The organism is Burkholderia sp. BCC1977 (assembly GCF_905339595.1).
Taxonomy (GTDB): Bacteria; Pseudomonadota; Gammaproteobacteria; order Burkholderiales; family Burkholderiaceae; genus Burkholderia.
The window spans coordinates 1-44,953 of record NZ_CAJPGQ010000057.1 but is presented as its reverse complement, the minus strand read 5'-3'; the positions used below and the strand labels follow the sequence as shown (position 1 = coordinate 44,953).

The following is a 44,953-nucleotide window of genomic DNA, read 5'->3' as shown; positions in this document are numbered from 1 at the left end:
GCTGCTGGTCGCCGACGTGAACGCCGCTCGCTGAGCCGGAACGAACGCGCGGTGCCGGTCGAACCGGTGCCGCGCGTCAGGCGAAATTGTAAACAAACGCAAAAAAGGGCGTGCCCGCAATGGGCACGCCGCGGGCAGGGCGCAAACGCGCTTCCCATAAGCAACAGCAGCATCTCTCCACTCCGGGTAACGAGCGTGGCAAGGAGGCAGTGTCTTGCCATGCGAGAGATGCCGCCCGCATTTTATCCTATGTAAGATAAATATAGTCTTGTTTCGGTAAAAAATGCGCGATTCCGTGCGGCGCCAGCCTTTCGATTCCCAAACGAACATTGATTCGCGCGGACAATAGCGCTACGCTAACGCCTTTGGTTGGTCGTCAACTACTTGATTTAACAGCGGGAACCCTGGTTCATGGCACGCAAGTGGCTCCGCAACGGCGCGCTCGCGTCCGTCTTCGCGATGTTCGCGATGGGTATCGTCGGTACACCGACGGGCAGTCTGGTTTCCGCCGCTTACGCACGGCAGGCCGTTTCGGCCGACATGGCCGTCGGCGGGGTCGATACGATCCCGACCGCCCGTCTGCCGCGCGAGGCCGTGACCACGCTTGGCCTGATCGGCGCCGGTGGCCCCTATCCGTACGAGAAAGACGGCGTCGTCTTCGGCAACCGCGAGCGGATCCTGCCGAAGGCGAAGCGCGGCTACTACCACGAGTACACGGTGCCGACGCCGCGCGCCCGCAATCGCGGCGCGCGCCGGATCGTCTGTGGCGGGCCATTGCGCCGGATCGACAACTGTTATTACACGGACGACCACTACAACAGTTTTAAACGTATTGTTGAATGACTTCGGGATGAACGGCATGAGCGACTCCATCTACGCGCACGATACGGCGGCGGCGGAACTGTTCGCGGCCGGCGACGGCAATCTGTTTCAGCGCGTGATCCAGCTTCACGCGGCGGCACAGGCCGGCGGCGCGCCGGAGCAACAGGAAGCCGACGGGCTTTCATCGAACGAGGAGCCTATGAGCCTTTTCACGACCGTGCGACCCAATCTCGTGCAGTCGATCCGCGCGTTCCGCGTGCAGGATCTCGCCGACGAAGCCGGCCGGCTCGGCCAGCATTTCCTGTATGCGTATTGCGGCGCCGCGCAGTCGAAGCAGGAAGTGATGGAAACGATCGCGACGTCGTTCCTGTTTCCGAAGCATTTCGGGAAGAACTACGACGCGCTGTACGACTGCCTGACCGACCTCGTCGCGAAGGCCGGCGCGCAACCCGGTTTCGTGATCGTTCTCGAAGGGCTGCCGATCGCGCAGAAATTCGACAAGGAAGGGCGCGAGACGCTGCTCGACGTGTTCCGCGAAGCCGCCGAGTTCTGGGCCGAGCGCAAGGTCGCGTTCCGCGTGTTCTATTCGTTCGCGTAAAGCGCGAGACCGCCAGGCCGCCCGCGCGCGGCCGATTCGGTGACAGGCCCGCCTCGCGCGGGCTTTTTTGCGTGTGCGCGACACATGCAGGACGGCGCGGCGCTCGTTCGCCGACATCGGCCTTTAATCAGGCCCCTTTTTCGAGACAATCCCGGTCGCCCCGGCTGCGGCAGCCGTCGCGCCGGGTGCGTAAATCAAACCACCGAGAGAGGGCTGCCTACCCATGAAGATTTCCCGTGCCGCGCGCGTAGCCGTGCTGTCCCTGCTGGCTGCCGCCGGGTCGCCGCGTGGTGCGTCACGCCGGGTTCGTCACCAACCGCCCCAGCGTGCCGCGAGCGCCGCCAGTACGGCCGCGCCGGCCGTCTCGGTGCGCAGCACGCGCGGGCCGAGCGACAACGCGGTGAACCCGTGTGCGCGGGCCGCGTTTTCCTCGTCCGGCGACAGCCCGCCTTCGGGCCCGATCAGCAGCGTGACGACCGCCGCGGGCGGCGCGTCGGGCAGCGATGCGAACGGGATGCTCGCGCGCGGCGACAGCAGCAGCCGCAGCTCGCCGTCGGCCGGCGCGGCCGGCAGCGTATCGAGCCATGCGCCGAAGCCGCGTACCGGCGCGACATCCGGCACGCGATTGCGCCCGCATTGCTCGCACGACGCGCGCACGACGCCGCGCCAGTGCGCGACGCGCTTGTCCGCGCGCTCGCCGGACAGTTTCACGACGCCGCGCGCGGTCGACAGCGGCACGACCGCCGCGACGCCGAGCTCGACGGCCTTCTCGATCACCCAGTCCATCTTGTCGCCGCCGGCGATGCCTTGCGCCAGCGTCACGCGGTAGGGCGGCTCGGCCTCGGCCGGGTCGAACGCTTCGATCTGCGCGAGCGCGCTGCGCTTGTCGATCTCGACGAGCCGCGCGCGGTACTGGCCGCCGCTGCCGTCGAACAGCGCGAGCGCGTCGCCGGGCTGCAGCCGCAGCACTTGCGCGTGCCGCGCGACGTCGGTCGGCAACGCGAGCGTCGCATCGGCGCGCAGCGCCGCTTCGACGAAGAAACGCGGCACGGCCGCGGTGGTGGTGGCTTCACTCATGCTTATCGCGGCTCCGTTCATGCGTCCAGACGGCGCGCGAGCGCCCAGCGGTAGCCGTCGAGATCCTCGATCTGCGCGAAGCGGTCGCCCCAGAACTGGTCTTGCGGCGCGCTCAGCGATTGCGCGCCCGCGTCGAGCGCGCACTGCCAGGTCGCGTCGACGTCGTCGACATACAGATAGAACGACTGCGGGGCGGTTGCGCACGCACTTTTCGGCGTGAGCGCGGTCGAGCCGAATGCGCCTTCGGGCGCGAACATCACGATCAGCTGCCCGCGGTAGGTCATCTCGACGTGCATGATCGCGCCGTCTTCGTCGAGGACGTCGCGCAGCTCGAAGCCGAATGCGGCCTGGAAGAACTCGATGGCCGCGTGCGCATCGCGCACGGCCAGGTAAGGCGTCAACCAAGGCACGTTGGCCGGACGTGGATCGGTCATCAAAATCTCCTGTCGAACGGTGTTGGCGCTTGAGCGGTGACTCCGGTCCCATGCTTTGCAGCCCAACGGATATTGGCGCGGGGGCGCCCGGTGCGGTTCCGCGCCGGGCCGCGGCTACGCTGGCGGGCCGTCTGCAACGTTCAGTGCCAGTGGGTCGCGAGTCGAGCGCGGGGCGCACGCGGGAGAGCGTTCGACCAAGCCGCGGAACGATGTGTCCGCCCGGAAGCTCAGCGGCGAACGCCCAGTGTATCGCGCAGCGCGCGCGGCAGGGCAAAGAGGGCCGCATGGAGTCGCGCATCGTAGTAGCGCAAGCCCTGCACGTGGCGTGCGGCGAGCCGTTCGTCGATGTCGTGCGCGAACAGCGCGGCCGCATCGAGCGTGTCGCTCGCGATCGCCATCAGCCATTGGGATCCGTACAACGGCACGTGCGCGGACAGCGGATCGACGACCGCGAAGCTCGCGCGCAGGTCGTCGAGCAGCGCGGCGATGCGCGCCGCGTGGAACACCGGCGAGCCGAGATGCATCGAGATCGCGCCGCACGGCGTGAGAATCCGCTTGAGCCGTGCGTAGAACTCGCGCGTATAGAGGCCGGCCGCCGGCGAGTCGGGTGGCGTGAGGTCGAACACGACGAGATCGAAATGCTCGACGGTCGACGCGACGAAATGCGCGGCGTCGCCGATCACGACCGCGACGCGCGGGTCGTCGAGCGCGCCCTGGTGCACGTCGTCGAGATAGCGGCGCGCCATGCCGACCACCTCGTCGTCGAGTTCGGCGACGACGATCCGCTCGATGCACGCGTGCTTGAGCAGCTGGCGCGCGGCGCCACCGTCGCCGCCGCCGAGCACGAGCGCCTTCCTCGGGCACGGATGCGCGAGCGCGGCCGGGTGCGTCATGCACTCGTGGTACACGTATTCGTCGCCGACCGACGTCATCGGCCGGCCGTCGAGCGTGAACAGGCGGCCGAGCTGCGGGGTTTCCCAGACCTCGATGTGCTGGTGCGGCGACGCGACGTGCGCGAGCCGACGGGCGTTCGGGAAGCCGTACGCGGCGTCGGGCGTGGGATGGAAGAGAAGGGTCGTGTTCACGGGCGGGCCGCTCGGGGCAGGCAGTTCCGACGTCTGAATTATAGGAGGCGGGCGGTTTGGCGGAAAACCGTGCCGGAACACTACGCGCCGACAAGGGAAATGTCAGCCCATCTGTTAAAATGACGAGCTTTGCAGCCCCGTCCGTAGGCTCCGTCCGCTTCGCGTCCGTCAGGCGCCGCACCGCGCGCCGGGAACGATTGACGCTCGAGCTTCCGGATGCCGCCGTGCCCCCGTTTCCTCGACTCGTTCTCCGGACTCGACATGACGACTTCGTCTCCCGCCTCCACCACCCTGATGGCCAACGCGATCCGTGCGCTCGCGATGGACGCCGTCCAGCAAGCGAACTCCGGCCACCCCGGCATGCCGATGGGCATGGCCGAAATCGGCGTCGCGCTCTGGTCGCGCCACCTGAAGCACAACCCGACGAACCCGCACTGGGCAGACCGCGACCGCTTCGTGCTGTCGAACGGCCATGGCTCGATGCTGCTGTACTCGCTGCTGCACCTGACCGGCTACGACCTGCCGATGGAAGAGTTGAAGAACTTCCGCCAGCTGCACTCGAAGACGCCGGGCCACCCGGAATACGGCATCACGCCGGGCGTCGAGACGACCACCGGCCCGCTCGGCCAGGGTCTCGCGAACGCGGTCGGCATGGCGCTCGGCGAAGCGCTGATGGCCGACGAATTCAACCGTGACGGCGCGAAGATCGTCGATCACCACACGTACGTGTTCCTCGGCGACGGCTGCCTGATGGAAGGCATCTCGCACGAAGCGTGCTCGCTCGCGGGCACGCTGAAGCTGAACAAGCTGATCGCGCTGTACGACGACAACGGCATCTCGATCGACGGCGACGTCGTGAACTGGTTCCACGACGACACGCCGAAGCGCTTCGAAGCGTACGGCTGGAACGTGATCCCGAACGTGAACGGCCACGACGTCGACGCGGTCGACGCGGCGATCGCGAAGGCGAAGCTGTCGGACAAGCCGACGCTGATCTGCTGCAAGACGGTGATCGGCAAGGGCGCGGCGACCAAGGCCGGCGGCCACGACGTGCACGGCGCGGCGCTCGGCGCGGAAGAAATCGCGAAGACGCGCGCGGCACTCGGCTGGACCTGGGAGCCGTTCGTGATTCCGCAGGAAGTCTATGCGGCATGGGACGCGAAGGAAGCCGGCAAGCGTGCCGAGACCGAATGGGACGCGACGTTCGCTGCCTATCGCGCGAAGTTCCCGGCAGAAGCCGCCGAATTCGAGCGCCGGATGGCCAACAAGCTGCCGGCCGACTGGGCCGAGAAGGCCGCGGCGATCATCGCCGGCGCCAACGAGCGCGGCGAAACGGTCGCGACCCGCAAGGCGTCGCAACAGGCGATCGAAGGGCTCGCCGCCGCACTGCCGGAACTGCTCGGCGGCTCGGCCGACCTGACCGGTTCGAACCTGACCAACTGGAAGGCATCGAAGGCGGTCCGCGCGAATCCGGAAGGCCCGGGCGTCGTGCTGGGCAACCACATCAACTACGGCGTGCGCGAATTCGGCATGAGCGCGGCGATCAACGGCCTCGCGCTGCACGGCGGCCACAAGCCGTTCGGCGGCACGTTCCTGACGTTCTCCGACTACAGCCGCAACGCGCTGCGCGTCGCCGCGCTGATGAAGGTGCCGTCGATCTTCGTGTTCACGCACGATTCGATCGGCCTCGGCGAAGACGGCCCGACGCACCAGTCGATCGAGCACGTGTCGAGCCTGCGCCTGATCCCGAACCACGACGTATGGCGTCCGGCCGACACGGTCGAGACGGCCGTCGCCTGGACCCACGCGGTTGCCGCCGACCGTCCGTCGAGCCTGATCTTCAGCCGCCAGAACCTCGCGTTCAACCCGCGCACCGACGCGCAGATCGCGAACGTCGAGAAGGGCGGCTACGTGCTGAAGGACTGGGACGAAGAAATCGTCGCGCGCAAGATCATCCTGATCGCGACGGGCTCGGAAGTCGAACTCGCGATGAAGGCCGTCGAGCCGCTCGCGCAGCAGGGCATCGCGGCCCGCGTCGTGTCGATGCCGTCGACCAACGTGTTCGACCGCCAGGACGCCGAATACCGTGAACGCGTGCTGCCGCACGGCGTGCGCCGCGTCGCGATCGAAGCGGGCGTGACCGCGTTCTGGCACAAGTACGTCGGCCTCGAAGGCGGCGTCGTCGGGATCGACACGTTCGGCGAATCGGCCCCGGCCGGCGTGCTGTTCAAGTACTTCGGCTTCACCGTCGAGCACGTCGTCGAGACCGCGAAGGCCGTACTGGCCTAAAAGCATTCGCGACGCGCGCGACCCCGCGCGCGCGTCGCACCGTGAAGCTGCACGAAACGAATTTTTTCAGCCATCAGGAGATAGACCATGACGATCCGCGTCGCAATCAACGGCTACGGCCGTATCGGCCGCAACACGCTGCGCGCGTTCTATGAAAACGGCAAGAAGCACGATCTCGAGATCGTCGCGATCAACGACCTGGGCGATGCGAAGACCAACGCGCACCTGACCCAGTACGACACCGCGCACGGCAAGTTCCCGGGCGAAGTGTCGGTCGACGGCGACTACCTCGTCGTGAACGGCGACAAGATCCGCGTGCTGGCGAACCGCAACCCGGCCGAACTGCCGTGGGGCGAGCTGGGCGTCGACGTCGTGATGGAATGCACGGGCTTCTTCACGACGAAGGAAAAGGCGAGCGCGCACCTGAAGGGCGGCGCGAAGAAGGTGATCATCTCGGCGCCGGGCGGCAAGGACGTCGACGCAACGATCGTCTACGGCGTGAACCACAACGTGCTGAAGGCCGAGCACACCGTCATCTCGAACGCATCGTGCACGACGAACTGCCTCGCGCCGCTCGTCAAGCCGCTGAACGACAAGATCGGCCTCGAAACCGGCCTGATGACGACGATCCACGCGTACACGAACGACCAGGTGCTGACGGACGTCTACCACGAAGACCTGCGCCGCGCGCGTTCGGCTACCCACAGCCAGATCCCGACCAAGACGGGTGCTGCATCGGCCGTCGGCCTCGTGCTGCCGGAACTGAACGGCAAGCTCGACGGCTACGCGATCCGTGTCCCGACGATCAACGTGTCGGTCGTCGACCTGTCGTTCATCGCGAAGCGCGACACGACGGTCGAGGAAGTCAACGCGATCATGAAGGAAGCATCGGAAGGCGCGCTGAAGGGCATCCTCGGCTACAACGACGCACCGCTGGTGTCGATCGACTTCAACCACAACCCGGCTTCGTCGACGTTCGACGCAACGCTGACCAAGGTGTCGGGCCGCCTCGTCAAGGTGTCGAGCTGGTACGACAACGAGTGGGGTTTCTCGAACCGCATGCTGGATACGGCAGTCGCATTCGCGAACGCGAAGTAATCCCGCACGTCGCGCGGCCGCCGCAAGGCGGCCTGCGTGGCGAACGAGCCCGGCCCGGTTTTTCCGGCCGGGCTTTTTTATTTCCCGGCGTTCGCCGTTACCTGCTCGAGCGCGTCGACGAAGGCGCGCTTCAGCGGGCTGTCGAGGTCGGTCCACGCGAGGCCGATGCCGGTGCGGTGGCCAGCCAGGTCGAGCGGCCGCGCGAGCACGTTCGGCGGCAGCGCGCTCGCGGCTTCCGCCGGGATCAGCCCGATCCCCATCCCGGCCGCGACGAGCGCGAGCATCGTCGTGAATTCCCCGAATTCCTGCGCGATCTCGAGCGTCGTGCCCGCGCGGCTCAGCGCGAGCAGCATGTCGTCGTGAAAGCCGGGTGCGTAGCGGCGCGCGAGCACGAACGCGGGCTGGCCGCGCAGCGCGGACGGTGAAATCGTGGCGTGCGCGGCGAGCGGATGGTCGAGCGGCAGCGCGACGACGAAGCCTTCCTCGAGCACCACGCGCGTGTCGATGCCCGCATACGCGGCCGGCAGCCGGATCATCCCGAAATCGATGCGCCGGTCGCGCAGCGCGGCGATCTGGTCGGGCGTCGGCAGATCCTTCAGTTCGAGCGTGATCAGCGGATAGCGCTCGCGCATCGTGCGCAGCACGGCCGGCAGCAGCGCCGGCAGCACCGACGACACGAACGCGATGCGCAGCGTGCCGATCTCGCCGCGGCTCGACAGCCGCGCCATCTGCTCCGCGCGCGCGGCCTGCTGCAGCGTCGCCCGCGCTTCGGGCAGAAACACGCGCCCCGTATCGCTGAGCTCGACCTTGTGGCGGTCGCGCTCGAACAGCCGCGCGCCGAGTGCTTCCTCGAGCGCCTTGATCTGCATGCTCAGCGCGGACTGCACGATGAACAGGCGCTGCGCGGCGCGCCCGAAATGCAGCTCTTCCGCGAGCGTGACGAAGGCGCGCAATTGCTTGAGTTCCATGGTGGGCAGGCCGCGGTGAATGGTGATCTGATTTCATGATAACCGGATCAAAAAAGACCATTGGCGCGCCCCCCGGCCGAGCGCCGAAGATACCCTGAATGCGAGACCGGCCGCGACCGGCGGTCGGCTCGATGGCACGAGGAGACATGCATGAGCAACGCGCTTGACCGGTTCCGCCTGGACGGCCGCCGCGCACTGATCACGGGTTCCGGACGCGGGATCGGGCTGACGCTCGCCCGCGGGCTCGCGGAAGCCGGTGCGGCGATCGTGATCAACGATCGCAATGAGGAGAAGGCCGCGACGCTCGCGCGCCATTTCCGCGAGGAAGGCTTCGCGGCCGACTACGCGGTGTTCGACGTCGCCGAGCACGCGCAGGTGCGCGTGGCGATCGACGCTTTCGAGGCGCGCGTCGGCGCGATCGACATCCTCGTGAACAACGCGGGCATCCAGCGCCGCGCGCCGCTCGACGCGTTTGATCCGGACGACTGGCACGCGCTGATGCGCGTGAATCTCGACGGCGTGTTCAACGTCGCGCAGGCGGTGGCGCGGCACATGATCGCGCGCGGCCGCGGCAAGATCATCAACATCTGCTCGGTGCAGAGCGAGCTCGCACGGCCGACGATCGCGCCGTACGCGGCGACGAAGGGCGCGGTGCGGATGCTGACGAAGGGGATGTGCGCCGACTGGGCGCGTCACGGCATCCAGGCGAACGGCCTCGCGCCCGGCTATTTCGAGACCGAACTGAATCGCGCGCTGGTCGACGACGCGGCCTTTTCCGACTGGCTGTGCAAGCGCACGCCGGCCGGCCGCTGGGGGCGCGTCGACGAGCTGTGCGGCGCGGCGATCTTCCTCGCGTCGGCCGCATCCGATTTCGTGAACGGCCAGACTCTGTTCGTCGACGGCGGCCTGACCAGCGCCGTCTGAGCGGCGACGTTTGAGCGGCGACGCCCGGCGCCGTGCGCGCAGCGTCGTTGCGCCGGCCAGGGCCGGCATCCGAATTCCCAGAAGAGCCCGCCGCATGAGCGGGCCGATGTCCCGGCGCCGTCGCGCCAGGTTCCGGAACGGAAGGCAGGAGACAGGAGACAACGATGGATCGCACTTCCCCGCCGCCCGCGCGGCGCGATGCAATACCCGGCACGCCGGCGGACGCCGGCGAGCGTCGCGGCGTCGACACCCGGCAGCTGAACCGAGCGGCATGGACCTGCTCGCTCGGCAGCGCGCTCGAATACTACGATTTCGCGCTGTACACGCTCGCGTCGGCGCTGGTCTTCGGACCGCTGTTCTTCCCCGCGCAAACTGCCGAGATGCGGCTGATCGCGAGCTTCGGCACGTACTTCGTCGGCTTCGCGGTGCGCCCGCTCGGCGGCGTGGTGTTCGGCGTGCTCGGCGATCGCGTCGGCCGCAAGTTCGTGCTGACCGCGACGGTGCTGCTGATGGGCGTCGCGAGCACGCTGATCGGCGTGCTGCCGACCTATGCGACCGCCGGCTACTGGGCACCCGCGCTGCTGGTGCTGCTGCGCATCCTGCAGGGCCTCGGCGCCGGCGCGGAGCAGGCCGGTGCAGCCGTGCTGATGACCGAATACGCGCCGCGGGCCCAGCGCGGCTTCTATGCGTCGCTGCCGTTTCTCGGGATCCAGCTCGGCACGGTGCTTGCGGCGGCCGTCTATTTCCTGCTGCTCGCGAACCTCGACCGCGTCACCGACGGCTGGGGCTGGCGCGTGCCGTTCCTGTTCAGCGCGGTGATCGTCGCGGTCGGGATTTACATGCGGGTCCGGCTGCACGAGTCGCCGACCTTCGTGCGGCTCGAGAAGCGCGCGCAGGTGTCGGCGAATCCGTTGAAGAGCGTGGTCCGGCACTCGAAGCGCTCGCTGCTGATCGGCATCGGCCTGCGGATGGCCGAGAACGGCGGCTCGTCGATCTACCAGGCGCTCGCGGTCAGCTATCTCGCCGGCGTGATCGGGATGAAGGGGCCGATCGGCGCGCTCGCGCTGGTGTGCGCGGCGACCGTCGGCGCGTGCACGGTGCCGCTCGCGGGCCGGCTCAGCGACCGCTTCGGCCGCGTGCGCGTGTACCGCACGTTCGCCTGGCTGCAACTCGCGCTCGCGTTTCCGGTGTGGTGGATCTTCAGTCAGGGGAACGTGGTCGCAAGCGTGATCGCGATCTCGATCGCGCAGGGCTTCGCGAACTGGGGGATGCTCGGCGCGCAGGCCGCGCTGCTGCCCGAACTGTTCGGCGCGCGGCATCGCTACATGGGCGTGTCGTTCTCGCGCGAAGTGTCGGCCGTGCTCGCGGGCGGCATCGCGCCGCTCGTCGGCGCAACGATCATCGCGACCGTGATCGCGCTGCACGGCGGCGACCACGCGGCCGGCGTGCGTGCATGGGTGCCGATCGCCGCGTACCTGGTGCTGCTGACGCTGATCACGCTGTTCACCACCGCGCGGATGCCGGAGACGCTGAACCGCGATCTCGACGATCCGCTCGACGCCGCGCACGCGCAATCGGCCCCGGACGCCGAATCGCTCGCACGGCATGCATGAACGGGCCGGGCGGCCGATGCGGCCCGGCACGCATTCGACTTTCAACGCTTTTCGACAGGAGCAAGCGCAGATGGCGCACGAATCGACCCGGCGGCCCGAGCTGCTGATGACGGGCCCCTATCAGCCGTGGGACGACGCATGGTTGTCGACCGGCTACGACGTCCATCGGTTGTGGGAGGCCGCCGACCGCGCGGCGTTCCTCGCCGAACACGGCGCCGGCGTGCGCGCGATCGCGACGCGCGGCGACCTCGGCGCCGATGCCGCGCTGATCGCCGCGCTGCCGCAGCTCGAGATCGTCGCGTGCTACGGCGTCGGCACCGATGCGATCGATCTCGCGGCCGCCCGCGAGCGCGGGATCCGCGTGACCAACACGCCCGACGTGCTGACCGGCGACGTCGCCGATCTCGGCATCGGCCTCACCCTCGCGCTGCTGCGCCGGATCGGCGCCGGCGACGCGTACGTGCGCTCCGGCGCGTGGTCCGACGGCGACATGCCGCTCGTCACGCGCCTGTACGGCAAGCGCGTCGGCATCGTCGGCTTCGGCCGGATCGGTTCGACGCTCGCGCGCCGGCTGTCGGGCTTCGAGGTCGAACTCGGCTATTTCGACGTGGCGCCGCGCGCGGACAGCCAGCACCGCTTCTTCGGCCGCCTGGCCGAGCTGGCCGGCTGGTGCGACGTGCTGATCGTCACGCTCGCGGGCGGCGCGTCGACCCGCCACCTCGTCGACGCGGCCGTGCTCGACGCGCTCGGCCCGCGCGGCTATCTGGTGAACGTGTCGCGCGGCACGACCGTCGACGAGCCCGCGCTGCTCGACGCGCTCGAACGCGGCGCGATCGCCGGCGCGGCGCTCGACGTGTTCTGGAACGAACCGCGCATCGACCCGCGTTTCCTCGCGTTGCCGAACGTGCTGCTGCAGCCGCATCATGCGAGCGGCACCGTCGAGACGCGCCAGGCGATGGGCTGGCTGGTGCGCGACAACCTCGCCGCGCACTTCGCCGGCGCGCCGTTGCTCACACCGGTCGTCTGAGGAGGCTGTCATGCGTATGCGCTGCATGTGTCTCGTGATCCACGGGCCGAACGACCTGCGGCTCGAAGAGCAGGACGCGGGCGAGATCGGCCCGGGCCAGGTGCGCGTCGATGTCGCGATGGGCGGCATCTGCGGCTCCGATCTCCATTACTTCCGGCACGGCGGCTTCGGCGCGATCCGGCTGCAGCAGCCGATGGTGCTCGGCCATGAGGTCGCCGGCACGGTGGCGGCGGTCGCGCCGGACGTGACGTCGGTGAAGGTCGGCGATCGCGTCGCGGTGAACCCGAGCCGCCCGTGCGGCGCGTGCCGCTACTGCCTCGAAGGGCTGCCGAACCAGTGTCTCGACATGCGCTTCTACGGCAGCGCGATGCGCATGCCGCACGTGCAGGGCGCGTTTCGCAACGCGCTCGTGTGCGATGCCGCGCAGTGCGTGAAGGTGGCGGACCACGTGCCGTTGTCGCTCGCGGCGCTCGCCGAGCCGTTCGCCGTCGGGCTGCATGCGGTGTCGCGCGCCGGCCCGCTGATCGGCCGGCGCGTGCTCGTGTCGGGGTGCGGGCCGATCGGCGTGCTGGCGGTCGCGGCGGCGCGCGTGCACGGCGCCGCCGAGATCGTCGCGACCGACGTGGTCGATGCGCCGCTCGAGGTCGCCCGTGCGCTCGGCGCCGACCACACGATCAACGCGGCGACCGACACCGGCTGGGTCGCGCGCTACGGCGCCGACAAGGGCACGTTCGACGTGATGATCGAGTGTTCCGGCAATGCGCGCGCGCTGCGCGACGGCCTCGACGTGATGCGGCCGCGCGGCGTCGTCGTGCAGCTCGGGCTCGGCGGCGATGTCAGCCTGCCGCAGAACGTCGTGGTCGCGAAGGAGCTGTCGATCTGCGGCTCGTTCCGCTTCCATGCGGAATTCGGGCTCGCGGTGCAGCTGATCAATGCGCAGCGCGTCGACCTGCGCCCGGCCGTGACGGGCGTGTTCCCGATGCGCGACGCGAACCATGCGTTCGAGCTGGCCGGCGACCGGCAACGCGCGATGAAGGTGCTGATCGATTTCGCGGACGCGGCGGCATGATCGTCTGCTGATGGCGCGCGACGGCGCGCCAAGCAAACAAGGCACGCCCGCGGCTTGCGGAGCGTGCCTTTTTCATTGGCTGGCGCGAAAGCGGCTTACTGCGTGACTTGCCGCACGCCGATGCGCTGCGACGCGAGCCACAGGGCGATCAGCACGCCCGACAGCGCCGCGCCCGCGATGCACACGCCGCGCCAGCCGTCGACGCCGTACGCAACGCTCGCCGCGAACGACCCGAATGCACCGCCGATGAAGTAGCTCGTCAGATAGATCGTCGTCACGCGGCTGCGCGCGTGGCCCGCGAGCGCATAGATCACGCTCTGGTTCGAGATGTGCATGCCCTGCACGCCGACGTCGAGCAGCAGGATCCCCGCGATCAGCGCGATGAGCGAATGCGCGCCGGTCGCGATCAGCGCGAACGACGCGAGCACGGCCGCCGCGAACAGCCCGGTCGCCGCATTGCCGTGACCGCGATCGACGAGCCGGCCGGCCGACGTCGCCGCGAGGGCGCCCACCGCGCCGACGATCCCGAACAGGCCGATCCGCCCTTCGGAATAGTTGTACGGCGGCTGGCTCAACAGGAACGTGAGGCCGGTCCACAGCAGGCTGAAGCACGCGAACACGAGCGCGCCGTACGTGGAACGCAGCGCGATCAGCGGCTGCGCGCGCACCAGCGCGACGAGCGATTTCATCAGCGCCGCGTAGTCGAGCCGTGCGTGGCGGCGATCTTTCGGCAGCTTCGCCGCGAGCACGCCGGTCAGCACGAGGGTCATCACCGCGGCGATGCCGTACACCGCGCGCCAGCCGAACCCGTCGGCGATCGCGCCGGCCGCGACGCGCGCGAGCAGGATGCCGAGCAGCAGCCCGCTCATCACGGTGCCGACCGCGCGGCCGCGCGTGCGTGCATCGGCGAGCGACGCGGCGAACGGCACGAGCAGTTGCGTCGAGCAGGTGACGAAGCCGAGCGCGATGTTCGCGACGACGAACATCGTGAAGTTCGTGCTGAACGCGACGGCGACCAGCGCGATCACGTTGAGCACGAGCAGCCGCACGATCAGCGTGTGGCGGTTGACCGCGTCGCCGAGCGGGACGATCAGCAACAGGCTCGCCGCATAGCCGAGCTGCGTCAGCGTGACGAGATAGCCGAGTTCGGCGGGCGGGCGGCCGAAGCTGTGCGCGATCGCCGCGAGCAGCGGCTGCGCGTAATAGATGTTGCCGATGACGATGCCGCACGCGCAGGCGAACAGCAGCGTCATCGCGCGGGTCAGGGGAGGATGGTTGTCGTGATGCGGTTCCATGGTCGCGAAAAAAACAGCGGCGCCGGCCGGCGGCATGCGCCGTCGGCAACGCGGGGTTGCGGGAATCGGGGCCGGCGTCAACGGATCGGCGACGAGCCGATGCGCGCCCGGCGGAGCGTGGCCGGCGCCCGGATCGGGTGGCGGCGGATCGTCGTGCGGCGGGCGAAGGAGGGCAGACCCGGGTGGGCCGCTCCGGTGCCGCGGCCAGGCGCCGTGCGGGGGAGCGGATCTGCGTATGATGCGGGAATCGAATCATAGCGTCCAAGACTGGATCCTTATGGTATCCATTGGTGCCACCAATACACGGGCCGCGATGCTACTCCGCCACATCCGCTATTTCCTGGCCGTTGCCGAGCAGCGCAGCTTCACGCGCGCGGCCGATGCGCTGCACGTGTCGCAGCCGACGCTGTCGCAGCAGGTCCGCCAGCTCGAGGACATGCTCGGCGTGCAGCTGTTCGACCGCTCGGGCCGCACGGTGCGGCTCACCGAATTCGGCGAGGTCTATGCGCGCCACGCGCGCGCGGCGCTGCACGAGCTCGACACCGGGCAGCGTGCGCTGCACGACGTCGCCGATCTCGGCAGCGGTTCGCTGCGGCTCGCGATGATGCCGACCTTCGCGGCCTACCTGAGCGGCTCGCTGATCGACGCGTTCCATGCGGATTTCCCGCACGTCGCGCTGACGATCGACGCGATGCCGCAGGAGCGCATCGAGGCGCTGCTTGCCGACGACCGGCTCGATGCGGGCTTCGCGTTCATGCCGCCGCGCGCGCCCGACATCGATGCGCTGCCGCTGTGGGACGAACCGCTCGCGCTCGTGACGGGCCGCACGCACCGCCTGGCCCGCCGCCGCCGCGCGCTGAGCCCGGCAGAGCTCGTCGGCGAGCCGCTGGTGTTGCTCAGCCGCGCGTTCGCGACGCGCGAAAGCATCGACCGGTATTTCATCGAACAGGGCGCTTGGCCGACGATCGCGATCGAGACGAATACGGTCAGTGCGGTACTGGAGCTCGTGCGCCGCGGCCGGCTCGCGACGGTGCTGCCGGAGGCGGTCGCGCGCGAGAGCGGCGACCTGTGCGCGCTGGAACTCGATCCGCCGCTGCCGTCGCGCACGGCCGCGCTGCTCACGCGCAAGGGCGCATACCGCAGCGTCGCGGCGCGCGCGTTCATCGAGCGCGCGCTCGCATACCGCGATCCTTCGGGGGGATGACCGGTATGACCGGATGACGGCTGTCGCGTCGGCCACGACCGACGGCCGACGGCTGCGTCAGGTGCCCGGCGTCGGGAAGAAGATGCCCGCGCGCTGCGCGGCGTTCGCGATGTGCGTCTCGATCGCGGTGCCGGCCGCGGCCGCATCGCGGGCGATCAGCGCATCGACGATCGCGCGGTGCTCGTGCCACGTCGACAGCAGCAGCTCGCGCCGGTAGAACGGCATGCGCTGGCTTTCCTTCATGATGTCGGCGCTGCTGCGCAGCACCGACTCGATCGCCGCGTTGCCCGCGAGATGGATGATCCGCATGTGGAAGTCGAAGTCGAGCCGCGACGCTTCGTCGAGCGCGCTCTCGGTGAGCGCGACGTGCAGGTCGGCGAGGTTGTCCTCGAACCATGCGACGTCGTCGTCGGTGACGACGTGCGCGGCCATCCGCGCGGCGAACCCTTCGAGCGCATAGCGCATCTGGTACGTGTCGGGCGGCGACGACTGCTCGGCGAATTGCCACGGATGGGCGGCCGTCGCCTGCGCGCTTTCGACGTACACGCCCTTGCCGGCGCGGATGCGCAGCATCCCGAGCGCCTCGAGCGTGGAGAGCGCCTCGCGCAGCGACGCGCGGCTGATCTCCAGCTCCTCGGAGAGCTGGCGCTGGGCCGGCAGCAGGCTGCCGACCGGATACACGCCTGCCTCGATCCGGTCGCGGATCGTCGCGATGGCGGCGTCGGTCACGGTGTGCGGAACGTTTTTCATGATGTGAACGATGGCCGGTCTGACCGGCATTGTAATCCGCACGCGCGCGGTGCACGACCGGCCTACGGGAAAGCCACGATCCGCCCCCGTTTGGGGCGCCGCAAACGGAGGCGCGGGGGGGCGGGAAATCCCTATTTTGTCCGTCCTTGACTCGACTATATCGGCTTCCTACTATCCACCATAACATCACTGGTCTTACCAGTATGAACAGACGAAACTGCAACCGTTGGATCGGGAGAGCGCCGTGTCGAAATTCCTCAATTCGCTGTTTGGCCGGGTAGTCGTCGCATTGATCCTGGGGGTCGCGCTCGGCGCGTTCTTCCCGCATTTCGCCGAGTCGCTGCGACCGCTCGGCGACGGCTTCCTGAAGCTTATCAAGATGGTCATCGGCCCGATCGTGTTCTGCGTCGTGGTCAGCGGGATGGCCAATGCGGGCGACCTGAAGAAGGTCGGCCGGGTCGGCCTGAAGGCGGTCGTCTACTTCGAGGTGATGACGACGCTCGCGCTCGGCATCGGGCTCGTGCTCGCGTGGCTCACGCGCCCGGGCGTCGGGATGAACATCGACCTGCGCTCGCTCGACGCGGCCTCGCTCTCGTCGTACGCGAAGAACGCCGAAAGCCTGAAGGACACGGCCGGCTACCTGATGAAGATCATCCCGGAGACCGCGATCGACGCGTTCGCGAAGGGCGACATCCTGCAGATCCTCGTGTTCGCGGTGCTGTTCGGCTCCGCGCTGTCGCTGCTCGGCGACAAGGCGCAGCGCGTGAACAGCCTGATCGAGGAACTGTCGCACGTGTTCTTCCGCATCATCGGCTTCATCATCAAGCTCGCGCCGCTCGGCGTGCTCGGCGCGATCGCGTTCACGACCGGCAAGTACGGCGTCGCGTCGCTCAAGCAGCTCGGCTACCTCGTCGCGGTGTTCTACCTGAGCTGCTTCGTGTTCGTCACGGTCGTGCTCGGCGCGGTGATGCGTCTCGCGGGCTTCTCGGTGTTCAAGCTGATCCGCTACCTGCGCGAGGAACTGTCGATCGTGCTCGGCACGGCGTCGTCGGATGCGGTGCTGCCGCAGGTGATGAGCAAGCTCGAATACATGGGCATCAAGGATTCGACGGTCGGCCTCGTGATCCCGACCGGCTATTCGTTCAACCTCGACGGCTTCTCGATCTACCTGACGCTCGCCGTGCTGTTCATCGCGCAGGCCACCAACACGCCGCTGTCCACGCATGACCTGATCGTCGTGCTGCTCGTGTCGCTCGTCACGTCGAAGGGTGCGCACGGGATTCCGGGTTCGGCGATCGTGATCCTCGCGGCGACGCTGTCGGCGATTCCCGCGATTCCGGTGCTCGGCCTCGTGCTGATCCTGCCGGTCGACTGGTTCGTCGGCATCGCCCGCGCGCTGACCAACCTGATCGGCAACTGCGTCGCGACGGTGGTCGTCGCGGTGTGGGAGAACGACATCGACCGGGCCCGCGCGACGCGCGTGCTGAACCGCGAGTTGCGCTACGTGGCCGACGAGCAGGGCAGCGCCGCGCCGGTCGCCGGCGACCAGGCCCACGCGCTCTGAGCGCACCCGCGCGCGAAGCGGCTTCCCCGGCTGCTTCGCGTGAACGAATGTCCTGCGGCCGGCGCGACGATGCGCCGGTCCTTACCAAGATAGTGGAGACGACATGGCAGCCCCCATCCTCGATCCGAACGCGCCGGCCTTCACGCGGCGCTACATGAACCTCGCCGATCCGCGCCTGGGCGCGCAGGCGCTCTTCGCCAGCGATGAATTCTTCGCGCCGAAGGAGCGCATGCTGAATCCCGAGCCGGCCGTCTTCATTCCCGGCAAGTACGACGACCACGGCAAGTGGATGGACGGCTGGGAAACGCGCCGCAAGCGCACCACCGGCCACGACTTCTGCGTGGTCCGGCTCGCGCGGCCGGGCGTGATCTACGGCGTCGATCTCGATACGAGCCACTTCACCGGCAACTTCCCGCCGGCCGCGTCGATCGAGGCCTGCGCGGCGGACGGCGACACGCCGGCGGACGACGCCGAATGGCGCACGATCGTCCCCGCGACGACGCTGCAGGGCAATTCGCATCACTACGTGAGCGTCGACGATGCGCAGCCGGTCACGCACCTGCGCGTGAACCTGTATCCGGACGGCGGGCTCGCGCGGCTGCGCGTGTACGGCCAGCCGCAGCGCGACTGGCGCCGCGTGCCGGCGGGCGAACTCGTCGATCTCGCCGCGATCGAGAACGGCGGCTACCTGGTGGCCGCGAACAACCAGCACTTCGGTCCGGCCTCGCAGATGCTGATGCCGGGGCGCGGCGCGAACATGGGCGACGGCTGGGAAACGCGGCGCCGCCGCGAGCCCGGCAACGACTGGGCGATCGTCGCGCTGGCGCGGCCGGGCATCATCCGGCGCGTCGAGGTCGATACGGCGTTCTTCAAGGGCAACTTCCCCGACCGCTGTTCGCTGCAGGCGGCGCACGTTACCGGCGGCACCGACGATTCGCTCGTCACGCAGGCGATGTTCTGGGCCGAACTGCTCGGCGAGCAGAAGCTGCAGATGGATCACGTGCATACGTTCGACCAGCTCGCGGCGCTCGGCCCCGTCACGCACGTGCGCTTCAACATCTTCCCGGACGGCGGCGTGTCGCGCCTGCGTCTGTGGGGCGAGCCGGCTTGAAGGAGGGCATCGGCATGAGCGGACCACACATCCTGCGCGTCGAGCGCCTGACCCGCGACGCGTTCGTGCCGTTCGGCGACGTGATCGCACTCGAAGGCGCGCGGCACTTCCCGATCAACGGCGGCACGACCGAGCGCTTCCACGATCTCGCGACGATCGACGTCTGCGCGGACGGCGGCCGGCCGCTCGTCAGCGTGTTTCGCGCGCAGCCGCGCGCGCTGCCGGTCGCGATCACGCTGATGGAGCGCCATCCGCACGGCAGCCAGGCGTTCATCCCGCTGGCGGCGGTGTCGCGCTACGCGATCGTCGTCGCGCCGGCCGGCGAGTTCCGGCCCGACGCGATGCGCGCGTTCCTGGCCGAAGGCTGGCAGGGCGTGAACTACGCGAAGGGCGTCTGGCACCATCCGCTGCTTGCGCTCGACGCGGTCAGCGACTTCGTGATCGTCGACCGCGGCGGCCCGCAGCCGAACTGCGACGAGATTCCGCTCGACGACGCGTGGGCGCTCGAGTTCGAGCCGGCGTGCGCGAGCGCGGCCTGACGCGCGCCGAAGGCGGCGCCGGGCGCCGGGCGTACCAAGCGCCGGGCGGCGGCGGCACGGCTCGCCGCCGCACGACTGACTGACTGAAAACGTTCCCGAACCGGCCCGCACGCGACGTGCGGGCCGCTTTCATTCCTGTCCCGAAAACAACACGGCCCGGGCGGCGGGATGCCGGCCGGGCCGTCGCGCAGGCGCGCAGCGTGCGGATCAGTGCTTGCGGTGCGGGCAGTTCTCGGTCGTGCAGGAACCGTACATCGCGAGCGAGTGTTCCTGGAGCCGGAAGCCGCGTTCCTTCGCGATCGCTTGCTGGCGGCCTTCGATCTCGGCGTCGAAGAACTCCTCGACGCGACCGCAATCGAGGCAGACGAGGTGATCGTGGTGCGAACCTTCGTTCAGCTCGAACACGGCCTTGCCGGATTCGAAGTTGCTGCGCGTGAGCAGGCCGGCCTGCTCGAACTGCGTCAGCACGCGGTAAACGGTGGCGAGCCCGATGTCGAGCTGTTCGTTGAGCAGGTTGCGGTAGACGTCTTCGGCCGTCAGGTGACGTACCGGGCTTTGCTGGAAGATCTCGAGAATCTTGAGGCGCGGTAGGGTGGCCTTTAGCCCGATATTCTTGAGATCCGTCGGATTGGTCATGGCTAGGCATCCCTAGAGTACAATGCAGGGCTTCAATGTTACCGGCTTTTCGCCGTTCCAGAAACACGCGCGGCCCGCGACGCGGGCGAGCACGGTGACGGAAATGTTCCCGGAATCCCTTTCGCACTTTCAGAGGAGTCGCATGCGGAGTGCCATCATCGCTGCCGCCGCCGTTGCCGCGCTGGCTGGTTGTTCGTCGTACGACAGCGTGACGCAGCGCATCGCGCAGAGCATCACGCCCTATCGGATCACTGTCGTGCAGGGGAACTTCGTGTCGCAGGAGAAGGCCGCGCAGCTGCAGGCCGGGATGACGCGCGAGCAGGTCCGCGCGTTGCTCGGCACACCGCTGCTGTCGGACATGTTCCACGCCGACCGCTGGGATTACCTCTTTTACTTCAAGCGCGGCTCGACGTCCGTCGTCCAGCAGCGCGACCTCGTGCTGACGTTCTCGGGCGATCGCCTCGCGAGCTGGACGGGTGCCGAGAACCTGCCGTCCGAACTCGACCTGCTGGCCGATATCGACGGCGACCGCGGCGGCAAGAAGGCGAAGGCCGCGGCCGCGGCGAAGAAGGCGTCGGAAGCCGCCGCCGCTGCTGCTGCCGCAAGCGCCGCGCAGGCGACCGCTGCCGCGAGCCCGTCCGCCGAGCCGGTCTCCGGCGCGGCGGTCGACCAGGATGCGAACGCCCAGGCGGCGCGCGCGGCGAACCGTGCGACCAACCAGGTGTCGGGGCAGGGCACGGCCGGCCGCCGCTTCACGCCGTCCGCGCAGGCCTCGGCCGGCGCGCCGGTGCCGGGCGGCCAGCCGCCGGGCGCCGCGCCGGCGATCCAGCCGCAGTTCCAGTTCCATCGCCCGCCGCAGCCGAACGTGTCGAACGAGGCGTCGCCGCCGGTCGGCCCGCAGGGTTCGGACAACCTGCAGAACCAGCCGCTCACCGCGCCGGCCCAGTCGCAGTAAGCCGCCGGGCTGCGGAAACAGGGCGGCATGCGCCGCCCGCCTTTAGACCTGTCGTGTAGAAAGCCATGAAGATTGCGATTGCCGGTGCATCGGGCCGTATGGGCCGGATGCTGATCGAAGCCGTTCTCAACGATTCCGACGCGCAGCTCGTCGGCGCGCTCGACCGCGCCGATTCGCCGTTCCTCGGCCAGGACGCGGGCGCGTTCCTCGGCAAGGAAACCGGGATCAAGCTGACCGACGACCTCGATGCGGTGTTCGCACAGGCCGACTACCTGATCGACTTCACGCGGCCGGAAGGCACGATCGCGCACGTCGCGGCCGCGCTGCGCCACGACGTGAAGCTCGTGATCGGCACGACCGGCTTCACCGCCGAGCAGAAGGCCGAGCTGCAGGCCGCGGCGGCCAGGATCGGCATCGTGTTCGCGGCGAACATGAGCGTCGGCGTGAACGTCACGCTGAAGCTGCTCGAATTCGCGGCGCAGCATTTCTCGCACGGCTACGACATCGAGATCATCGAGGCGCACCACCGCCACAAGGTCGACGCGCCGTCGGGCACCGCGCTGATGATGGGCGAGGCCGTGGCCGGCGCGCTCGGGCGCTCGCTCGACGAATGCGCGGTGTACGGCCGCCAGGGCGTGACGGGCGAACGCGATCCGTCGACGATCGGCTTTGCGGCCGTGCGCGGCGGCGACATCGTCGGCGATCACACCGTGCTGTTCGCCGGCATCGGCGAACGGATCGAGATCACGCACAAGTCGTCGAGCCGCGTGTCGTACGCGCAGGGCGCGCTGCGTGCGGTCCGCTTCCTGTCGGCGCGCGGCGCCGGCCTGTTCGACATGCAGGACGTGCTCGGCCTGCGCTGACCCTCACGGGGAAACTCCGATGGCGATTCCCACCGGCGTTGTCCACTACCTCGAAAGCGGCGATGCGATCACGCACGCCGTCGCCTACGTGCTGCTGGCGATGTCCGTCGCCAGCTGGTGCTTCCTCCTCATGAAAGCCTGGCTGCTGGTCCGCGCGAAGCGGCAGGGGCCGCGCGCGCTCGCCGCGTTCTGGCGCGCGGCGTCGCTCGACGCGGGCATCGCCGCGCTCGCCGGCGCCGACCGTGAGCGCGTGTTCGTGCCGCTCGCCGAAGCCGCGCGCGATGCGGCCGACGCACACGATCCGGCCGCGCTGGCCGCGCGTGTCGAGCGCAGCGAACGCGTGCTGCGCGCGCTGCGTCACGCGATGCTGCGCTCGCAGCGGCGCCTCGAGTTCGGCCAGGTGCTGCTCGCGTCGATCGGCAGCACCGCGCCGTTCGTCGGGCTGCTCGGCACCGTCTGGGGCATCTACCACGCGCTCGGCAGCATCGCCGCGAGCGGGCAGGCGCAGATCGAGAACGTCGCGGGGCCGGTCGGCGAGGCGCTGATCATGACCGCGTTCGGGCTCGTCGTCGCGATTCCCGCGGTGCTCGCCTATAACATCCTCGGGCGGCTCGTGCGCCAGCTCGCCGAGGAACTCGACGGCTTCGCGCGCGACCTGCACGTATTCGTGTGCGCGCAGGGCGCCTGACGCGCGGCCGGGAGGAACGACCATGGCATTCGGCGGACTGGAGCATCACAAGACGTCCGCGCCGATGGCGGAGATCAACATGACGCCGCTGATCGACGTGATGCTCGTGCTGCTCGTCATCTTCATCATCACCGCGCCGCTGATGACGCACGCGATCCGGCTCGACCTGCCGAAGGTCGCGGCCAGCGTCGCGCGCGACACGCCGCAGTCGGTCACGCTGTCGATCGACGACGCCGGCAAGCTCTACTGGGACGACGCGCCCGTCGCGCTCGACGCGCTGCCGGCGCGCTTTCGCGCCGCCGCCGCGGGCGTCGCGCCGCCCGAGCTGCGGCTGCGCGCGTCGCGCGCGACCCGCTACGACGTGATCGCGCAGGTGATGGGTGCCGCGCAGGCCGCGGGCCTCACGCGGATCGGCTTCGTCACCGACATGCCGCCGGCGCGCGGCGGTTCCGCGGCGCCATCCGGCGCGCCCGCGCCGCGCTGAGCGGTGCGGGGCCGGGTTTGCGGGCGGGGCGGCGGCGGCAACCGGCGCTCGCCCGCGAGACCGGCCGTGAGGGCCGGCGCGGACGGTATAATCAACGTTTTTCCCGGTTGGCAGGTATTTTCCAGGTAACCCGGAAATTTCCAGGTTGCCTGGAAAATCTCCGGAAACCTTGAACAGGCCTGGACGCAGCGAGCCTGTCCCGCCGCCGGGCAAGCATTATTTCGATCCACTCCTGCGCGCGAGCCGTCGCGCCGCTTAAAGCCTAGTCCGAACCACACCATGCACGAGAGATACGTACCCGCCGACGTCGAAGCCGCCGCTCAGGGCGACTGGCGCGCAGCCGATGCCTACAAGACGCAGGAAGATTCGCAGAAGCCGAAGTTCTACTGCGTGTCGATGCTGCCGTACCCGTCCGGCAAGCTGCACATGGGTCACGTGCGCAACTACACGATCAACGACGTGATGTACCGCTATCTGCGGATGAACGGCTACAACACGCTGATGCCGATGGGCTGGGACGCGTTCGGGATGCCGGCCGAGAACGCCGCGATGGCGAACGGCGTGCCGCCCGCGAAGTGGACCTACGACAACATCGACTACATGAAGGGCCAGATGCAGTCGATGGGCCTCGCGATCGACTGGTCGCGCGAGATCGCGACGTGCAAGCCCGACTACTACAAGTGGAACCAGTGGCTGTTCCTGAAGATGCTCGAAAAGGGCATCGCGTACAAGAAGACGGGCACCGTGAACTGGGATCCGGTCGACCAGACCGTGCTCGCGAACGAGCAGGTGATCGACGGCCGCGGCTGGCGCTCGGGCGCGCTCGTCGAGAAGCGCGAGATCCCGATGTACTACCTGCGGATCACGCAGTACGCGGATGAGCTGCTGAACGACCTCGACGGCCTCGGCTGGCCCGAGCGCGTGAAGATCATGCAGCAGAACTGGATCGGCAAGAGCTTCGGCGTGAACTTCGGCTTCCCGTACGAACTCGACGGCGAGAAGGCGCTCCTGCGCGTGTTCACGACGCGTGCCGACACGATCATGGGCGTCACGTTCTGCGCGATCGCGGCCGAGCACCCGCTCGCCACGCGCCTCGCGCAGGGCAAGCCGGAGATGCTGGCGTTCATCGACGAATGCAAGCGCGGCGGCGTCGCCGAGGCCGACATGGCGACGATGGAGAAGAAGGGCGTCCCGACGGGCTTCTCGGTCACGCACCCGCTGACCGGCGAGCCGGTCGAGGTGTGGATCGGCAACTACGTGCTGATGAGCTATGGCGAAGGCGCGGTGATGGGCGTGCCGGGCCACGACGAGCGCGACTTCGCGTTCGCGAAGAAATACGACCTGCCGATCAAGCAGGTGATCGCCGCCGAAGGCCAGACGTACTCGCTCGACGCATGGCAGGAGTGGTACGGCGACAAGGAAGTCGCGACCTGCGTCAACAGCGGCAAGTACGACGGCCTTGCGTACGGCGCGGCGGTCGACGCGATCGCGGCCGACCTGAAGGCCGGCGGCTTCGGCGACAAGCAGGTCACGTGGCGCCTGCGCGACTGGGGCGTGTCGCGCCAGCGCTACTGGGGCACCCCGATCCCGATCATCCACTGCCCGTCGTGCGGCGACGTGCCGGTGCCGGAGCAGGACCTGCCGGTCGTGCTGCCGGAAGACCTCGTGCCGGACGGCTCGGGCAACCCGCTCGCGAAGTCGGAAGCGTTCGTGAACTGCACGTGCCCGACGTGCGGCGCGGCCGCGAAGCGCGAAACCGACACGATGGACACCTTCGTCGATTCGTCGTGGTACTTCTCGCGCTACACGGCGCCGGACGCCGAGACGATGGTCGACGCGCGCACCGATTACTGGATGCCGATGGATCAGTACATCGGCGGCATCGAGCACGCGATCCTGCACCTGCTGTATTCGCGCTTCTGGACCAAGGTGATGCGTGACCTCGGCCTCGTGAAGTTCGGCGAGCCGGCGAAGAACCTGCTCACGCAGGGCATGGTGCTGAACGAGACGTTCTACCGCGAGGACGCATCGGGCAAGAAGACCTGGTACAACCCGGCCGACGTGACGGTCACGCACGACGACAAGGGCCGCCCGGTCGGCGCGACGCTGAACGCAGACGGCCAGCCGGTCGTGCTCGGCGGCATCGAGAAGATGTCGAAGTCGAAGAACAACGGCGTCGATCCGCAGGTGCTGATCGACCAGTACGGCGCCGACACCGCGCGCCTCTTCACGATGTTCGCCGCGCCGCCCGAGCAGCAGCTCGAGTGGTCGGGCGCGGGCGTCGAAGGCGCGAGCCGCTTCCTGCGCCGCGTGTGGAGCTTCGGCGCGACGAACCGCGAAGCGCTCGCCGCGCGCGCGGGCTTCGACGCGGTCGCGCTCGGCGACGCCGAGAAGGCGCTGCGCCGCGAGATCTACAGCGTGCTGAAGCAGGCCGATTTCGACTACCAGCGCCTGCAGTACAACACGGTCGTGTCGGCCGCGATGAAGATGCTGAACGCGATCGACGGCGCGAAGGGCGCGATGCCCGGCGTGCTGCGCGAGACGTACGGCGTGCTGCTGCGCGTGCTGTACCCTGTCGTGCCGCACGTCACGTTCGAGCTGTGGAAGGCACTCGGCTACGCGGACGAATTCGGCCCGCTGCTCGACGCCCCGTGGCCGAAGGTCGACGAGGCCGCGCTCGAGCAGGCCGAGATCGAACTCGTGCTGCAAGTGAACGGCAAGGTGCGCGGCGCGCTGAAGGTCGCGAAGGACGCGAGCCGCGAAGCGATCGAAGCCGCGGCGGTGGCCGACGACGCGTTCGCGAAGTTCAGCGACGGCAAGCCGGCGAAGAAGATCGTCGTCGTGCCGGGCCGCCTCGTGAACATCGTCGTTTGACGGCCGTCGGCCGTCGGGCGCACACAGAAGGAGCGAAGGTGATCCGCAGATCGTTTTTGATGCTCGCCGTCGGCAGCGCGGTCGCGCTGTCGGCATGCGGTTTCCAGTTGCGCGGCCAGCAGGACTACGCGTTCAAGCAACTGCTGATCGCGGGCGCGCCGCCGGCCGTCGCGGCGCGGCTCACGCGCCTCGTCGAGGCGGGCAGCGACACGAAGGTCGTCAAGTCGGCGGACGACGCCGATGCCGTGCTGCGCATGTGGGAATCGCGCGGGCAGAACACGCTGACGCTCAACAAGTACGGTTCCGCGCAGGAATATGCGCTGTACTACTCGCTGAACTACACGTTGACGAGCAAGGATGGCACCGTGCTGATCCCGGTGAGCACGATCGCGCTGAATCGCGCGATGACGTACAGCGACCAGTACACGAACGCGAAGGCGCAGGAAGCCGACCTCCTGTACGCGGACATGCAGAACGACGCGGTCGACCAGTTGATGCGGCGTCTCGCGATCGTGCATTCGCTGACGCCCGCGCCGCAGGACGTGGTGCCGGGCGTTGCGCCGCGCGCACCGCTGCCGCCGCCGCCGCTCTGATCGCCGGCGCACGCACCGATGCAATTGCGACTTGATGCGCTGGAGCCACACCTCGCGAAGGGGATGGCCGGGCTCTACACCGTCTACGGCGACGAGCCGCTGCTCGCGCAGGAGGCGTGCGACCGCATTCGTGCGGCCGCGCGCGCGGCCGGCTTCACCGAACGTTCGGTGCATACGGTCGAGCGCGGCTTCGACTGGAGCGTGCTGCTCGGCGCGACCCAGGCGATGTCGCTGTTCGGCGAGCGCCAGCTGATCGAGCTGCGCATTCCGTCGGGCAAGCCCGGCAAGGAAGGCGCCGACGCGCTGAAGACGCTCGCGGCAACCCCCAACCCCGACGCGCTGATGCTCGTCACGTTGCCGCGCCTCGACGCGGCAACGCAGAAATCCGCGTGGTTTACCGCGCTGCAGAACGGCGGCGTCGCGCTGAAGATCGATCCGGTCGATCGCGCGCAGCTGCCGAACTGGATCGGCCAGCGCCTGTCGATGCAGGGCCAGCGCGTCGTGCCCGGCGACGACGGCCGGCGCGCGCTGCAGTTCATCGCGGAGCGCGTCGAGGGCAACCTGCTCGCCGCGCACCAGGAAATCCAGAAGCTCGGGCTGCTCTATCCGCAGGGCGTGCTGGCGTTCGAGCAGGTGCACGACGCGGTGCTGAACGTCGCGCGCTACGACGTGTTCAAGCTGAACGAGGCGATGCTCGCGGGCGACGCCGCGCGGCTCGCGCGGATGATCGACGGGCTGAAGGGCGAGGGCGAGGCGATCGTGCTCGTGATGTGGGCCGTCGTCGAGGAACTGCGCACGCTGCTGCGGATCAAGCGCGGCGCGACGGCCGGCAAGCCGCTGGCCACGCTGCTGCGCGAGAACCGCGTGTGGGGGCCGCGCGAGCGGCTGATCGGCCCCGCGCTGAACCGCGTGTCGGAAGCCGTGCTCGAGAAAGCGCTGGCGTTCGCCGCGAAGCTCGACCGGCAGGTGAAGGGGCTGTCGGCCGTCACGCCGGGCCGCCGCACGCAGGACGATCCGCCGCCCGATCCGTGGGACGGCCTGTTCCAGCTCGCGATGACGGTGGCGGGCGCCCGCGGCGAACGACCGCCGACCGCGGGTCGCGTGCGGCGTTAAGCCCCGTCGGGGCCTTCAGCGCACGCATCGCAACCCGCTTACAATATTTCGATGGCCGGCACGGCCCGCTTGCGGCCGCGCTCCACGCTTCCCCACGAATTCACGCCGCGCCAAGCGGCTCGCTTCTCGAGTCACACGATGGATATCGACCAGTACATGACGGACCTGGGCCGCCGTGCCCGGCACGCTTCCCGCGCGATGGCGCGCGCCAGCACGGCCGCGAAGAACGCGGCGCTCGACGCCGTGGCACGCGCGATCGAACGCGACGCGCAGACGCTGAAGGACGCGAACGCGCGCGACGTCGCCCGTGCCCGCGAAAAGGGGCTCGATGCGGCGTTCATCGACCGCCTGACGCTGTCGGACAAGGCACTGAATACGATGGTCGAAGGCCTGCGCCAGGTCGCGTCGCTGGCCGATCCGATCGGCGAGATCAGTCAGCTCAAGTACCGCCCGAGCGGGATCCAGGTCGGCCAGATGCGCGTGCCGCTCGGCGTGATCGGCATCATCTACGAGTCGCGCCCGAACGTGACGATCGACGCGGCCGCGCTGTGCCTGAAGTCGGGCAATGCGACGATCCTGCGCGGCGGCTCCGAGGCGCTCGAATCGAACGCGGCGCTCGCGAAGCTGATCGGCGAAGGGCTCGAGGCGGCCGGCCTGCCGCAGGACGCGGTGCAGGTCGTCGCGACCGCCGATCGCGCGGCGGTCGGCAAGCTGATCACGATGACCGACTACGTCGACGTGATCGTGCCGCGCGGCGGCAAGAGCTTGATCGAGCGCCTGATCAACGAGGCGCGCGTGCCGATGATCAAGCACCTCGACGGCATCTGCCACGTGTATGTCGACGATCGCGCCGATCTCGCGAAAGCGCTGACGGTGTGCGACAACGCGAAGACGCACCGCTACGGCACCTGCAACACGATGGAAACGCTGCTCGTGTCGACCGGCATCGCGGCCGCGCTGCTGCCGCCGCTCGGCAAGCTGTATCGCGACAAGCAGGTCGAGCTGCGCGTCGATGCGGCCGCGCGCACGGTGCTCGCCGAGGCGGGCGTTGGTCCGCTCGTCGACGCGACCGACGAAGACTGGCACACCGAATATCTCGCGCCGGTGCTCGCGATCAAGGTCGTCGACGGCCTCGACGCCGCGATCGAGCACATCAACCATTACGGCTCGCACCACACCGATGCGATCGTCACCGAGGATCACGACCGCGCGATGCGCTTCCTGCGCGAAGTCGACTCGGCGAGCGTGATGGTCAACGCGTCGACGCGTTTCGCGGACGGCTTCGAATTCGGCCTCGGCGCCGAAATCGGCATCTCGAACGACAAATTGCACGCACGCGGCCCCGTCGGCCTGGAAGGGCTCACGTCGCTGAAGTACGTCGTGCTCGGGCACGGCGAAGGCCGCCAGTAAAGCGAGGCGCACAACCGATGGCAATGCTCTGGGTCAAGACGTTCCACATCGTTCTGATCGCCGCGTGGTTCGCGGGGCTGTTCTACCTGCCGCGCATCTACGTGAACCTGGCCATGGAGACCGATCCGGCCGCGGTGCGGCGCCTGCTGCTGATGGCGCGCAAGCTGTTCCGCTTCATGACGATGATCGCCGTGCCGGCGCTCGCGTGCGGGCTGTGGCTCTGGCTCGTGATCGGCATCGGTCAGGGGCAGGGCTGGATTCACGCGAAGGTGACGGTGGTGCTGCTGCTCGTCATCTACCACGCGTACTGCGGGCACCTGCTGCGCGTGTTCGAGCGCGGCGAGAACCGCCGCACCGACAGGTGGTATCGCGTGTTCAACGAGTTGCCGGTGCTCGGCATGCTCGTGGCGGTCGCGCTGGTCGTGATCAAGCCGTTCTGAACCTTCCGGCGGCGCCGTCGGCGAGCCTGCCGGCGGTCGATCGATGCGCAACGGCGCCCCTCGGGGCGCCGTTTTCATGTGCGCGTCGTACGCGTCAATCCTTCGTCGGGTCGTCGATCCGGCGGCGCGTGATGGCTTCCTTCGCGCGGCCGACGCGCTCCATCAAGGCGGGCCCGCGCGACAGCGCGACGCCGACCGCGAGGATGTCGCCGATCGCGAGATGCGACATCCGCGACGTCATCGGCGAGAACACGTCGGTTTCCTCCGCGACGTTCGACGCGAGGCTCACCGTCGCGAGCTGCGCCAGCGGCGAATGGCTCTGCGTGATCGCGACGACCTTCGCGCCGCACGCGAGCGCGGAGCGCGCGGCATCGACGATGTCGCGCGTGCGGCCGGTGTTCGAGATCGCGACGACGACGTCGTGCGGCCCGAGCAGCGCCGACGACATCGAGAACGTGTGCGGGTCCGAATACGCGACGCTCGGCACGCCGAGCCGGAAGAACTTGTGCTGGATGTCCTGCGCGGCGATGCCCGAGCCGCCGGCGCCGTAGAACTCGATGCGCGACGCGTTCGACAGCAGCGCGATCGCGTCGGCGACACTGCCGGCCGACAGGCTGTTGCGCACCTCGATCAGCGCGCCGATCGTGCGGTCGAACACCTTGCCGATGATGCCGGGCGCGGGCTCGTCGGGCTTGACGTCGCGATACACCGACGACACGCCCGGCGCGACGCTCTGCGCGAGCCGGATCTTGAATTCGCGAAAGCCGCTGCAGCCGAGCGCCTGGCAGAAGCGCGCGATGGTCGGCTGGCTGACGCCCGCGCGAGTCGACAGTTCGGTCATCGCGAGGTCGAGCACCTCGCGCGGCGCGGCGAGGATGTAGTCGGCGAGCTTGCGCTCGGACGGGCGCAGGTCGGCGCGGATCGCTTCAATGCGAGGCAGCATGGGACGGCGGATGGAAATCGGGTTCGGATGAGGGAGTGTATCGCAATCGAATTGTAGAAAATCTACAAGAAAATGCTAGCTTCATCGTCGGTAATTTTGGGGGTGAGTGATAGTGATGATTAGGGTTTTCACTAGGTAAAGCCTTACTGGTGGCGGGAATAGGGGTTGCGCGCTTGATGATCCGCATTGCGTGCTTGTAGTTTTTCTACTAGACTGGCTTCGTTCGTTCGATGTACTCGACCGTCCCCACGATTCCAACCGCCGGTGTCGTCCGGCATACAGGAGCGCCCAGCATGACGTCGCTGCACCCCACCCTGGCGAAAGTCACCGAACGCGTGATCGCCCGCAGCCAATCGACCCGTTCCGCCTATCTGCAGCGCATCGACGGCGCGCAAGGCAAGTTCCCGGCGCGCGGCGCGCTGTCGTGCGCGAACCTCGCGCACGGCTTCGCGGGTCTCGAAGGCAGCGACAAGTTCCAGATCAAGGCGATCCGCGAGCCGAACATCGGCATCGTGTCCTCGTACAACGAGATGCTGTCCGCGCACGCGCCGTACAAGGATTTTCCCGACATCATCAAGGCCGCCGCGCGCGAGAACGGCGGCGTCGCGCAGTTCGCGGGCGGCGTGCCGGCGATGTGCGACGGCGTCACGCAGGGCAACCCGGGGATGGAGCTGTCGCTGTTCTCGCGCGAGGCGATCGCGATGGGCACGGCGATCGCGCTCACGCACAACATGTTCGACGCGGCGCTCTGCCTCGGCATCTGCGACAAGATCGTGCCGGGCCTGCTGATCGGCGCGCTGCAGTTCGGCCACCTGCCGACCATCTTCGTGCCGGCCGGCCCGATGACGAGCGGCCTGTCGAACGACGACAAGGCGAAGATCCGCCAGCAGTTCGCGACCGGCCAGGTCGGCCGCGACGCGCTGCTCGAGGCGGAATCGGCCGCGTATCACGGCCACGGCACCTGCACGTTCTACGGCACCGCGAACAGCAACCAGATGCTGATGGAACTGATGGGCCTGCACCTGCCGGGTTCGGCGTTCGTCCATCCGCACACGCCGCTGCGTACCGCACTGACGGCCGAAGCCGCGCGCCGCGTGCTCGACCTGACGGCCGAGCGCGGCCACTACACGCCGATCGGCCATGTGATCGACGAGAAGGCGATCGTCAACGGGATCGTCGCGCTGCTCGCGACGGGCGGCTCGACCAACCACACGCTGCACCTCGTCGCGATCGCGCGCGCGGCCGGCGTCCTGATCGACTGGAACGATTTCGACGAACTGTCGGCCGTCGTGCCGCTGCTCGCGAAGATCTACCCGAACGGCAAGGCCGACGTGAACCATTTCCACGCGGCGGGCGGCGTCGCGTTCCTGGTGCGCAACCTGCTCGAGGGCGGGCTGCTGCACGAAGACGTGACGACCGTCGCGGGCAAGGGCCTGTCGCACTACACGAAGGAGCCGAAGCTGATCGACGGCACGCTGACGTGGGTCGACGGCACGGCCGAGAGCCACGACACGAAGGTGCTGCGCGGCATTCGCGACCCGTTCCAGCCGGACGGCGGCCTGCGCCTGATGCAGGGCCGGCTCGGCCGCGGCGTGATCAAGATTTCGGCGGTCGCGCCCGAGCACCGCAAGGTGACGGCGAGCGCGATCGTGTTCGATTCGCAGGAAGCCGTGCAGGAAGCCTTCGATCGCGGCGAGCTGAAGCGCGATTTCGTCGCGGTCGTGCGCTTCCAGGGCGCGCGCGCGAACGGGATGCCCGAGCTGCACCGTTTGACGCCGCTGCTCGGCGTGCTGCAGGATCAGGGCTTCCACGTCGCGCTCGTGACCGACGGCCGCATGTCCGGTGCGTCGGGCAAGGTGCCGGCCGTGATCCACGTGTCGCCGGAAGCGCTGCTGGCCGGCCCGCTCGGCAAGGTGAAGACGGGCGACACGCTCGTGATCGACGCGGAAGCCGGCATCCTCGACATCGAGATCGACGACGCCGAGTGGCGGGCGCGCCCGGTCGCGCAGCCGCTGCACCAGGCCGGGAACGAGGTCGGTTTCGGGCGCGAACTGTTCGGCGTGTTCCGCGCGGCGGCCGCGCCGGCCGAGCAGGGTGCATCGGTTTTCGGGACGCTGGTCGGCGAAACGGCCTCCCACGTCGCTGCATGAATTTCAAGGAGTGTCATCAATGAAGACGATTGCTGAAATCGTGAAGCTGGGCCCGGTGATTCCGGTGCTCGCATTCGACTCGGTCGAGCAGGGCGAACACGTGTCGCGCGCGTTGCACGCGGGCGGCGTCAAGGTGCTCGAGATCACGCTGCGCACGCCGGCGGGCCTGGAGGCGATCCAGCGCGCGAGCCAGCTCGCGGACGACATCGTCGTCGGCGTCGGCACGATCACGAAGCCCGAGCACTGCGCGCAGGCGAAGCGCGCGGGCGCGACGTTCGGCGTGTCGCCGGGACTGACGAAGGACCTGCACCTCGCGTCGCTCGACGCGGGCCTGCCGCTGCTGCCGGGCGTGATGACGCCGAGCGACATCATCCAGGCGCTCGAATTCGGCTACGAGATCGTCAAGTTCTTCCCCGCGCAGCAGGCCGGCGGCGTGCCGATGCTGCAGGCGTTCCACGGCCCGTTCCCGGCGCTGAAGTTCTGCCCGACGGGCGGCATCACGGTCGACACCGCGCCGAACTTCCTGAAGCTGCCGAACGTCGTGTGCGTCGGCGGTTCGTGGCTCACGCCGAAGGCCGCGCTCGCCGCGCAGGACTGGGCCGAAGTCACGCGTCTCGCGCAAGCCGCGAGCCAGCTTCCCCGTTAAGACTTGTACGAAACGAACGTTCGACCCTCGGTAAGCACGTGCTTAGTGCTTGTTTTACCGAGGGTTTTTGCTGATGGAACCGGTTCTATCCGTCGACCGTAAAGATAAGTAAAATTCAGCGTCCTCACGGGGTGGGTACCCCCCGTGTTTCGGAGACCTGCATAGCCGGGCATACTCGCAACAACTCGCCCGGTTCGAACAATCCTAGGAGGAGTGCCACATGGGGGCTGTCCAAGGCAGCATGCTGCTCGTATTCACGCTGATCGCGATTGCCGCGCTGATCCTGATGATCGCGCGCTACAAGATCTACCCGTTCCTGGTGCTGATCATCGTTTCGCTGGGCCTCGGTCTCGTCGTCGGCATGCCGATGGACAAGATCGTCAAGTCGTTCGAAACGGGCACGGGCGGCACGCTCGGCCACATCGCGATCGTCGTCGGCCTCGGCACGATGCTCGGCAAGATGATGGCCGAATCGGGCGGCGCCGAACGGATCGCGACCACGCTGATCGACTGGTTCGGTGAAAAGAACATCCACTGGGCGATGATGTTCGTCGCGATCATCGTCGGCCTGCCGGTGTTCTTCGAGGTCGGTTTCGTGCTGCTGATCCCGATCGCGTTCAACGTCGCGAAGCGCACCGGCAAGTCGCTGCTCGTCGTCGGCCTGCCGATGGTGGCCGGCCTGTCGGTCGTGCACGGGCTGATCCCGCCGCACCCGGCCGCGCTGCTGGCTGTCCAGCAATACGGCGCCGATATCGGCAAGACGATCGCGTTCGGCCTGATCGTCGGCGTGCCGACCGCGATCATCGCCGGTCCGCTGTTCGCGCTGATGATCTCGAAGTTCGTGAAGCTGCCGGAGAACAACCCGCTCGCGGCGCAGTTCGTCGAGTCGCATACGGACGGCCGCAAGCGCGAACTGCCGAGCTTCGGCATCACGCTGGTCACGATCCTGCTGCCCGTCGTGCTGATGCTCGTCGGCAGCTGGGCCGACCTGCTGTTCGCGCCGAAGTCGCTGCCGAACAACCTGCTGCGCTTTGCCGGCAACTCCGACGTCGCGCTGCTGATCGCCGTGCTGGTGAGCTTCTTCACGTTCGGCAAGCTGCAGGGCTTCAACCGCGACCAGATCCAGAAGTTCTGCGGCGAGTGCCTGGCGCCGATCGCCGGCATCACGCTGATCGTCGGCGCGGGCGGCGGCTTCGGCGGCGTCCTGCGCGACAGCGGGATCTCGCAGCAGATCGTCGAGACCGCGAAGCACGCGCACCTGTCGCCGCTGCTGCTCGGCTGGTTCGTCGCGGCGCTGATGCGTCTCGCGACGGGTTCGGCGACGGTCGCGATGACGACCGCCTGCGGCATCGTCGCGCCGATCGCGGCGGCGTCGGGCGCGGCGGTTCGTCCGGAGCTGCTCGTGCTCGCGACGGGTTCGGGCTCGCTGATCTTCTCGCACGTGAACGACGGCGGCTTCTGGCTGATCAAGGAATACTTCGGGATGACGGTCGGCCAGACGTTCAAGACCTGGTCGCTGCTTGAAACCATCATCTCGGTGCTCGGTCTGAGCTTTACGCTGCTGCTGAGCCTGGTTCTGTAACAAGGGGTAGTCAATGATTCTGATCGCAATGGGCGTGTCGGGTGCGGGCAAATCGCGAATCGGCGAAATGCTCGCGGAACGCCTGTCGTGCAGCTATACCGACGGCGACGCGTTTCACAGCGCGGCGAACAAGGAAAAGATGCACAACGGCATTCCGCTGACCGACGACGACCGCTGGCCGTGGCTGCGCACGATCCGCGCGGCCATCGAGGAAAAGCAGCGTGCCGGCGAGACGGCCGTGTTCACGTGCTCGTCGTTGAAGCGGTCGTACCGCGACGTGCTGCGCGGCACCGACACCGACGTGCGGTTCGTGTATCTGAAGGGTTCGTTCGAGGTGTTGCACGAGCGCCTGAAGACCCGCACCGGCCATTTCTTCGATCCGTCGCTGCTGAAGAGCCAGCTCGACACGCTCGAGGAACCGGGCCCGGACGAAGCGATCGTGGTCAGCATCGAGCTGACGCCCGAACAGATCGTCAATGAAGTGATGGTGAAGATCGGTCTCGCGCAGCAGCACTGAGCGCGGTTCGCGGCAATCGTCATGCAGCAGTGAAAAAGGCGCCGTCGGGGCGCCTTTTTCGTTGGCGGCGCGTGAGCCGCTCAGGCCGCGCGCGCGTGCTGCGCGATGCCGTCGAGCAGCACGTCCAGCATCGTGTCGTGCACGGCGGCCGGGTCGAGTTGCGCGTAGAGCGGGGCGGCCGATTTGACGAGCGGGTGCGCGGTATCGGACAGCGCATGCATTTCCGCCAGCTCGACGTCGTTCGCGGGCCGCGTGAGGCCGCCGGCCTCGGCGGCGGCGAGCCCGATCACGCTCGCATACCAGCCGACGCACACGGACGGCAGCGCGGTGCGCGGGATGCCGGCATCGGCCAGCGCGCGATGCACGGCCTCGATGTGCGCGAGATCGGCCGGGCCGGTGCTCATGTGACGCTGCAGCAGCGCGAACGCGGCGGGGTGGCGCAGCGCAAGCGCGCGGTACTGGCGCGCGAGATCGCGCAGTCGCTCGCGCCACGGCAGTGAAGGGTCGACCGGCACCAGCGAGCGCGACAGCGCGTTCGCGATCGCACGGCTCAGGCCCTCTTTCGACTTGAAGTGATACAGCACGCTCATCGGGTCGCAGCCGACCGACTGCGCGAGCTTGCGCACGCTGAACGCGGCTTCGCCGACTTCTTCGAGCAACGCGAGCGCGGCCGTGACGATCGCGTCCTTGTCGAGGCCGCGCGGGCCTTGGGCGGGTTTGTCTTTCATGGGAGCGGTACGGCGGCAGGCTGTCATCTTGACGAACGCATATTCTACGCTGCAGAATTATTTCTGCGGTGTAGAAATTGGGTGTCCCGGCACCTTTCAATGCGTGCTTTCGCACGGTCCGGGATCCAGGCAGACACGAGCGTGCCTGCCGTCAACACGGGCCATCGCGCCCTTTATCTCGTTGACACCCAAGTGGAACCGGCTGCCCCACCCGCGAAGCCTCGAACCAACGAGGCCCTTCGACAGGCGGCCCAAGACCATGCAAGTGCAATCATGACTTCCAATCACAAACCCCTGATCCAGGGCGAATCGCGTTTCGAACCAACGCAACTGAACATCGAAAAAGACAACTGGAACTGGTGCGAGCCGGCCCGCTACGACGGCGAGCGTCCGGCCAACTGGTACGAGGCGTCGTTGTCGCGCCATGAAAACAGCGCGCCGCTCGCGCACGACGCCGTGTGCGACGTGCTGGTGATCGGCGCGGGGCTGCTCGGCGCATCGGCCGCGCTGCATCTCGCGGAAGCGGGCGTCGACACGATCCTCGTCGACAAGCATCACGTCGGCTCCGCGGCGTCGGGCCGCAACGGCGGCCAGCTCACGCCGGGCCTCGCGCGCTGGGAAGCGGCCGACATGATCGACCACCTGTCGCACGACGATGCGAAGCGGCTGTGGCGCTTCGCATCGGCCGAATCGATGGACCTGATTGATGCGATCGGCGCGCGTTACGCGCTCGATCTCGACCGCCAGCGCGGCCACGTGACGGCGGCGGTCCACCCGGGCCACATGAGCGCGCTGCTCGACGGCGCGGACGCCCGCCGCCATCTCGGCGACGCCGGCGTGACGCTCGTCGGCCGCCATCAGCTGCATGACGAATATGTGCGCTCGGGCCTGTACCACGGTGCGGCGATCGACGCGCTCGGCGGCCAGCTTCATCCGCTCGCGCTGGTGCGCGGCCTCGTGCACGGCTTCCGGCTGAACGGCGGCGCGCTGTACGAGGGCACGGAGGTGTTGGAACTGGACGAAACGCCGGCGGGCGTCGTCGCGACGACGCCGGGCGGCACGATCACCGCGCGTCGCGGTGTCGTGCTCGCGCTGCACAACACGACGTTCCGGCTGCTGGACGACGGCGCGGCGACCACCGTGCCGTTCTTCACGTACGTGAGCGTGACGGCGCCGCTCGACGTCGACGTCGCGACGCTGATGCCGGCCGGCATGCCGGTGTACGACACGCAGTTCCAGATCGACTACTACCGGCCGGTGCGCGGCAACCGCCTGCTGTTCGGCGGGCAGGGCACCGGCACGTGCTGGGCGCAGGGCGACGTCAACGCCTATCTGCTGACGCGGCTGAACACGGTGTTTCCGCAGCACGACGGCCGCTTCGCGCTCGACTACTGCTGGAGCGGCGTCAGCGACTTCACGCTGAACGGCGCGACCGACAGCCGCAAGACCGACGGCCGCGTGCCGATGTACATGGTGCAGGGCTGGAGCGGGCACGGCGTCGCGCAGACGGTGCGGATCGGCAAGGCGATCTGCGACGATTTCGTCGGGCGCAACGACGATTTCTCGATGCTGACCGGCATCGACCATCGCGAGATTCCGCTCGGCCGGCAGTTGTCGCCGATCGCGATTCCGGCCGCGAAGGCGGCGATGAGCGTGATGAGCGCGCTGAATCCGGGGCGGATGATCTCGTTCTGACCTGCCGGCGTTTCGGCCGCGCGCGAGCCGCCAATGAAAAAGCCCGATGCGATTGCTCGCATCGGGCTTTTTTTCCGTCCGGCGACGGCGGCGCTTACGCGATCCGCTTCGCGAGTTCGACGGCCTTGCCGATGTACGACGCGGGCGTCATCGCGAGCAGGCGGTCCTTCGCGTCCTGCGGGATCGCCAGCGTGGCGACGAATTCCTGCAGCGCTTCGCGCGTGATGCCCTTGCCGCGCGTCAGTTCCTTCAGCTGCTCGTACGGGTTCTCGATGCCGTAGCGGCGCATCACCGTCTGCACCGGCTCCGCGAGCACTTCCCAGCAGTTGTCGAGATCGTCGTTCAGGCGCTGCGGGTTCACTTCGAGCTTGTCGAGGCCGCGGATCAGCGAGTCGTACGCGAGCAGCGAGTAGCCGAGCGCGACGCCCATGTTGCGCAGCACCGTCGAGTCGGTCAGGTCGCGCTGCCAGCGCGACACCGGCAGCTTGTCGGCGAGGTGGCGCAGCGTCGCATTCGCGAGGCCGAGGTTGCCTTCCGAGTTCTCGAAGTCGATCGGGTTGACCTTGTGCGGCATCGTCGACGAGCCGATTTCGCCGGCCTTCGTCTTCTGCTTGAAGTAGCCGACCGAGATGTAGCCCCACACGTCGCGGTCGAGGTCGAGCAGGATCGTGTTCGCGCGTGCGACCGCGTCGAACAGCTCGGCCATGTAGTCGTGCGGCTCGATCTGGATCGTGTACGGGTTGAACGTGAGCTTCAGGCGGTTCTCGATCACGTCGCGCGAGAACGCTTCCCAGTCGAATTCCGGATACGCGGAAAGATGCGCGTTGAAGTTGCCGACCGCGCCGTTCATCTTGCCGAGGATCTCGACCTTCTCGATGCGCGCGATCGCGCGTGCCAGGCGGGCGGCGACGTTCGCGAGTTCCTTGCCGAGCGTCGTCGGGCTGGCCGGCTGGCCGTGCGTGCGCGACAGCATCGGCTGCTCGGCGAGCGCGTGCGACAGCGCGACGAGGCGCTGATAGACGGTGCGCAGCGCCGGCACGATCACGTGTTCGCGCGCGCCGGCGAGCATCATGCCGTGCGACGTGTTGTTGATGTCTTCGGACGTGCACGCGAAGTGGATGAATTCGCTGGCCTTCTCGAGTTCGGCCTGGCCCTTGACCGATTCCTTCAGCCAGTATTCGACGGCCTTCACGTCGTGGTTCGTCACGCGCTCGATTTCCTTGATGCGTGCGGCGTCGTGCGCGGTGAAGCGCTCGGCGAGCTGCAGCAGGAATTGTTCGGACGCATCGGAGAAGCGCGGGACTTCCGCGAAGCCGGCGCGCGACAGCGCGATCAGCCAGTGCACCTCGACGGTGACGCGGTGGCGCATGAAGGCGGCTTCGGAGAGCCAGTCGCGCAGCGCTTCGGTCTTGCTGGCGTAGCGGCCGTCGATGGGCGAGAGCGCGGTGAGGGCGAAAAGCGTATCGGGACGAGTGTCGGACATGGTCGGGCGGGCCTTGGGGCCGGGTCGAGCGAGGGGAGAAGAATCCGGCATTTTACCATCGGCGCGGGGCGATCCCGGCCGAACCGGTCCGGCCGCGGCTACCGCGGGCGATCGGCTCGCCCCCGGCGCCCGGGCGGCGCGCGATCGGCCTGCCGGCGGGCGCCCGCGCCGGCAGGCCGCGCCACCCGCTGCGCCACCCGCCGGGCCACCCGCTGCGCCGCCCGCCACGCCACCCGCCACGCCACGCCACGCCGCCACGCCGCCACGCCGCCGGCCGGGCCGCCCGCCGGTAGAATGCAGGCTTCTTCCCGACCGCCGCCCGCCGCGCCCGCCTGCATGGAACTGAAATGGCTCGAAGACTTCGTCTCGCTCGCGGAAACGCGCAGCTTTAGCCGGTCCGCCGAACTGCGGCACGTGTCGCAGCCCGCGTTCTCGCGGCGCATCCAGGCGCTCGAGGCGTGGCTCGCGACCGAACTGATCGATCGTTCGGTCTATCCGACGCGGCTCACGCAGGCCGGCCAGATCTTCTACGAGCAGGCGCTGACGATGCTGTCGCAGGCGCACGAGGCGCGCACGCTGCTGCGCGGCCACGTCGGCGCGCCGGTGCCGACCATCGAGTTCGCGGTGCCGCACACGCTGTCGCTCACGTATTTTCCGCGCTGGCTGCAGCGGATCGAGGCGAAGATGGGGCAGGTCCACACGCGGCTGCGCGCGCTGAACGTGCACGACGCCGTGCTGTCGCTCGTCGAGGGCGGCTGCGATCTCGTGATGGGCTACCACCATCCGAGCCACCCGGTCGCGCTCGATCCGGCCCGCTACGACATGCTGGTCCTCGGCAGCGAGCCGATCAGCGCATTTTCGGCGCCGGGCCGCGCGGGCCGGCCGCGCTACACGCTGCCGGGCACGGCCGATGCGCGCGTGCCGTACCTGTCGTATACGCCGAACGCGTATCTCGGCCGGATGACCGAAGTCATCGTTGCGAACGCACCGACGTCGCTGTTCCTCGATCGCGTGTACGAAACCGACATGGCCGAAGGGCTGAAGGCGATGGCGCTCGCCGGCCACGGCGTCGCGTTCCTGCCGCACAGCGCGGTCGAGGATGCGGTGGCCAGCGGCCGCCTGATCCGGCTCGACCGTTCCGCGCGCGGCGGCACTCACCCGTTCACGCTGACGATGGAGATCCGCCTGTACTGCGACAAGCTCGCGCTGCAGGGCGACGACCCGCGCCAGAAGCTCGTGCGCGCGCTGTGGGACGTCGTCCGCGACGAATTGCGCGAAACCACCGGTTAACCGTGCGCGGTTAACCGGGCCGGTCGAGCGCGAGCGGCTGACGACCCGCTTGCTGCACCTGTCGGATGCCTGTCCGGCGGGCGTTCCGCGCTTTTCCCCGACGATTTTTCGCGGACGCGATGCACGACCGATCGCGTGCGTTCTTGCGCAAATCGACCGCAGATTTGCGAAAAATCACGATCATGCAAGAAACGCATAATCGAATAAGCAAACGGCATTGGATAAAAAAAACGGGTTTTTCGACAATGTGCGCAATCCGTTGAACGTTGGAGCGTCCATGTCTTCGCAACTGCAGTCCATCCCGTCCTACCTTCACGCCGATGATCTCGGCCCGTGGGGCAACTACCTTCAGCAGGTCGATCGCGTCGCACCGTACCTCGGTTCGCTGTCGCGCTGGCTGGAGACGCTGAAGCGTCCGAAGCGCATCCTGGTCGTCGACGTGCCCATCGAGCTCGACAACGGCACCGTCGCACACTTCGAAGGCTATCGCGTGCAGCACAACGTGTCGCGCGGTCCGGGCAAGGGCGGCGTGCGTTACCACCAGGACGTGACGCTGTCGGAAGTGATGGCGCTGTCGGCATGGATGTCGGTGAAGAACGCGGCCGTGAACGTGCCGTACGGCGGCGCGAAGGGCGGTATCCGCGTCGACCCGCGCAAGCTGTCGCGCGGTGAGCTCGAGCGCGTGACGCGCCGCTACACCAGCGAAATCGGCATCATCATCGGCCCGAACACCGATATTCCGGCACCGGACGTCAACACCAACGAACAGGTGATGGCGTGGATGATGGATACCTTCTCGATGAACCAGGGCCAGACGTCGACCGGCGTCGTGACCGGCAAGCCGATCGCGCTCGGCGGTTCGCTCGGCCGCAAGGAAGCGACGGGCCGCGGCGTGTTCGTCGTCGGCTGCGAAGCGGCGAAGAAGAAGGGCCTCGAGATCGAAGGCGCACGCATCGCGGTGCAGGGCTTCGGCAACGTCGGCGGCATCGCGGCGAAGCTGTTCCAGGAAGCGGGTTCGAAGGTGATCGCGGTGCAGGATCACACGGGCACGATCTACAAGCCGGCCGGCCTCGATTCGAACAAGCTGCTCGACCACGTCGCACGCACGGGCGGCGTCGCGGGCTTCGAAGGCGCTGAACCGATGCCGAACGACGAGTTCTGGACGGTCGAGACCGACATCCTGATCCCGGCGGCGCTGGAAAACCAGATCACCGAGAAGAACGCATCGAAGATCCGCACGAAGATCATCGTCGAAGGCGCGAACGGCCCGACGACGACGGCGGCCGACGACATCCTCAGCGCGAACGGCGTGCTCGTGATCCCCGACGTGATCGCGAACGCGGGTGGCGTGACCGTGTCGTACTTCGAGTGGGTGCAGGACTTCTCGAGCTTCTTCTGGACGGAAGACGAGATCAACCACCGTCTCGAGCGCGTGATGCGCGAAGCGTTCGCCGGCGTGTGGGCGGTCGCGGAAGAGCACAAGGTGTCGGTGCGTACGGCGGCGTTCATCGTCGCGTGCAAGCGCATCCTGATGGCGCGCGAAATGCGCGGCCTGTACCCCTGATCGCACATTGCCGATCGTCGATCGGTTGACTACGATCAAAGCATGACGCAATCCACCCGATTGCGTGCATGAACCCTCGCGGGCGGTGCCGAATCCGGCACCGCCCGCGTGCGCATTCAGGCTTCGTGCAGGGCGATTCGTAGTGCGGTAAACAACCAGTACTTTCAAAAATATTACTTTGATACACTGGCGCGGGTTTTAGCCAAGGAGATGACCAAAATGAAATACCACAAGGCAGTCCTGATGGTCGCGGCGCTGTGCGCGTTCGCAAGCGGCGCGCATGCTCAGGAGACCGGCACGCTGAAGAAGATCAAGGACACGGGCGTGATCGCGCTGGGCCACCGCGAATCGTCGATTCCGTTCTCCTACTATGACCAGAGCCAGCAGGTCGTCGGCTATTCGCGCGAATTCCAGCTGAAGGTCGTGGACGCGGTGAAGAAGAAGCTGAATCTGCCGAACCTGCAGGTCAAGAACATCCCGGTCACGTCGCAGAACCGCATCCCGCTCGTGCAGAACGGCACGGTCGACATCGAGTGCGGCTCGACGACCAACAACGTGGAGCGTCAGCAGCAGGCCGCATTCTCCGACACGATCTTCGTGATCGGCACGCGCCTGATGACGAAGAAGGATTCGGGCGTGAAGGACTTCGCCGACCTGAAGGGCAAGACGGTCGTGACCACCGCCGGCACGACGTCCGAGCGCCTGCTGCGCAAGATGAACAACGACAAGCAGCTGGGCATGAACATCATCAGCGCGAAGGATCACGGCGATTCCTTCAACACGCTGGAATCGGGCCGCGCGGTCGCGTTCATGATGGACGATGCGCTGCTCGCGGGCGAGCGCGCGAAGGCGAAGCAGCCGGGCGAGTGGGTGATCGTCGGCACGCCGCAATCGGAAGAGGCGTACGGCTGCATGATGCGCAAGGGCGATGCGGACTTCAAGAAGGTCGTCGACGACGCGATCTCGCAAGTCGAGAAGTCGGGCGAGGCCGCGAAGATCTACGCGAAGTGGTTCGAGAACCCGATCCCGCCGAAGGGGCTGAACCTGAACTTCCCGCTGTCCGATTCGATGAAGAAGCTGTACGCGAACCCGAACGACAAGGCGCTCGACTGACCACGCGGCCGTTGACGCAGAAATGACGCTACTGAAACGGAAGAGGCCACGCTTCTTCCGTTTCTTTTTGCTGGAGTCTTGCCCATGTCTTACCACTGGAACTGGGGCGTCTTCCTGAGCCCTGTCTCGACCGGCGAGCCGACGACTTATTTCGGATGGCTGATGTCCGGCTTCCGGGTGACGCTCGAGGTGTCGCTCGTCGCCTGGGTCATCGCGCTGATCGTCGGTTCGCTGTTCGGCGTGCTGCGCACGGTGCCGAACAAATGGCTGTCCGCGATCGGCACCGTGTACGTGTCGATCTTCCGGAACATTCCGCTGATCGTGCAGTTCTTCGTCTGGTATCTCGTGATACCCGAGCTGCTGCCCGCATCGATCGGCACCTGGATCAAGCAGTTGCCGCCGACCACGCAGTTCTTTACCGCGTCGATCATCTGTCTCGGCCTGTTCACGGGCGCGCGCGTGTGCGAACAGGTGCGCTCGGGGATCAACGCGTTGCCGAAGGGCCAGCGCGCGGCCGGCCTCGCGATGGGCTTCACGCAATGGCAGACGTACCGCTACGTGCTGCTGCCGGTCGCGTACCGGATCATCGTGCCGCCGCTCACGTCCGAGTTCCTGAACATCTTCAAGAACTCGGCGGTCGCGTCGACGATCGGCCTGCTCGACCTGTCCGCGCAGGCGCGCCAGCTCGTCGACTACACCGCGCAGACCTATGAGTCGTTCATCGCGGTCACGCTCGCGTACGTGATCATCAACCTTGTCGTGATGGCGTTCATGCGCTGGATCGAAGGCCGCACGCGGCTGCCCGGCTACATCGGAGGCAAGTGATGCATCAGTTCGACTGGAGTAGTATTCCCGGCGCGATACCGACGCTGTGGACGGGTGCGATCGTCACGTTCGAGATCACGCTGATCGCGATCGTCGTCGGCATCGTGTGGGGCACGTTGCTCGCGCTGATGCGGCTGTCCGGCGTGACGCCGCTCGCGTGGTTCGCGAAAGCGTACGTGACAGTGTTCCGCTCGATCCCGCTCGTGATGGTGCTGCTGTGGTTCTTCCTGATCGTGCCGCAGGTGCTGCAGGGCGTGCTCGGGCTGTCGCCGACGATCGACATCCGGCTTGCGTCGGCGATGGTCGCGTTCTCGCTGTTCGAAGCCGCGTATTATTCCGAGATCATCCGCGCCGGCATCCAGGCGGTGCCGCGCGGGCAGGTCAACGCCGCGTTCGCGCTCGGCATGAACTATGCGCAGGCCATGCGCCTCGTGATCCTGCCGCAGGCGTTCCGCGCGATGGTGCCGCTGCTGCTCACGCAGGCGATCGTCCTGTTCCAGGATACGTCGCTCGTGTACGTGATCAGTCTCGCGGACTTCTTCCGCACGGCCGCCAACATCGGCGATCGCGACGGCACGACCGTCGAGATGGTCCTGTTCGCGGGTGCATGCTATTTCGTGATTTGCTCGGTGGCGTCTGCCCTGGTCAAAGGTCTCCAGAAAAAGGTCACAAGATGATTTCCATCAAGAACGTTTCCAAGTGGTATGGCCAGTTTCAGGTCCTCGCCGATTGCACGACCGAGGTCAAGAAGGGCGAGGTGGTCGTCGTGTGCGGTCCGTCGGGCTCGGGCAAGTCGACGCTGATCAAGACCGTAAACGGCCTCGAGCCGTTCCAGCAGGGCGAGATCCTCGTGAACGGCCAGTCGGTCGGCGACAAGAAGACGAACCTGTCGAA

General features: G+C 67.9%; 42 protein-coding genes. 32 read left to right on the top strand and 10 right to left on the bottom strand.

The genetic code is table 11. The annotated features are described in order from the left end of the window. Positions 1-411: 411 nt before the first annotated feature. Both U5771_RS31530 and U5771_RS31525 read left to right on the top strand, forming a co-directional pair. The gene (locus tag U5771_RS31530; protein ID WP_059451950.1) at positions 412-843 is read left to right on the top strand and encodes a ribonuclease; all 432 of its coding nucleotides are present in this window, start codon (positions 412-414) and stop codon (positions 841-843) included. Positions 844-859: 16 nt separating this feature from the next. Beyond that, complete coding sequence (locus U5771_RS31525; protein ID WP_014898116.1) at positions 860-1,420, top strand: barstar family protein; 561 nt, start codon at positions 860-862, stop codon at positions 1,418-1,420. A 309-nt stretch (positions 1,421-1,729) separates the two neighbouring features. Here the strand turns inward: U5771_RS31525 and U5771_RS31520 are convergent, their stop codons facing one another. The 3 genes from U5771_RS31520 to speE form a co-directional block, all read right to left on the bottom strand. Further along, entirely contained in the window at positions 1,730-2,497 is a 768-nt protein-coding gene (locus U5771_RS31520) for a 16S rRNA (uracil(1498)-N(3))-methyltransferase (protein ID WP_322027551.1), read from the bottom strand. A gap of 17 nt (positions 2,498-2,514) precedes the next feature. Continuing rightward, positions 2,515-2,931 (bottom strand): VOC family protein, encoded by a 417-nt coding sequence (locus U5771_RS31515; RefSeq protein WP_322027550.1) that lies wholly within the window; start codon positions 2,929-2,931, stop codon positions 2,515-2,517. Between the two features lie 227 nt (positions 2,932-3,158). Then, positions 3,159-4,016: a polyamine aminopropyltransferase gene (gene speE / locus U5771_RS31510; RefSeq protein ID WP_322027549.1), complete on the bottom strand. Its 858-nt coding sequence runs from the start codon at positions 4,014-4,016 to the stop codon at positions 3,159-3,161. A 216-nt stretch (positions 4,017-4,232) separates the two neighbouring features. Between speE and tkt the strand changes: the two genes are divergently transcribed. Together tkt and gap are read left to right on the top strand one after the other, a co-directional pair. After that, on the top strand, positions 4,233-6,305 hold the full coding sequence (gene tkt, locus U5771_RS31505) for a transketolase (protein WP_322027548.1): 2,073 nt from the start codon (positions 4,233-4,235) through the stop codon (positions 6,303-6,305). Positions 6,306-6,392: 87 nt separating this feature from the next. Next, on the top strand, positions 6,393-7,403 hold the full coding sequence (gene gap, locus U5771_RS31500; protein WP_014898111.1) for a type I glyceraldehyde-3-phosphate dehydrogenase: 1,011 nt from the start codon (positions 6,393-6,395) through the stop codon (positions 7,401-7,403). 77 nt (positions 7,404-7,480) lie between these two features. On the opposite strand, the gene U5771_RS31495 is transcribed toward gap, so the two are convergent. After that, positions 7,481-8,371: a LysR family transcriptional regulator gene (locus U5771_RS31495; RefSeq protein ID WP_322027547.1), complete on the bottom strand. Its 891-nt coding sequence runs from the start codon at positions 8,369-8,371 to the stop codon at positions 7,481-7,483. Positions 8,372-8,521: 150 nt separating this feature from the next. On the opposite strand from U5771_RS31495, the gene U5771_RS31490 reads away from it, so the two are divergent. The 4 genes from U5771_RS31490 to U5771_RS31475 all read left to right on the top strand — a co-directional run bounded on the left by U5771_RS31490 (position 8,522) and on the right by U5771_RS31475 (position 13,004). After that, positions 8,522-9,295, top strand: coding sequence for an SDR family NAD(P)-dependent oxidoreductase (locus U5771_RS31490; RefSeq protein ID WP_322027546.1), 774 nt, complete (start codon positions 8,522-8,524; stop codon positions 9,293-9,295). A 164-nt stretch (positions 9,296-9,459) separates the two neighbouring features. Further along, entirely contained in the window at positions 9,460-10,908 is a 1,449-nt protein-coding gene (locus tag U5771_RS31485; protein ID WP_322027545.1) for an MFS transporter, read from the top strand. A gap of 70 nt (positions 10,909-10,978) precedes the next feature. Continuing rightward, a complete protein-coding gene (locus tag U5771_RS31480) occupies positions 10,979-11,935 on the top strand; it encodes a 2-hydroxyacid dehydrogenase (RefSeq protein ID WP_322027544.1) in 957 nt (318 codons plus the stop codon). Between the two features lie 10 nt (positions 11,936-11,945). Then, complete coding sequence (locus U5771_RS31475) at positions 11,946-13,004, top strand: L-idonate 5-dehydrogenase (protein WP_322027543.1); 1,059 nt, start codon at positions 11,946-11,948, stop codon at positions 13,002-13,004. 95 nt (positions 13,005-13,099) lie between these two features. Here the strand turns inward: U5771_RS31475 and U5771_RS31470 are convergent, their stop codons facing one another. After that, entirely contained in the window at positions 13,100-14,299 is a 1,200-nt protein-coding gene (locus U5771_RS31470) for an MFS transporter (protein ID WP_322027542.1), read from the bottom strand. 313 nt (positions 14,300-14,612) lie between these two features. On the opposite strand from U5771_RS31470, the gene cynR reads away from it, so the two are divergent. Beyond that, entirely contained in the window at positions 14,613-15,503 is an 891-nt protein-coding gene (cynR, locus tag U5771_RS31465) for a transcriptional regulator CynR (RefSeq protein ID WP_322027541.1), read from the top strand. A gap of 57 nt (positions 15,504-15,560) precedes the next feature. Here cynR and U5771_RS31460 read toward each other — a convergent pair whose 3' ends face one another. Then, entirely contained in the window at positions 15,561-16,283 is a 723-nt protein-coding gene (locus U5771_RS31460; RefSeq protein WP_322027540.1) for a FadR/GntR family transcriptional regulator, read from the bottom strand. 214 nt (positions 16,284-16,497) lie between these two features. Between U5771_RS31460 and U5771_RS31455 the strand changes: the two genes are divergently transcribed. The 3 genes from U5771_RS31455 (at position 16,498) to U5771_RS31445 (ending at position 19,467) form a co-directional block, all read left to right on the top strand. Further along, positions 16,498-17,817, top strand: coding sequence for a C4-dicarboxylate transporter DctA (locus tag U5771_RS31455; RefSeq protein ID WP_322027539.1), 1,320 nt, complete (start codon positions 16,498-16,500; stop codon positions 17,815-17,817). A gap of 103 nt (positions 17,818-17,920) precedes the next feature. Beyond that, a complete protein-coding gene (gene alc, locus U5771_RS31450; RefSeq protein WP_322027538.1) occupies positions 17,921-18,928 on the top strand; it encodes an allantoicase in 1,008 nt (335 codons plus the stop codon). Between the two features lie 14 nt (positions 18,929-18,942). Continuing rightward, complete coding sequence (locus tag U5771_RS31445) at positions 18,943-19,467, top strand: ureidoglycolate lyase (protein WP_322027537.1); 525 nt, start codon at positions 18,943-18,945, stop codon at positions 19,465-19,467. Between the two features lie 207 nt (positions 19,468-19,674). On the opposite strand, the gene fur is transcribed toward U5771_RS31445, so the two are convergent. Then, on the bottom strand, positions 19,675-20,103 hold the full coding sequence (gene fur, locus U5771_RS31440; RefSeq protein ID WP_011350926.1) for a ferric iron uptake transcriptional regulator: 429 nt from the start codon (positions 20,101-20,103) through the stop codon (positions 19,675-19,677). A gap of 142 nt (positions 20,104-20,245) precedes the next feature. Between fur and U5771_RS31435 the strand changes: the two genes are divergently transcribed. From U5771_RS31435 to U5771_RS31395, 9 genes are all read left to right on the top strand, one after another. After that, entirely contained in the window at positions 20,246-21,058 is an 813-nt protein-coding gene (locus U5771_RS31435) for an outer membrane protein assembly factor BamE (RefSeq protein WP_322027536.1), read from the top strand. A 65-nt stretch (positions 21,059-21,123) separates the two neighbouring features. Next, positions 21,124-21,921, top strand: a complete 798-nt coding sequence (gene dapB, locus U5771_RS31430) for a 4-hydroxy-tetrahydrodipicolinate reductase (protein ID WP_322027535.1) — start codon at positions 21,124-21,126, stop codon at positions 21,919-21,921. A gap of 19 nt (positions 21,922-21,940) precedes the next feature. Beyond that, positions 21,941-22,609, top strand: coding sequence for a MotA/TolQ/ExbB proton channel family protein (locus tag U5771_RS31425; protein WP_322027534.1), 669 nt, complete (start codon positions 21,941-21,943; stop codon positions 22,607-22,609). A gap of 22 nt (positions 22,610-22,631) precedes the next feature. Beyond that, a complete protein-coding gene (locus U5771_RS31420; protein ID WP_322027533.1) occupies positions 22,632-23,093 on the top strand; it encodes a biopolymer transporter ExbD in 462 nt (153 codons plus the stop codon). A 279-nt stretch (positions 23,094-23,372) separates the two neighbouring features. After that, complete coding sequence (gene leuS, locus U5771_RS31415) at positions 23,373-25,967, top strand: leucine--tRNA ligase (protein WP_322027532.1); 2,595 nt, start codon at positions 23,373-23,375, stop codon at positions 25,965-25,967. A 38-nt stretch (positions 25,968-26,005) separates the two neighbouring features. Continuing rightward, a complete protein-coding gene (lptE, locus tag U5771_RS31410; RefSeq protein ID WP_322027531.1) occupies positions 26,006-26,560 on the top strand; it encodes an LPS assembly lipoprotein LptE in 555 nt (184 codons plus the stop codon). A gap of 18 nt (positions 26,561-26,578) precedes the next feature. Beyond that, positions 26,579-27,673, top strand: a complete 1,095-nt coding sequence (holA, locus tag U5771_RS31405) for a DNA polymerase III subunit delta (protein WP_322027530.1) — start codon at positions 26,579-26,581, stop codon at positions 27,671-27,673. A gap of 138 nt (positions 27,674-27,811) precedes the next feature. After that, a complete protein-coding gene (locus U5771_RS31400) occupies positions 27,812-29,083 on the top strand; it encodes a glutamate-5-semialdehyde dehydrogenase (protein WP_322027529.1) in 1,272 nt (423 codons plus the stop codon). A gap of 17 nt (positions 29,084-29,100) precedes the next feature. After that, positions 29,101-29,523 carry a CopD family protein gene (locus U5771_RS31395; protein ID WP_322027528.1) on the top strand — a complete coding sequence of 141 codons (423 nt, stop codon included), beginning with the start codon at positions 29,101-29,103 and terminating at the stop codon, positions 29,521-29,523. A gap of 94 nt (positions 29,524-29,617) precedes the next feature. Here the strand turns inward: U5771_RS31395 and U5771_RS31390 are convergent, their stop codons facing one another. Further along, a complete protein-coding gene (locus U5771_RS31390; protein ID WP_322027527.1) occupies positions 29,618-30,466 on the bottom strand; it encodes a MurR/RpiR family transcriptional regulator in 849 nt (282 codons plus the stop codon). Between the two features lie 293 nt (positions 30,467-30,759). On the opposite strand from U5771_RS31390, the gene edd reads away from it, so the two are divergent. The 4 genes from edd to U5771_RS31370 all read left to right on the top strand — a co-directional run bounded on the left by edd (position 30,760) and on the right by U5771_RS31370 (position 35,361). Beyond that, positions 30,760-32,616, top strand: coding sequence for a phosphogluconate dehydratase (edd, locus tag U5771_RS31385; RefSeq protein ID WP_322027526.1), 1,857 nt, complete (start codon positions 30,760-30,762; stop codon positions 32,614-32,616). Between the two features lie 19 nt (positions 32,617-32,635). Next, complete coding sequence (gene eda, locus U5771_RS31380) at positions 32,636-33,262, top strand: bifunctional 4-hydroxy-2-oxoglutarate aldolase/2-dehydro-3-deoxy-phosphogluconate aldolase (protein ID WP_213263597.1); 627 nt, start codon at positions 32,636-32,638, stop codon at positions 33,260-33,262. Positions 33,263-33,482: 220 nt separating this feature from the next. Beyond that, positions 33,483-34,844, top strand: coding sequence for a GntP family permease (locus tag U5771_RS31375; RefSeq protein WP_322027525.1), 1,362 nt, complete (start codon positions 33,483-33,485; stop codon positions 34,842-34,844). A gap of 13 nt (positions 34,845-34,857) precedes the next feature. Then, on the top strand, positions 34,858-35,361 hold the full coding sequence (locus U5771_RS31370) for a gluconokinase (RefSeq protein ID WP_322027524.1): 504 nt from the start codon (positions 34,858-34,860) through the stop codon (positions 35,359-35,361). Positions 35,362-35,441: 80 nt separating this feature from the next. Here the strand turns inward: U5771_RS31370 and U5771_RS31365 are convergent, their stop codons facing one another. Continuing rightward, positions 35,442-36,089, bottom strand: a complete 648-nt coding sequence (locus tag U5771_RS31365; protein ID WP_322027523.1) for a TetR/AcrR family transcriptional regulator — start codon at positions 36,087-36,089, stop codon at positions 35,442-35,444. Between the two features lie 273 nt (positions 36,090-36,362). Between U5771_RS31365 and U5771_RS31360 the strand changes: the two genes are divergently transcribed. Continuing rightward, entirely contained in the window at positions 36,363-37,784 is a 1,422-nt protein-coding gene (locus U5771_RS31360) for an FAD-dependent oxidoreductase (protein ID WP_322027522.1), read from the top strand. A gap of 94 nt (positions 37,785-37,878) precedes the next feature. Here the strand turns inward: U5771_RS31360 and purB are convergent, their stop codons facing one another. Beyond that, on the bottom strand, positions 37,879-39,267 hold the full coding sequence (purB, locus tag U5771_RS31355; protein WP_322027521.1) for an adenylosuccinate lyase: 1,389 nt from the start codon (positions 39,265-39,267) through the stop codon (positions 37,879-37,881). 336 nt (positions 39,268-39,603) lie between these two features. Between purB and U5771_RS31350 the strand changes: the two genes are divergently transcribed. The 6 genes from U5771_RS31350 to U5771_RS31325 all read left to right on the top strand — a co-directional run. Then, complete coding sequence (locus U5771_RS31350) at positions 39,604-40,557, top strand: LysR substrate-binding domain-containing protein (RefSeq protein WP_322027520.1); 954 nt, start codon at positions 39,604-39,606, stop codon at positions 40,555-40,557. Between the two features lie 277 nt (positions 40,558-40,834). Beyond that, complete coding sequence (locus U5771_RS31345; RefSeq protein WP_322027519.1) at positions 40,835-42,121, top strand: Glu/Leu/Phe/Val dehydrogenase; 1,287 nt, start codon at positions 40,835-40,837, stop codon at positions 42,119-42,121. A gap of 219 nt (positions 42,122-42,340) precedes the next feature. Continuing rightward, positions 42,341-43,234 carry a glutamate/aspartate ABC transporter substrate-binding protein gene (locus U5771_RS31340; protein ID WP_322027518.1) on the top strand — a complete coding sequence of 298 codons (894 nt, stop codon included), beginning with the start codon at positions 42,341-42,343 and terminating at the stop codon, positions 43,232-43,234. A gap of 84 nt (positions 43,235-43,318) precedes the next feature. Beyond that, positions 43,319-44,059, top strand: a complete 741-nt coding sequence (locus tag U5771_RS31335) for an amino acid ABC transporter permease (protein WP_322027517.1) — start codon at positions 43,319-43,321, stop codon at positions 44,057-44,059. Beyond that, complete coding sequence (gltK, locus tag U5771_RS31330; RefSeq protein ID WP_322027516.1) at positions 44,059-44,736, top strand: glutamate/aspartate ABC transporter permease GltK; 678 nt, start codon at positions 44,059-44,061, stop codon at positions 44,734-44,736. The genes U5771_RS31335 and gltK overlap by 1 nt, the downstream gene beginning before the upstream one ends. Next, a partial coding sequence (locus tag U5771_RS31325) for an ATP-binding cassette domain-containing protein (protein ID WP_322027515.1) occupies positions 44,733-44,953 on the top strand: 221 nt, incomplete at its 3' end. The genes gltK and U5771_RS31325, both read left to right, overlap by 4 nt.

Coding starts and splice junctions, on each gene's coding strand:
- U5771_RS31530 (WP_059451950.1), top strand. CDS start 412: ATGGCACGCAAGTGGCTCCGCAACGGCGCGCTCGCGTCCGTCTTCGCG.
- U5771_RS31525 (WP_014898116.1), top strand. CDS start 860: ATGAGCGACTCCATCTACGCGCACGATACGGCGGCGGCGGAACTGTTC.
- U5771_RS31520 (WP_322027551.1), bottom strand. CDS start 2,497: ATGAGTGAAGCCACCACCACCGCGGCCGTGCCGCGTTTCTTCGTCGAA.
- U5771_RS31515 (WP_322027550.1), bottom strand. CDS start 2,931: ATGACCGATCCACGTCCGGCCAACGTGCCTTGGTTGACGCCTTACCTG.
- tkt (WP_322027548.1), top strand. CDS start 4,233: ATGCCGCCGTGCCCCCGTTTCCTCGACTCGTTCTCCGGACTCGACATG.
- gap (WP_014898111.1), top strand. CDS start 6,393: ATGACGATCCGCGTCGCAATCAACGGCTACGGCCGTATCGGCCGCAAC.
- U5771_RS31495 (WP_322027547.1), bottom strand. CDS start 8,371: ATGGAACTCAAGCAATTGCGCGCCTTCGTCACGCTCGCGGAAGAGCTG.
- U5771_RS31490 (WP_322027546.1), top strand. CDS start 8,522: ATGAGCAACGCGCTTGACCGGTTCCGCCTGGACGGCCGCCGCGCACTG.
- U5771_RS31485 (WP_322027545.1), top strand. CDS start 9,460: ATGGATCGCACTTCCCCGCCGCCCGCGCGGCGCGATGCAATACCCGGC.
- U5771_RS31480 (WP_322027544.1), top strand. CDS start 10,979: ATGGCGCACGAATCGACCCGGCGGCCCGAGCTGCTGATGACGGGCCCC.
- U5771_RS31475 (WP_322027543.1), top strand. CDS start 11,946: ATGCGTATGCGCTGCATGTGTCTCGTGATCCACGGGCCGAACGACCTG.
- U5771_RS31470 (WP_322027542.1), bottom strand. CDS start 14,299: ATGGAACCGCATCACGACAACCATCCTCCCCTGACCCGCGCGATGACG.
- cynR (WP_322027541.1), top strand. CDS start 14,613: ATGCTACTCCGCCACATCCGCTATTTCCTGGCCGTTGCCGAGCAGCGC.
- U5771_RS31460 (WP_322027540.1), bottom strand. CDS start 16,283: ATGCCGGTCAGACCGGCCATCGTTCACATCATGAAAAACGTTCCGCAC.
- alc (WP_322027538.1), top strand. CDS start 17,921: ATGGCAGCCCCCATCCTCGATCCGAACGCGCCGGCCTTCACGCGGCGC.
- U5771_RS31445 (WP_322027537.1), top strand. CDS start 18,943: ATGAGCGGACCACACATCCTGCGCGTCGAGCGCCTGACCCGCGACGCG.
- fur (WP_011350926.1), bottom strand. CDS start 20,103: ATGACCAATCCGACGGATCTCAAGAATATCGGGCTAAAGGCCACCCTA.
- U5771_RS31435 (WP_322027536.1), top strand. CDS start 20,246: ATGCGGAGTGCCATCATCGCTGCCGCCGCCGTTGCCGCGCTGGCTGGT.
- dapB (WP_322027535.1), top strand. CDS start 21,124: ATGAAGATTGCGATTGCCGGTGCATCGGGCCGTATGGGCCGGATGCTG.
- U5771_RS31425 (WP_322027534.1), top strand. CDS start 21,941: ATGGCGATTCCCACCGGCGTTGTCCACTACCTCGAAAGCGGCGATGCG.
- U5771_RS31420 (WP_322027533.1), top strand. CDS start 22,632: ATGGCATTCGGCGGACTGGAGCATCACAAGACGTCCGCGCCGATGGCG.
- leuS (WP_322027532.1), top strand. CDS start 23,373: ATGCACGAGAGATACGTACCCGCCGACGTCGAAGCCGCCGCTCAGGGC.
- holA (WP_322027530.1), top strand. CDS start 26,579: ATGCAATTGCGACTTGATGCGCTGGAGCCACACCTCGCGAAGGGGATG.
- U5771_RS31400 (WP_322027529.1), top strand. CDS start 27,812: ATGGATATCGACCAGTACATGACGGACCTGGGCCGCCGTGCCCGGCAC.
- U5771_RS31395 (WP_322027528.1), top strand. CDS start 29,101: ATGGCAATGCTCTGGGTCAAGACGTTCCACATCGTTCTGATCGCCGCG.
- U5771_RS31390 (WP_322027527.1), bottom strand. CDS start 30,466: ATGCTGCCTCGCATTGAAGCGATCCGCGCCGACCTGCGCCCGTCCGAG.
- edd (WP_322027526.1), top strand. CDS start 30,760: ATGACGTCGCTGCACCCCACCCTGGCGAAAGTCACCGAACGCGTGATC.
- eda (WP_213263597.1), top strand. CDS start 32,636: ATGAAGACGATTGCTGAAATCGTGAAGCTGGGCCCGGTGATTCCGGTG.
- U5771_RS31375 (WP_322027525.1), top strand. CDS start 33,483: ATGGGGGCTGTCCAAGGCAGCATGCTGCTCGTATTCACGCTGATCGCG.
- U5771_RS31370 (WP_322027524.1), top strand. CDS start 34,858: ATGATTCTGATCGCAATGGGCGTGTCGGGTGCGGGCAAATCGCGAATC.
- U5771_RS31365 (WP_322027523.1), bottom strand. CDS start 36,089: ATGAAAGACAAACCCGCCCAAGGCCCGCGCGGCCTCGACAAGGACGCG.
- U5771_RS31360 (WP_322027522.1), top strand. CDS start 36,363: ATGACTTCCAATCACAAACCCCTGATCCAGGGCGAATCGCGTTTCGAA.
- purB (WP_322027521.1), bottom strand. CDS start 39,267: ATGTCCGACACTCGTCCCGATACGCTTTTCGCCCTCACCGCGCTCTCG.
- U5771_RS31350 (WP_322027520.1), top strand. CDS start 39,604: ATGGAACTGAAATGGCTCGAAGACTTCGTCTCGCTCGCGGAAACGCGC.
- U5771_RS31345 (WP_322027519.1), top strand. CDS start 40,835: ATGTCTTCGCAACTGCAGTCCATCCCGTCCTACCTTCACGCCGATGAT.
- U5771_RS31340 (WP_322027518.1), top strand. CDS start 42,341: ATGAAATACCACAAGGCAGTCCTGATGGTCGCGGCGCTGTGCGCGTTC.
- U5771_RS31335 (WP_322027517.1), top strand. CDS start 43,319: ATGTCTTACCACTGGAACTGGGGCGTCTTCCTGAGCCCTGTCTCGACC.
- gltK (WP_322027516.1), top strand. CDS start 44,059: ATGCATCAGTTCGACTGGAGTAGTATTCCCGGCGCGATACCGACGCTG.